This window comes from Actinoplanes sandaracinus (genome assembly GCF_030009775.1).
In the GTDB taxonomy this organism is placed as follows: Bacteria; Actinomycetota; Actinomycetes; order Mycobacteriales; family Micromonosporaceae; genus Actinoplanes; species Actinoplanes sandaracinus.
This window is the reverse complement of sequence record NZ_JASCTH010000012.1, coordinates 115,344-170,923: the sequence shown is the minus strand read 5'-3', so window position 1 is coordinate 170,923 and position 55,580 is coordinate 115,344. Positions and strand designations below refer to the sequence as shown.

Annotated in this window: 47 protein-coding genes (1 of these 47 only partly in view); 29 read left to right on the top strand and 18 right to left on the bottom strand. The window is 72.4% G+C overall.

Going from position 1 to position 55,580, the window contains the following annotated elements:
- Positions 1 to 72: 72 nt before the first annotated feature.
- Entirely contained in the window at positions 73 to 954 is an 882-nt protein-coding gene (locus tag QLQ12_RS19770) for an LLM class F420-dependent oxidoreductase (RefSeq protein ID WP_282761685.1), read from the bottom strand.
- 286 nt (positions 955 to 1,240) lie between these two features.
- On the opposite strand from QLQ12_RS19770, the gene sph reads away from it, so the two are divergent.
- Positions 1,241 to 2,212 carry a sphingomyelin phosphodiesterase gene (sph, locus tag QLQ12_RS19765; RefSeq protein WP_282761684.1) on the top strand — a complete coding sequence of 324 codons (972 nt, stop codon included), beginning with the start codon at positions 1,241 to 1,243 and terminating at the stop codon, positions 2,210 to 2,212.
- Positions 2,213 to 2,304: 92 nt separating this feature from the next.
- Here the strand turns inward: sph and QLQ12_RS19760 are convergent, their stop codons facing one another.
- From QLQ12_RS19760 to QLQ12_RS19750, 3 genes are all read right to left on the bottom strand, one after another.
- Positions 2,305 to 2,607: a hypothetical protein gene (locus QLQ12_RS19760; protein WP_282761683.1), complete on the bottom strand. Its 303-nt coding sequence runs from the start codon at positions 2,605 to 2,607 to the stop codon at positions 2,305 to 2,307.
- 11 nt (positions 2,608 to 2,618) lie between these two features.
- Entirely contained in the window at positions 2,619 to 3,374 is a 756-nt protein-coding gene (locus QLQ12_RS19755) for a nucleotidyltransferase domain-containing protein (RefSeq protein WP_282761682.1), read from the bottom strand.
- Positions 3,375 to 3,495: 121 nt separating this feature from the next.
- The gene (locus QLQ12_RS19750; protein ID WP_282761681.1) at positions 3,496 to 3,684 is read right to left on the bottom strand and encodes a hypothetical protein; all 189 of its coding nucleotides are present in this window, start codon (positions 3,682 to 3,684) and stop codon (positions 3,496 to 3,498) included.
- A gap of 388 nt (positions 3,685 to 4,072) precedes the next feature.
- On the opposite strand from QLQ12_RS19750, the gene QLQ12_RS19745 reads away from it, so the two are divergent.
- The 3 genes from QLQ12_RS19745 (at position 4,073) to QLQ12_RS19735 (ending at position 6,297) form a co-directional block, all read left to right on the top strand.
- The gene (locus QLQ12_RS19745) at positions 4,073 to 4,558 is read left to right on the top strand and encodes an Hsp20/alpha crystallin family protein (protein ID WP_282761680.1); all 486 of its coding nucleotides are present in this window, start codon (positions 4,073 to 4,075) and stop codon (positions 4,556 to 4,558) included.
- A 737-nt stretch (positions 4,559 to 5,295) separates the two neighbouring features.
- Complete coding sequence (locus tag QLQ12_RS19740) at positions 5,296 to 5,499, top strand: hypothetical protein (protein WP_282761679.1); 204 nt, start codon at positions 5,296 to 5,298, stop codon at positions 5,497 to 5,499.
- A 432-nt stretch (positions 5,500 to 5,931) separates the two neighbouring features.
- Positions 5,932 to 6,297 (top strand): hypothetical protein, encoded by a 366-nt coding sequence (locus QLQ12_RS19735; RefSeq protein WP_282761678.1) that lies wholly within the window; start codon positions 5,932 to 5,934, stop codon positions 6,295 to 6,297.
- Positions 6,298 to 6,446: 149 nt separating this feature from the next.
- Here QLQ12_RS19735 and QLQ12_RS19730 read toward each other — a convergent pair whose 3' ends face one another.
- Positions 6,447 to 8,495: a catalase gene (locus tag QLQ12_RS19730; protein WP_282761677.1), complete on the bottom strand. Its 2,049-nt coding sequence runs from the start codon at positions 8,493 to 8,495 to the stop codon at positions 6,447 to 6,449.
- 95 nt (positions 8,496 to 8,590) lie between these two features.
- On the opposite strand from QLQ12_RS19730, the gene QLQ12_RS19725 reads away from it, so the two are divergent.
- Entirely contained in the window at positions 8,591 to 9,424 is an 834-nt protein-coding gene (locus QLQ12_RS19725) for a P1 family peptidase (protein WP_282761676.1), read from the top strand.
- Here QLQ12_RS19725 and QLQ12_RS19720 read toward each other — a convergent pair.
- Positions 9,411 to 10,226, bottom strand: a complete 816-nt coding sequence (locus QLQ12_RS19720) for a MerR family transcriptional regulator (protein WP_282761675.1) — start codon at positions 10,224 to 10,226, stop codon at positions 9,411 to 9,413. The two genes, QLQ12_RS19725 and QLQ12_RS19720, sit on opposite strands and share 14 nt — an antisense overlap.
- 60 nt (positions 10,227 to 10,286) lie before the next feature.
- Here QLQ12_RS19720 and QLQ12_RS19715 point away from each other — a divergent pair, with 60 nt between their 5' ends.
- A complete protein-coding gene (locus tag QLQ12_RS19715; protein ID WP_282761674.1) occupies positions 10,287 to 11,306 on the top strand; it encodes a TIGR03617 family F420-dependent LLM class oxidoreductase in 1,020 nt (339 codons plus the stop codon).
- Here QLQ12_RS19715 and QLQ12_RS19710 read toward each other — a convergent pair.
- Complete coding sequence (locus tag QLQ12_RS19710; RefSeq protein ID WP_282761673.1) at positions 11,255 to 11,629, bottom strand: DUF427 domain-containing protein; 375 nt, start codon at positions 11,627 to 11,629, stop codon at positions 11,255 to 11,257. The genes QLQ12_RS19715 and QLQ12_RS19710 overlap by 52 nt on opposite strands.
- A gap of 98 nt (positions 11,630 to 11,727) precedes the next feature.
- Complete coding sequence (locus QLQ12_RS19705; RefSeq protein ID WP_282761672.1) at positions 11,728 to 12,582, bottom strand: SDR family oxidoreductase; 855 nt, start codon at positions 12,580 to 12,582, stop codon at positions 11,728 to 11,730.
- A 95-nt stretch (positions 12,583 to 12,677) separates the two neighbouring features.
- Between QLQ12_RS19705 and QLQ12_RS19700 the strand changes: the two genes are divergently transcribed.
- From QLQ12_RS19700 to QLQ12_RS19685, 4 genes are all read left to right on the top strand, one after another.
- Positions 12,678 to 13,046 (top strand): winged helix-turn-helix transcriptional regulator, encoded by a 369-nt coding sequence (locus QLQ12_RS19700; RefSeq protein ID WP_282761671.1) that lies wholly within the window; start codon positions 12,678 to 12,680, stop codon positions 13,044 to 13,046.
- 12 nt (positions 13,047 to 13,058) lie between these two features.
- Entirely contained in the window at positions 13,059 to 13,409 is a 351-nt protein-coding gene (locus QLQ12_RS19695) for a UBP-type zinc finger domain-containing protein (RefSeq protein WP_282761670.1), read from the top strand.
- Positions 13,410 to 13,497: 88 nt separating this feature from the next.
- Positions 13,498 to 15,057, top strand: coding sequence for a methyl-accepting chemotaxis protein (locus tag QLQ12_RS19690; protein WP_282761669.1), 1,560 nt, complete (start codon positions 13,498 to 13,500; stop codon positions 15,055 to 15,057).
- Positions 15,058 to 15,454: 397 nt separating this feature from the next.
- Positions 15,455 to 16,522 carry a GGDEF domain-containing protein gene (locus tag QLQ12_RS19685; protein ID WP_282761668.1) on the top strand — a complete coding sequence of 356 codons (1,068 nt, stop codon included), beginning with the start codon at positions 15,455 to 15,457 and terminating at the stop codon, positions 16,520 to 16,522.
- A 90-nt stretch (positions 16,523 to 16,612) separates the two neighbouring features.
- Here the strand turns inward: QLQ12_RS19685 and QLQ12_RS19680 are convergent, their stop codons facing one another.
- Positions 16,613 to 17,686 carry a CaiB/BaiF CoA transferase family protein gene (locus QLQ12_RS19680; RefSeq protein ID WP_282761667.1) on the bottom strand — a complete coding sequence of 358 codons (1,074 nt, stop codon included), beginning with the start codon at positions 17,684 to 17,686 and terminating at the stop codon, positions 16,613 to 16,615.
- Positions 17,676 to 18,839: an acyl-CoA dehydrogenase family protein gene (locus tag QLQ12_RS19675; RefSeq protein WP_282761666.1), complete on the bottom strand. Its 1,164-nt coding sequence runs from the start codon at positions 18,837 to 18,839 to the stop codon at positions 17,676 to 17,678. The genes QLQ12_RS19680 and QLQ12_RS19675 overlap by 11 nt, the downstream gene beginning before the upstream one ends.
- Positions 18,840 to 18,979: 140 nt before the next feature.
- Between QLQ12_RS19675 and QLQ12_RS19670 the strand changes: the two genes are divergently transcribed.
- Positions 18,980 to 19,582 (top strand): TetR/AcrR family transcriptional regulator, encoded by a 603-nt coding sequence (locus tag QLQ12_RS19670; protein WP_282761665.1) that lies wholly within the window; start codon positions 18,980 to 18,982, stop codon positions 19,580 to 19,582.
- 79 nt (positions 19,583 to 19,661) lie between these two features.
- Positions 19,662 to 21,533, top strand: a complete 1,872-nt coding sequence (locus QLQ12_RS19665; RefSeq protein WP_282761664.1) for a propionyl-CoA synthetase — start codon at positions 19,662 to 19,664, stop codon at positions 21,531 to 21,533.
- 157 nt (positions 21,534 to 21,690) lie between these two features.
- Here QLQ12_RS19665 and QLQ12_RS19660 read toward each other — a convergent pair whose 3' ends face one another.
- Positions 21,691 to 23,562, bottom strand: coding sequence for a sulfatase-like hydrolase/transferase (locus QLQ12_RS19660; RefSeq protein ID WP_328518291.1), 1,872 nt, complete (start codon positions 23,560 to 23,562; stop codon positions 21,691 to 21,693).
- Between the two features lie 352 nt (positions 23,563 to 23,914).
- Here QLQ12_RS19660 and QLQ12_RS19655 point away from each other — a divergent pair, with 352 nt between their 5' ends.
- The 3 genes from QLQ12_RS19655 (at position 23,915) to QLQ12_RS19645 (ending at position 27,308) form a co-directional block, all read left to right on the top strand.
- On the top strand, positions 23,915 to 24,931 hold the full coding sequence (locus tag QLQ12_RS19655; protein WP_282761663.1) for an L-histidine N(alpha)-methyltransferase: 1,017 nt from the start codon (positions 23,915 to 23,917) through the stop codon (positions 24,929 to 24,931).
- Positions 24,932 to 24,984: 53 nt separating this feature from the next.
- Positions 24,985 to 26,229 carry an MFS transporter gene (locus tag QLQ12_RS19650; RefSeq protein WP_282761662.1) on the top strand — a complete coding sequence of 415 codons (1,245 nt, stop codon included), beginning with the start codon at positions 24,985 to 24,987 and terminating at the stop codon, positions 26,227 to 26,229.
- Positions 26,230 to 26,291: 62 nt separating this feature from the next.
- The gene (locus QLQ12_RS19645; RefSeq protein WP_282761661.1) at positions 26,292 to 27,308 is read left to right on the top strand and encodes a LysR family transcriptional regulator; all 1,017 of its coding nucleotides are present in this window, start codon (positions 26,292 to 26,294) and stop codon (positions 27,306 to 27,308) included.
- A 149-nt stretch (positions 27,309 to 27,457) separates the two neighbouring features.
- Here QLQ12_RS19645 and QLQ12_RS19640 read toward each other — a convergent pair whose 3' ends face one another.
- Positions 27,458 to 29,419: a sensor histidine kinase gene (locus QLQ12_RS19640; RefSeq protein ID WP_282761660.1), complete on the bottom strand. Its 1,962-nt coding sequence runs from the start codon at positions 29,417 to 29,419 to the stop codon at positions 27,458 to 27,460.
- 50 nt (positions 29,420 to 29,469) lie between these two features.
- On the opposite strand from QLQ12_RS19640, the gene QLQ12_RS19635 reads away from it, so the two are divergent.
- Entirely contained in the window at positions 29,470 to 32,763 is a 3,294-nt protein-coding gene (locus tag QLQ12_RS19635) for a hypothetical protein (protein ID WP_282761659.1), read from the top strand.
- 6 nt (positions 32,764 to 32,769) lie between these two features.
- On the opposite strand, the gene QLQ12_RS19630 is transcribed toward QLQ12_RS19635, so the two are convergent.
- Complete coding sequence (locus QLQ12_RS19630; RefSeq protein ID WP_282761658.1) at positions 32,770 to 33,762, bottom strand: hypothetical protein; 993 nt, start codon at positions 33,760 to 33,762, stop codon at positions 32,770 to 32,772.
- A 228-nt stretch (positions 33,763 to 33,990) separates the two neighbouring features.
- On the opposite strand from QLQ12_RS19630, the gene QLQ12_RS19625 reads away from it, so the two are divergent.
- The 3 genes from QLQ12_RS19625 to QLQ12_RS19615 all read left to right on the top strand — a co-directional run bounded on the left by QLQ12_RS19625 (position 33,991) and on the right by QLQ12_RS19615 (position 36,291).
- Complete coding sequence (locus QLQ12_RS19625) at positions 33,991 to 34,797, top strand: SAM-dependent methyltransferase (RefSeq protein WP_282761657.1); 807 nt, start codon at positions 33,991 to 33,993, stop codon at positions 34,795 to 34,797.
- A gap of 178 nt (positions 34,798 to 34,975) precedes the next feature.
- Positions 34,976 to 35,419 (top strand): hypothetical protein, encoded by a 444-nt coding sequence (locus tag QLQ12_RS19620; protein ID WP_282761656.1) that lies wholly within the window; start codon positions 34,976 to 34,978, stop codon positions 35,417 to 35,419.
- A 41-nt stretch (positions 35,420 to 35,460) separates the two neighbouring features.
- A complete protein-coding gene (locus QLQ12_RS19615) occupies positions 35,461 to 36,291 on the top strand; it encodes a hypothetical protein (protein ID WP_282761655.1) in 831 nt (276 codons plus the stop codon).
- Between the two features lie 257 nt (positions 36,292 to 36,548).
- On the opposite strand, the gene QLQ12_RS19610 is transcribed toward QLQ12_RS19615, so the two are convergent.
- Entirely contained in the window at positions 36,549 to 38,222 is a 1,674-nt protein-coding gene (locus QLQ12_RS19610) for a glycoside hydrolase family 13 protein (protein WP_282761654.1), read from the bottom strand.
- An 82-nt stretch (positions 38,223 to 38,304) separates the two neighbouring features.
- Complete coding sequence (locus tag QLQ12_RS19605; protein ID WP_282761653.1) at positions 38,305 to 39,348, bottom strand: LacI family DNA-binding transcriptional regulator; 1,044 nt, start codon at positions 39,346 to 39,348, stop codon at positions 38,305 to 38,307.
- 137 nt (positions 39,349 to 39,485) lie between these two features.
- Here QLQ12_RS19605 and QLQ12_RS19600 point away from each other — a divergent pair, with 137 nt between their 5' ends.
- Together QLQ12_RS19600 and QLQ12_RS19595 are read left to right on the top strand one after the other, a co-directional pair.
- A complete protein-coding gene (locus tag QLQ12_RS19600) occupies positions 39,486 to 40,313 on the top strand; it encodes an MEDS domain-containing protein (protein WP_282761652.1) in 828 nt (275 codons plus the stop codon).
- Positions 40,310 to 41,257 (top strand): anti-sigma factor RsbA family regulatory protein, encoded by a 948-nt coding sequence (locus QLQ12_RS19595; protein ID WP_282761651.1) that lies wholly within the window; start codon positions 40,310 to 40,312, stop codon positions 41,255 to 41,257. Before QLQ12_RS19600 ends, QLQ12_RS19595 begins: the two co-directional genes overlap by 4 nt.
- A gap of 32 nt (positions 41,258 to 41,289) precedes the next feature.
- Here QLQ12_RS19595 and QLQ12_RS19590 read toward each other — a convergent pair whose 3' ends face one another.
- Together QLQ12_RS19590 and QLQ12_RS19585 are read right to left on the bottom strand one after the other, a co-directional pair.
- A complete protein-coding gene (locus QLQ12_RS19590) occupies positions 41,290 to 42,630 on the bottom strand; it encodes a sulfite oxidase (protein ID WP_282761650.1) in 1,341 nt (446 codons plus the stop codon).
- A 49-nt stretch (positions 42,631 to 42,679) separates the two neighbouring features.
- Positions 42,680 to 43,792, bottom strand: a complete 1,113-nt coding sequence (locus QLQ12_RS19585; protein ID WP_282761649.1) for an SAM-dependent methyltransferase — start codon at positions 43,790 to 43,792, stop codon at positions 42,680 to 42,682.
- Positions 43,793 to 44,017: 225 nt separating this feature from the next.
- Here QLQ12_RS19585 and QLQ12_RS19580 point away from each other — a divergent pair, with 225 nt between their 5' ends.
- From QLQ12_RS19580 to QLQ12_RS19545, 8 genes are all read left to right on the top strand, one after another.
- Positions 44,018 to 46,258 carry a sensor histidine kinase gene (locus QLQ12_RS19580; protein ID WP_282761648.1) on the top strand — a complete coding sequence of 747 codons (2,241 nt, stop codon included), beginning with the start codon at positions 44,018 to 44,020 and terminating at the stop codon, positions 46,256 to 46,258.
- Positions 46,255 to 46,671, top strand: a complete 417-nt coding sequence (locus QLQ12_RS19575; RefSeq protein WP_282761647.1) for a roadblock/LC7 domain-containing protein — start codon at positions 46,255 to 46,257, stop codon at positions 46,669 to 46,671. Before QLQ12_RS19580 ends, QLQ12_RS19575 begins: the two co-directional genes overlap by 4 nt.
- On the top strand, positions 46,668 to 47,246 hold the full coding sequence (locus tag QLQ12_RS19570; RefSeq protein WP_282761646.1) for a GTP-binding protein: 579 nt from the start codon (positions 46,668 to 46,670) through the stop codon (positions 47,244 to 47,246). Before QLQ12_RS19575 ends, QLQ12_RS19570 begins: the two co-directional genes overlap by 4 nt.
- A gap of 7 nt (positions 47,247 to 47,253) precedes the next feature.
- Entirely contained in the window at positions 47,254 to 48,438 is a 1,185-nt protein-coding gene (locus QLQ12_RS19565; RefSeq protein ID WP_282761645.1) for an ABC transporter substrate-binding protein, read from the top strand.
- A 17-nt stretch (positions 48,439 to 48,455) separates the two neighbouring features.
- Entirely contained in the window at positions 48,456 to 49,229 is a 774-nt protein-coding gene (locus QLQ12_RS19560; protein WP_282761644.1) for a class I SAM-dependent methyltransferase, read from the top strand.
- A 6-nt stretch (positions 49,230 to 49,235) separates the two neighbouring features.
- On the top strand, positions 49,236 to 50,120 hold the full coding sequence (locus QLQ12_RS19555; RefSeq protein ID WP_282761643.1) for a branched-chain amino acid ABC transporter permease: 885 nt from the start codon (positions 49,236 to 49,238) through the stop codon (positions 50,118 to 50,120).
- Between the two features lie 515 nt (positions 50,121 to 50,635).
- Positions 50,636 to 51,547, top strand: a complete 912-nt coding sequence (locus tag QLQ12_RS19550; RefSeq protein ID WP_282761642.1) for a branched-chain amino acid ABC transporter permease — start codon at positions 50,636 to 50,638, stop codon at positions 51,545 to 51,547.
- Positions 51,548 to 51,983: 436 nt separating this feature from the next.
- Complete coding sequence (locus tag QLQ12_RS19545) at positions 51,984 to 53,636, top strand: ATP-binding cassette domain-containing protein (protein ID WP_282761641.1); 1,653 nt, start codon at positions 51,984 to 51,986, stop codon at positions 53,634 to 53,636.
- 484 nt (positions 53,637 to 54,120) lie between these two features.
- On the opposite strand, the gene QLQ12_RS19540 is transcribed toward QLQ12_RS19545, so the two are convergent.
- Positions 54,121 to 55,580, bottom strand: partial view of an MMPL family transporter gene (locus QLQ12_RS19540; protein WP_282761640.1) — the 3' portion only. Its footprint extends 607 nt past the window's final position; only the last 1,460 of its 2,067 coding nucleotides appear in the window; the start codon falls outside the window, past its right edge; the stop codon is at positions 54,121 to 54,123.

Genomic DNA, 55,580 nt, shown 5'->3' with positions numbered 1-55,580 from the left:
GCCCGCGCACGGTATTTCCGGGCCGCCCCCCTCCGGCCCCGCCGGCGGGGCGGGCGCCCGCCCACGGAACCGTCAGGAGAACTGCGGGATGATCTCCTCCGCGAAGCGGAGCAGGGGTTCGTGGTCATAGGCGACCCGCGGAACGTAGACGATCACGTAGTCGGCGCCGGCCTCGACGATGCGCTCCAGCCTGGCGATGTTCTCGGCCTTCGACCGTGCCGGGTCGAGCTGGAAGCTGGTGGACTTCCGGATGCGGTCGTAGTCGCGGTCGAGCCTGTCGCAGTGCGCGCGCAGGACGGCCGCCTTCTGCTTGATGATCTCCGGGTCGCCGTTGCCGAAGTTGCAGCCGTCGGCGTACTTCGCGACCAGCTTGAGGGTCACCTTCTCGCCGCCGCCGCCCAGCCAGAACGACGGGTGCGGCTTGCGGACGCCCTTCGGCTCGTTGATCGGCCGGTCGATCCGGTAGTGCTTGCCCTCGAAGACCGGCCGCTCCTCGGTCCACATCTTGTGCACCACCTCGACCGCCTCACGGAAGGCGGCCATCCGCTCCGGGACCTCGGCCCACTCGTACCCGTAGGCCTTCCACTCGTGTTCGTACCACCCGGCGCCGAGACCCGCGTAGAGACGGCCGTGGCTCGCCACGTCCACAGTCGACGCGATCTTGGCGTAGAGGGCCGGGTGCCGGTAGCCGTTGCAGCCGACCATCTGGCCGATGTTGACCCGACTGGTGTCACGGGCCAGCGTGGACGTGACCGTCCAGGCCTCGAAGGTGGTGTTGACGGTCGGCTCGGGCACGGTGTGGAAGTGGTCGTAGACCCAGATCGAGTCCCATGGGCCGGCGTCGGCCACCTTCGCCACCGCCGTCATCGCCTCGTACTGCTCGACCGGGTCGGCGATCTCGACCAGGTCCATCCGCCAGCCCTGCGGCACGAAAACCCCGAAGCCAATGCTCATGGCCATAACCTACCGATCGAATGGGTTGGGTGCACGGCTCCGGGCATCTGCGGACGCCGATCGTGCGCGACGGCGCACGGCAGACTCGGCGGCACGGGATGACCCCGCAAACGCGGGGTCATCCGACACGAGCGTCGGCAGCGAAGCGCGACTGGGGCGGCGTACCGGGGCGGCTCGCTACCGGCTGGTGCTCCGCGTCGTATCGAGGGCCGCGGCTCAACCCTGTTCGAAAAATGTTAGCCGCCCGACCGGTGACGGCCGCCCACCTATCATCGATGCTCTTGATATGAAGACGATTCGCATCGGTGTCGTACTCACCGCCGCCCTCCTTCTCGTCGCCGCCACACCGGCCGCCGCGCCGGCAACCGCGGCCGCCGTGTCCGCTGTCCCCGCCGTCGATGTGCTGTCGTACAACGTGATGTTGCTGCCGCGGAGCCTGTATCCGAACTGGGGCCAGATGAAGCGGGCCGACCTGATCGCGGCCGCTCCCATCCTCTCCGGCCACGACGTCGTGGTCCTGCAGGAGATGTTCGACAACGGCGCGTCCGACCGGCTCAAAGCCGGCCTCGCCGGCCGATACCCCCACCAGACGCCGGTTCTGGGCCGGTCCCGGACCGGCTGGGACACCACCGCCGGAGCGTACGCCGACGTCACACCCGAGGACGGTGGCGTCGTCGTCGCCAGCCGCTGGCCGATCCTCGAGCGGATCCAGTACGTGTTCGCCGACGGCTGCGGCGCCGACCGCTTCTCCAACAAGGGCTTCGTGTACGTGCGGCTGACCGTCTCGGGCGCCACGGTGCACGTGGTGGGCACGCACGCTCAGGCCGACGACACCGCGTGTCCCGGTGGGAGCGGTGCGGCCACCCGGGCCCGGCAGTTCGCCGAGCTCGACGCGTTCCTCGACGCCCGCGCCATCCCGGCACACGAACAGGTCATCATCGCCGGTGACCTCAATGTCGACCGGCACGGCCCGGAGTGGGCCGCCGCACGCGCGAGCCTGGGTGTGGCCGAGCCGCGGTACGCCGGGCACCCGTACTCGTGGGATGCTCAGCTCAACGGGCTCGCCGACTACAACGACGACGCGGACACCCGGCAGCAGCTCGACCATGTGGTGCACCGCGACGGGCACGCCCGGCCCGCCGGCTGGACCAGCGAGACCCATCCGGTGACGTCGCCGCGGTGGTCGGTCACCAGCTGGTTCACCACGTACACGTATGACGACTACGCCGACCACTACCCGGTCGTCGGTCGCGCCTGAACGGAGTCCGCGCCCTTGTCGGCCAGCGCCGACATGCTGCCGCCCGGATGAGACCGCGTCGATTCGGGCCCTCGGGAGGACGGTCCCTCCGGTCACCGTCGGTCGTAGGTAGGGTCCCCGTCGCCGTAGTGCACGACCTCGGTGTCGATGACGGCGTCAGGCCCCAGGCCGCCGCCGAGACCCTCGTAGGGCTGCTCGAACGAGGCCGTGGCCGGCGCCCGCGTCAGCGCCAGGGTGGCGTGGACCTGGGCGAGCGCGACGATGTTGGTGAACCGTTCGAGTTCGGCCCGGCGCGGGCCGGATTCGCCGACGTCTCCGGCTTCGATGCCTGCGAAGAGCCTTTCGGCGTCGGCGACGAGCTTCTCGGCACGGGCGGCGTGCTGGTAGGGAGTCATGCTCGTCACTTTTAGCAGGTGCGTCCCGGTGTGCGCGAGGGCTTGCCGCCAAGTGGCCGTGCGGCGATGGGGCCGGCCTCGTCGAAGTACGCGGCGCGGACGCGCAGCAGCCAGTCCTCGACCACGGCCCGGTCGGGCTCCTCCGGCAGGACGGACGGCCCCTCGTCGAAGGCCGCCTCGTACCGGGCCATCGTGTCGCGTGCGTGGCCGACGTCGCCGGCCGCGACACGGTCGCCGAAGTCCCGGTAGCGCTGGGGGTTCTCGAGCCGGATCACGAGATCGCCGGTGGTGTACAGCTCGAGGCCCTGGGAACACAGCCTGAGCAGGTGGCGGGCGTGCTTCGCGGTGCGTTTGCGGGTGTCCGCGCTGAACGAGCCGTCGCCCCGGGCCTCCAGCCGGCGAAACTGCTGGGTGGCGTAGCCGAGGTAGGCGTCGCGGGTGCGTTTCGCGGACAGGAACGCGGCGCGGATGGCGATCAGTTCGTCGCCGAGAGGGTGGCGCACCTCGTACAGCTCGCCGGGCAGCCACATGAGCTCGGAGACGGTCGGGTTGCCGCCGAGCGCCAGGGCGCAGTATTTGCGGGCCTCGTGGAAGGTGGCGTCCGGCTTCGACGACACCACCGACTCGGTGGGCATGTCGAGGCCGTGCAGCGTGACGGTGGGGGTCGCGAACAGACCGAGCCGGTCGACGTCGGAGCCGGGGCCGGCCAGGCCGTAGGCGGTGGATCCGACGATCCCGGCGAGCAGCACGTTGTCGGGTTGGCGCATGGCGGACGTCCTTCGGGCTACACGATTCGGTGGCCCACAGCCCACCGCAACTGACCGCCGCTGTCGAGCGGTATACGACGGCCGGCGGCGGCGACAGCGAGAACGGGAACCGCGTCCGCGATCAATCCGTCCGTACGGTGATGTAGGTGATGCTGCGGACCGGCACGTGGGTCTCGCCGTACTCGTCGGTGAACGTGAGGACCGCGTTCGGGTCCCCGAGCCGAGCGACGATGTGGTCGGCGGCGGTGGGAGTGACGTGGAAGTCGCGGTGTTTGTCGGCACCGACGAACCTGACGCGGATGGCGGTCATCCGTGCAGTGTGGCCTCGTCGCGCCCCGCTCGCACCACGAGCGCCGGCCGGTGGCGCCGGTCCCCACGCCATCCGGCCCTGGGTGCCACTGATCCGCCATCCGGCCCTGGGTGCCACTGATCCCCAACGCTGATTCCCGCCGCCGGGTCCACCGGAGCGCGTCGGGCGGCCGCCGCCGTCGCGTTGGTGAGCGGCTCGCCGCCGCTGGCCCCCGCCCGGACTCCGGAGCAGAAAATCTTGGAAAGGGGTTGGCACTCGCCCGGAGGTAGTGCTAAAAAATTACTTGTCGGTGCTGGTCAGAGAGATCTGACACCGACCTCGGCGAGCATTGTCAGCCGAGCGCCACGAGCCGCCGGACCGTCCGGCTGCTTACTAGAGGAGGTTGATCGTGGTGCTGACTTTCGATCCTTTCCGCGAGTTCGACCGCCTGGCCGACAGGATGCTGAACGCCCCCGGCGTATCCGCCGCCGCCGCCGTGGCGATGCCGATGGACCTGTACCGGTCCGGTGAGCACTTCGTGCTCCACTGCGATCTGGCGGGCATCGATCCGGGCTCCATCAACGTCGACGTGGACGGCCGCGTCCTCACCATTCGTGCCGAGCGGTCCGCCCGCACCGATGCCGACGTCCAGTGGGTGCGCCGCGAACGCGTGACCGGCACCTTCGAGCGGCGTCTCACCCTCGGCGAGGGCCTCGACCTAGCCAAGATCGACGCCACCTGGAACGACGGCGTGCTCACCGTGACCATCCCGGTGGCCGAGACCGCCAAGCCGCGCCGCATCGAGATCGCCACCGGCCGCGCCCCGGCCCTCGCGCCGACGGAGCAGCAGACCATCGAGGGCGAATCGAAGCCGTCGCACCAGACCACGAGCTGACGCTCAGCTTCCAGGCGGTTCCTTCCCGAAGCCGGGCCGGCGGTTCGCCGGCTCGGCAACCCAGGGGCCGGCGGTGCGCCGGCCCCCCTTCAGCGGTCCGGCGCCGCGCCGGACCACACTTTCAAATGGGTCGGCGGTGCGTCGGCCTTTACTCCTTGAGCGGGCCGACGTCGGCTTTGGTCGTGCCTTGGGTGGGCTGGCGGTGCGCTGGCTCGCGCTTTGATTCGGGTCGGTGGTGCGTCGGCCTTTACTCCTTGAGCGGGCCGACGTCGGCTTTGGTCGTGCCTTGGGTGGGCTGGCGGTGCGCTGGCTCGCGCTTTGATTCGGGTCGGTGGTGCGTCGGCCTTCACTCCTTGAGCGAGCCGACGTCGGGTCTTGCTCATGCCTTGCGCGTGTTGTTCATGCCTTGCGGGGGCTGGTGATGCGCTGGCTCGCGCCTTGAACTGGGCTGACGGTGCGTCGGCCTTCACTCCTCGAGTGGGCCGACGTCGCGCCTTGCGCGGGCTGACGGTGCGCTGGCTCGCGCCATGAACGGGCCGGCGGTGCGTCGGCTGGGAACTCCCGCCGACCCGCGGCGCGGTGACCCGTTGCTGCGCCGCCCGGCGGAATCCTTCGGACACCCCGTCTGATTCGACCGGTCGTACGGCCGAGTTTCCGGCCTTGGCGGTGGTTGCCCGCGCCGTCGGTGATGGGGGAGGGTTGCGACCTTCTAACCGCTGGCCCTCCCGGAGATCACCTTGTTCGATCGCACGCCCGCCAACCGCTCGTTCCTGCGGGTGGCAACCGTCGCCGCGCTCGTCTTCATCGGCGCCGCCACGGTAGTCCTGAGTAGTTCTCCTGCCGGGTTCCTCGGCTCGCTCACGTCCGGCCTGCTGGCGGTCGCCTGGCTCACCGCCTGCTGCAGTCTCGCCGGCCTGGCGCTCGCCTCGATCCGCTACTGAGCTGGCAGGAAGCCCGCAGCCCGCGACCCGCACCCGCAGCCCGCGACCCGCACCCGCAGCCCGCGACCCGCGACCCGCACCCGCAGCCCGCAGCCCGCGACCCGCGGACGGCGGACAGCGGACAGCGGACAGCGGACAGCGCGAATCATGACGAGAAACGCAGACTGCGTCTGATACCGCGAACCGGGTTTGACGATGCATGCCGCATTGACGGCCCAGACATGTTGATGGAGCGGGTCCTGTTGACGGGCCGGACATGGTGATGGGCCCGGACATGTTGACGTGACGGGACATGTTGACGACTTGATTTGGGTTGATCCGAGCTGTGCACACGACGGAATCAATATTGAATCAACATTGACTGGGTCCATCCTGTCCGGACTCCGCCGGCACCGGGTGATCTGACGCCCTCAGGGGCGTCATAATGCCGCGATGGAATTCCAGCTCGCCGTGTCTTCGCCCGCGGACAGCCAGCCTTTCGAGCTCTGGGTGGAACCCGAGGGCATGTACTACGAGTTTCCGGCGGTGGGGCCGATCGTCCTGGCGTTCCGCGGCCCGGACGCGATGCGGGCCGAGTTGTCGTACCACCCGGACAAAGTGATCATTTGGAGACCTGCCGACACCGAGGTCTGGGCGACCCGCGAGAACGGTGACCGCGAGCAGATCGCCGGGTGGAAGGACATTCCGGCGCCGGGGCTCGACACGGCCGGCGCGCCGCTCGAGGCTCCGGTGCGCGGCCTGATCGAGAACCTCTTCCACGGCAACGGCGACGGCCGCGACAACGGCGACTCGCCCTGATACCGGCAGCCCACCGCTCTGACCACGACGCCGGCGGAAGCGGCGACGGCCCCGACCACGGCAACGGCCCCGGCTCGGGCCGGGGCCGTTGGGCGGTGAAGCGTCCTCCGCCGCGGGTCAGGAGCCCGGGGTTGAGACGGCGGGCCGGATCAGGAGCCCGGGGAAGAGGCGGCCGACTTCAGCAGCGGCACCCGCTCCCACACCCGGTGCCTGCCCAGCGCGGCAGCGATCTTCTCTGCGTCGGCGTCGAGCAGGATGCCCGGCGCCTTCACGTCGAGGCCCGCGTTGATCAGGGTCTGCTCGCCCTTGCCCCAGACCCCGATTGGTTTGGCGTGCCGGAACGCCTCCTGCAGCAGCACCATCATCTGCAGGTCGGTGGTGGCGGACGCGACGATGATCGCGTCGAACTCCACGGACCGCGCGGTCTGGAAGGTGCGTTCCACGCCGGGGCCGCCGACCGGCGCGATCACCCGCACCACGACGCCCTGCGCCTTGAGGGCCTTCTGCAGCGCGGCGGTCTCCTTGTCCGGGGCGCCGATGACGCCGACGACGCGGCCGGCGATCGGCCACACCCGGTCGGTGATCTGCGCCAGCGCGGGCGACGGCGTCACCTCGACCGGCGGCTTGCCTTCGGGCGCCGGAAGACCCAGGCCGGCCGCGACCTTCGCGGTCAGTTCGGCGTTCACGTTCGACAGGACCGACAGCATGCGTACGCGGATCGCCTGCTCGTAGCATTTGCTCAGCTCGAAGGTGAACGCCTCGACCATGTGGTCCTGCTCGATCGGGGTGAGGCTGGCGTAGAAGAGCGCCGCCTGCGTGTAGTGGTCGGCGAACGAGACCGGGTTGGCCCGCACCTTGTCACCGGCGACCGGCTTCGGCAGGTGCACGTATCCGCCGTTCTCCGGCCCGGCCGGCACCACCCCTTCCGGACCGCTGAGGCTGTTCGGCAGGTAGGGCGCGATGCCCCGGTGCACGACGCTCTGGTGCATGCCGTCGCGCAGGTTGTCGTTGACCGGCGCGTGCGGCCGGTTGATCGGCAGCTGGTTGAAGTTGGGCCCGCCGAGGCGGCTGAGCTGGGTGTCCAGGTAGGAGAACAGCCGGCCCTGCAGCAGCGGGTCGTTGGTGACCTCGATGCCGGGCACCAGGTTGCCGAGGTGGAACGCGATCTGCTCGGTCTCGGCGTGGAAGTTGTCCGTGTTCCGGTTGAGCACCAGCTTGCCGATCGGCTGCACCGGCGCCAGTTCCTCGGGCACGATCTTCGTCGGGTCGAGCAGGTCGATGCCCTGGAACGTCTCGTCGGCGGTGTCCGGCATCACCTGGATGCCGAGCTCGTACTCGTAGAACAGGCCGGCGTCGATCGAGTCGGTCAGGTCGCGCCGGTGGAAGTCGGGGTCGACGCCGGCGGTGAGCTGGGCCTCCTCCCACGCCAGGGAGTGCACCCCGGCCACCGGCTTCCAGTGGAACTTCACCAGCGACGTCTCGCCGTCCGCGTTGACCAGGCGGAACGTGTGCACCCCGAAGCCTTCCATGGTCCGGTACGAGCGCGGGACGGCCCGGTCGGACATGGCCCAGAACACGTGGTGCGTGGCCTCGGTGTGCAGCGACACGAAGTCCCAGAACGTGTCGTGCGCGGTCTGTGCCTGCGGGATCTCTCGGTCCGGGTGCCACTTCGCGGCATGGATGACGTCCGGGAACTTGATGGCGTCCTGGATGAAGAAGACCGGCATGTTGTTGCCGACCAGGTCGAAGTTGCCCTCGGCGGTGTAGAACTTCACGGCGAAGCCACGGGTGTCGCGCACCGTGTCGGCGGAGCCACGCGAGCCGAGCACCGTGGAGAACCGGGTGAACACCTCGGTCTCGCGGCCCTTCTCCGCCAGGAAACCGGCCTTGGTCACCGACGCCGCGTTCCCGTACGCCGTGAAGGTGCCGTAGGCGCCGGACCCTCGGGCGTGGACGACCCGTTCCGGGATCCGCTCGTGGTCGAAGTGGGTGATCTTCTCGCGCAGGTGGAAGTCTTCCAGCAGCACCGGCCCGCGCGGCCCGACCTTGAGGGAGTGGTCGGTGTCCGGAAGCCGGGCCCCCTGTCCGGTCGTCAGATAGTCGCCGGTCTGCAGTCCCCGTCCCGGTGCGAGGGACTCCTTGACCGGGCTGTTCTCCGCGGGTTCCTTCGTGGTAGGGCTGGGAACGGTCGGCTCCATGTCGGGTTTCCGTTTCTGTGCGTCGTTCGGTGAACGATTCGTCTGCATACCCCGACATTCGTCGTCAGAACGTGGGCAGCCGATACGGTTCCGGCATGGCCCTGCCGCAACTGCTCACCGCCCACGCCGGCCACTGGACCGGCGACGGCACCGGAGTCACCGTGATCCTGCCGCCGCCCGGCACGGTGGCCTCCGGTGAGGTGCGCGGCGGCGCCCCGGCCACCCGCGAGTTCGCCCTGCTCGAGCCGGGCCGGTTGGTCGAGCGGGTGGACGCGGTGGTGCTCTCCGGTGGTTCCGCCTTCGGCCTCGCGGCCGGCGACGGGGTGATGCGGCTGCTGCGCGAGCGCGGCCAGGGCTTCCCCACCGAGTTCGGGCCGGTCCCGATCGTCGTCGGCATGTCGGTCTTCGACGGCTCGGTCGCGACCACGCCGCCGGGTCCCGCTCAAGGCCGCGAGGCGGCTCTCGCGGCCTTGAGCGGGCAACCCTTCAGCACCGGTACGGTCGGGGCGGGCACCGGGGCCACCACGGGAAAATGGCGTGGTGGCGCGTCACCCGGCGGGCTGGGTCACGCCACCGGCCGGGTGGGCGACGCCACCATCGAGGTGGTGGTCGTGGTCAACGCCTGGGGCGACGTGCTCGGCGGCGACACCACCCCGGCGGAGCCGGTGAGCACGCCGTTCCCGATGCAGAACACCACGATCGCGGTGGTCCTCACCGACGCCCGGCTCAGCAAACTCGACTGCCACCTGCTCGCCCAGAGCGGCCACACCGGATTCGCCCGCGCCCTGCACCCGGCCCACTCCCGTTACGACGGCGACGCCGTGGTGGCTCTGTCCACCGGCGACGCCGACGCCGACCTCGACCTGCTGCGCGCGGCCACCACCGAGGTGATGGCCGCGGCGATCCACGGCGCGGTCAGGCCTTCGTGACCGCCACCTGCAGCTCGGTGACCCAGTCGTCCCGGTTCTCCGGGCACTCCAGGGTGACCTCCCGCGCGTAACCGGCCGCGCGGTACCCGTTCGCGTCGATCCACCGAGTCAGGGCCTGCTCGGTCGGCAGGATGGCGTCCATCGACCCGTGGTGCACGATCGTCGCGGCCTCCTCGATCGCGGGCAGGTCCCGTACCACGACATCGCCCGAACCCGGACCGGCGGAGACCGCGATCGCGGCATGGACGGTGATCCCGCCGTCCGCCGCGTCCTCGTAGTAGGCGACGCCCGGCCCGGTGGGCTTCACCCCGGCCGCCCCGAGCCGCTGGAACAGCTCGTCGTAGAGCGGGTTGATGACCGGGCCGATGTCCTGCGGCTGGTAGCTCGCCGCGACCGCGGTCAGCTCGGCGACCCGGACCGGCGGGATGCGCTTGAGGACTACGTCGTTGCTGGGCATGTGCCCCTCGCTCTCGATCGCTCGGAGCCGCGCCTCGACCTGCGCCAGCCGGGCGGTCGACGCGGTCACGGCCGCCGCCAGCTCGGCCCGGCGCAACCGCAGCATCCCCCGCAGTTCCTCGGTGCCCAGCGCGCCGCCGACGATGTCGTGCACCTGCTGGAGCGTGAATCCGAGGTCCTTCAGAGCGATGATCCGGTTGAGCCGGGCCAGCTGGACGGCGGTGTAGTGCCGGTAGCCGGTGGCCGGGTCGACGTGGGCCGGCCGCAGCAGCCCGATGGCGTCGTAGTGACGCAACATCCGGACCGACACGCGACCGTGGCGGGCGAAGTCTCCGATGCTGAACATGATGGCTCCGAGTTCACTGCCTGACACGGTGTGAGAGTCAAGATCTGGTAAGCCTGGGGGATGTTGGTTGATTTTGCCGCGCCGGTCGCGGCCACACCGGCCGAGGCGGAGACCGCGGCGGTGTCGGCGGAGCAGGTCGGTTATGACGGTTTCAACGCGGCCGAGACCAGGCACGACGTCTTCACGACGCTCACTCTGGTGGCCCGGGCCACCGGCCAGATCTCGCTGCAGTCGGCGATCGCGGTGGCGTTCGCCCGTAACCCGATGAACGTGGCGGTGCTCGCCAACGACCTTCAGTTGATCAGTGAGGGCCGGTTCCGGCTGGGCCTCGGCTCGCAGGTCAAGCCGCACATCGAGCGGCGGTTCGCGATGCCGTGGAGCAGCCCGGCCGCGCGGATGGAGGAGTTCGTCGGCGCGGTGCGGGCGATCTGGCACTCGTGGGCGACGGGGGAGCGGCTGATGTTCCGCGGCGCTTTCTACAGGCACACGCTGATGACCGAGTTCTTCGACCCGGGGCCCAACCCGTTCGGCAATCCGACGATTCAGCTGGCCGCGGTGGGGGAGCGGATGGTGGCGACCGCCGGGCGCGTCGCCGACGGGCTGCTCGTGCACCCGCTGACCAGCCTGGCCTATCTCGGCGAGCGGATAATCCCCGCGGTACGGGAGGCCCGCGGCGGGACCCTGGACGGATTCCATCTCCAGATGAGTCCGATGGTCGTCCTCGGCGCCGAGCCGGCGGACCGGCGCAAGGCCGAGCGGGCGGTCCGCGGGCAGATCGCGTTCTACGCCTCGACGCCCGCTTACCGGCCGGTGCTCGACCTGCACGGCTGGGGTGAGCTGGCCGACCGCCTCACCGCGTTGTCGCGCCGGCAATCGTGGGACGAGATGGCCGACGCCGTCACCGACGACATGCTGGACGCCTTCGCGGTGGCCGGCGACCCCGCTTCGGTGGCCGCCGGCCTGCGGGAGAGATTCGGTTCCACGATCGATCGGATCTCGTTCTACACGCCGTACGAGGCGGACCGGTATCAGCTCGCCGCCGTGCGGTCGGCGATCCGGACCTCCGCCTTGTCGGGGTAGAAGGCGACGTGATCCTTGATCGGGGCGACCGCGTCGTAGGGGTCCAGATATCCCCACACGGCGTCCGGCGCGTCCGGGAGGGACCAGTAACTCGCCTCGCCCTTGTAGGGACAGTAGGTCTGGGTGGCGGTGGGCGAGATCAGCGCCGGGTCGACGTCGGCGAGCGGCACGTACTGCACCGGTGGGTAGCTCGCCTCCTGCAGGGTCAGGGCGTTCGCCGTGTCGGCGACCACCCGCCCGCCGGCGGTGACGATGACCCTTCCGCCGGTCGGTGTGATCGTGATCGGATGATCGGGGCCGGGTTGCAACCGTGGTTTGGCCATGTGAGAAAGCCTAACGTCGTCGGGCGCCGTCGAGACCGTGACAGACGCCGGAACCGGGCGCGGCGGCTCCCGGAGAGCCGCCGCGGCGGGCGGAGGTCTCAGCTCTTGAGGACCGCCGCGACGGCGTCGGACAGCGGGGTGGTCGGGCGGCCGATCAGGCGGGCCAGGGTGCCGGATGCGTCGTCCAGGTGCCCGTCACGGATCTTGACGTCGGTGTCGGCGAGCAGCGCCGCGAAGTCCGCGGGCACGCCGGCGCCGGCCAGCGCGGCCCGGTAGTCCGCTTCCGGCAGGTCGGTGTAGACGACCGGGCTGCCGGACTGCCGGGCCACCTCGGCGGCCAGTTCGGCCAGAGTGAACGGCTCGTCACCGGCCAGTTCGTAGACCCCGGGCTCGCCGCCGGCCAGCACGGCGGCGGCCGCCTCGGCGAAGTCGGCGCGGGTCGCGGCGGCGATCCGGCCCGCCCCGGCGCTGCCGTACAGAGCGCCCTGGCTCACCGCGGCGCCGAGCGCGCCCGCGTAGTTCTCGATGTACCAGCCGTTGCGCAGGAACGCGTAGGGAATCCCGCTGCTCCTGATGATCTCCTCGGTGGCCAGGTGCTCGGGCGCCAGCCCGATCGGCGAGGTGTCGGCCCGCAGGATGCTGGTGTAGGCCAGGAACCCGACGCCCGCCTGCTTCGCGGCCTCGACCACCGCGGTGTGCTGCGCGATCCGCTGCCCGACCGCGTTGCCGGAGACCAGCAGCAGACGGTCGACTCCGGCGAAGGCGGCGGCCAGAGTCTCCGGGCGGTCGTAGTCGGCCACGCGCACCTGGATTCCCTGGGGCAGCAGACCGGCGGCCTTGGCGGTGTCGCGGACCCCCGCGACGATCTCACCGGGAGCGGTGCCGCGAGCGATCAGCGCCTCGACGACGAGACGGCCCAGGTGTCCGGTGGCTCCGGTGACGGCGATGGTCATGTCAGCTCCAGTTGCTATCGGTAAGCGGTGACCAAAGGATTGCACTAACTTTTAGAAAGCGCAAACCCCGAGATAGTGCTGGTATCGTGACCGGCGTGGATGACGAGCTGGCCGCCAGTGTGTTCGCGCGCGACTGCGCCTCCCGTGGCGTCCTGACCGACGTCACCGGCCGCTGGGGCGGTCTGGCTCTGGCCGCGCTGCACGACGGGGCGTTCCGGTTCAACGCGCTGCGCCGCCGGGTCGACGGGGTGAGCGAGAAGATGCTGGCCCAGACGTTGCAGGCGCTCGAACGCGACGGACTGGTCCGCCGCGAGGTGCAGGCCACCATCCCGCCGCGGGTGGAGTACAGCCTCACCGACCTCGGCGCACGGGTCGCCGCCAAGTTCGTCGAGCTGATCGAGCTGGTCGAGGGTGAGATCGGCACGGTTCGCGAGGCGCAGGCGGCGTACGACCGGGCCCATTGATAGGTTCTCGGCGTGACCAGCGACGCCCCGATCCAGACCGACGTCCCGCCGACCGGGCCCGGCTGCTCCGACTGCCTCGGCAGCGGTGGCTGGTGGTTCCACCTGCGGCGGTGCGCCCAGTGCGGCCACGTCGGCTGTTGTGACAGCTCCCCGTCGCAGCACGCCACCGCGCACTGGAAGCAGACCGGTCACCCGGTCGTCCAGTCCTACGAGCCGGGCGAGGACTGGTTCTGGGATTACCGCACCGAGCAGGCCGGCACCGGGCCCGCGCTCGCCCCGCCCGCCAGCCACCCGGCCGACCAGCCCGCGCCCGGACCGGCCGGAGCCGTCCCGTCCGACTGGACCCGCCGTCTGAACCGCTGAAACGTCCGACCACAGCTCTCGCCGCACTGTTCTCAGGTGACGCCCGCCACGTCCGATGTGTGGATCGTCGGGATGCTATGGAGGGCAGATGCGCGCATTGCAGAACATCGGCACGGCCAAACGGCTGGGTGTCATCGTCGCGACCGGCGCCGTGGCGCTCGGTGGCATGGCCATCATCACCCTGACCGGCCAGTCGAGTCTCGCCACACAGGCTGAGGAGATGCGCAAGCTCGAAGCCTGCCTCGCCGCGATCAATCACCTGAACAACAGGCAGAGCGAGCTGAAGGTGGACGCGTACCGGTCGGCGCTCGGCCACGACGTCAGCGAGGACGTGGTCGACGACGTGCAGTCGGCGGTCGACGCGGCTGACGCGATCGTCGCCAGCGGTCTGCCGCCCGCGCTGCTCCAGGAGTTCCAGAGTTACCGCCCGGACTTCGAGGACTTCAACGTCTTCATCACCGAGTTCGTCACCGCCGGTGTCGCCGACCCGAAGTCGGTGATCGGCCGGACCGACGAGATCGCCGAGCGCAACAACAAGACCGACGACGCGCTCGACGCCCTCAACGAGAAGGTGGCGGCCGCCGTCGCCGAGCAGACGGCCGAGATGGCCGACACGGTCAGCTCGACGCGTACGGTCGCCATCGTGGTCGCCGGTATCGGCCTGGCCCTGCTCATCGGCATGGCGGTCCCGCTGGTCCGCTCGATCCTCGGCCCGATCCGCAAGCTCGGCGCGGTGATCGACGCCCTCGACTCCGGCGACCTCACCGTGCGCAGCGGCATCACCAGCCAGGACGAGCTCGGCGTGATGGCCGCCGGCCTGGACCGCTCGCTGGACAAGCTGCGCGGCTCGATGCGCACCATCGCCGAGGACGCCGACAAGCTCGCCAGCGCCTCCAACCAGCTCGCCGGCGTCTCCGGGCAGATCGCCGAAGCCGTCGACAACACCGACCGGCAGAGCAGCTCGGCGTCCGCCGAGGCCGACGAGATCTCCCGCAACGTGCAGACCGTCGCCGCCGGCTCGGAGGAGATGGGCCTGTCGATCCGGGAGATCTCCCGCAACACCAGCGAGGCCGCCCACATCGCCTCGATCGCCGTCGCCGAGGCCGCCCGCGCCACCGACACGATCCGCCAGCTCGGCGAGTCGTCCGCCGAGATCGGCAACGTCATCAAGCTGATCACGTCCATCGCCGAGCAGACCAACCTGCTCGCCCTCAACGCCACCATCGAGGCGGCTCGCGCCGGCGACGCCGGCAAGGGCTTCGCCGTCGTCGCCAGCGAGGTCAAGGACCTCGCGCAGGAGACCGCCCGTGCCACCGAGGACATCGGCAGCCGGGTCAACGCCATCCAGCAGGACACCGGCGGCGCGGTCGAGGTCATCAACCGGATCTCCGAGGTCATCGCCCAGATCAACGACTTCCAGACCACCATCGCCTCGGCGGTCGAGGAACAGACCGCCACCACCGGCGAGATGAGCCGCAGCATCGCCGAGGTGGCCGCCGGTTCCAGCCGGATCGCCGCCAACATCAACGACGTGTCCACCGCCAGCGCTGCCACGGTCGGCGGCGTCACGCAGACCCGCGAGGCCAGCCAGGCGGTCTCCCGGACCGCCGACGAGCTGCGCAACCTGGTCGGCGCGTTCAAGTTCTGAGTGGTTCACCGGACGGGGCCGGTCGCCGCAAGGCGGCCGGCCCCGTCTCCCGTCGTCGACTCGAGGCCCGAAGGGACCGCCGATGGAACACCCCTGCCCCGGCTGACCCGCCGCTCACCAGGGCCCGTCGACGACGACGCGCCGCTCGAACGGCGCCGTGCCGCCACCTCGCTGGGCTTCGCGTCGCTGGTCCCGGATCCGGGACGTGATCCGGCAGCCGATCGATCTCGGCGACGGCCGTCACGTTACGGTCGGGGTCAGTGCCGGGGTGGCCATCCGGCCGGTCCGGACGCGCTGACCGCCGAGGCCGACGCCGGCACGTACCGCGACAAGCGCGGCCGATCGGCCGCGTGAGGTTTTCCGGAAGGTGCGACGGTCTGCTGCCGATGGGAGGCGCATGCGCAAGGTGACCGGCAGCCGGGCCGTGCCGTCGATCGACGACTCGTTGCGCTCCCGGCGGCGGGCCGTCGAAGCCGCCGGGCTCGTCTCCCGCACTTTCGGGCTGCTCTGCACGGTCGTCTACATGAGCGGCCTCACCGACTTCGCGCCGAAGACCCTCAGCGCCGACATGACGATGGCCTGCTGGCTCGGCCTCGGGCTGATGGCCGGCGCGAACCTGCTGGCCGTGTGCGCGTGGCGACGCCCGGACTCACGGTGGTACCCACCGTTCAGCGCGCTCCAGGTCCTGTTCGACACCGTGACGATCGTGGCGTTCGTGATCGTCTCCGAGCGGGACTTCTCGCAGACCACCTGGCCGCTTCTCGGCCTGAGCATCTCCATCGCCGCGATCCGGCACCAGCTGCTGGGCGCGCTGCTGGCCATGGTGGCGACATCGGCGGCCTTCATCCTGCTGCTGCCCCGCTCGCCGGACATCGCGTTCGTGCTCGGCGTCAACGCGATGACCGCGATCATCGCCGGTGCGCAGTCGACGGCCTTCGCCCGCCAGCTCACCACCCTCCAGGAGACCCGGCGGGCGTTGCAGCACCAGGCCACCCACGATCCGCTGACCGGGTTGCCGAACCGGGCGCAGCTGGCGGCGTACGCCGATGAGTGCGCGGGCCGGCCGCTGGCGGTGTTGTTGCTCGATCTGAACGGGTTCAAGCAGGTCAACGACACGTACGGGCACGCGGCGGGTGATCTGTTGCTGCACGAGATGGGTGTCCGCCTGACGGCGGCGCTGGATGCGGAGGGGCTGGTTTCGGAAGGGCTGGCCGGGCGGCTCGGCGGTGACGAGTTCCTGGTGCTGCTGCCCGGCGCCGGGGCGGCCGCGGTCACCGCCGCCTGCGACCGCATCCGCGAGGCGGTCCGCCGCCCGGCGGGGCTCGGCGACGGCATCGAGGTCACCGTCGGGGTCAGCATCGGGGTGGCGCTGCGCCCGGCCGGTGACGCGGCCGGGCTCGATGCCCTGACCGCCGAGGCCGACGCCGCGATGTACCGGGAGAAGCACGGCCGCATGGCCGCCTGACGGTCCGGGCCGGCGGCCGCCACCTCGCGCGGCGGGCCCGGGACGCCGATCGGTGCGTTCGGGGGCCGGCTGGCCGTACCAGATGATGATCTAGCCCCAGCGGGAGAGGATGTCCTGGACCGTCGCGGGTCTGACCGGTTCGGGGGTGGCCGCCGGGGTGCGGCCGAAGCGCGGCGCCGGCGCCGGCTGAGTGACGCCGTCCACCTCGACGAAGGCGTTGCGCGCCTGGTGGTGCGGGTGCAGCGGCGCCTCCGCCGGTGACAGGACCGGGCTGACGCAGGCGTCGAGACCGTCGAAGATCGACGCCCACTCGTCGCGGGTGCGCAGGCGGAACCGTTCGGCGAAGCGCCGGCGCAGCTCGGGCCAGGCGGCGACGTCGAACTGGGCCGGAAGGTCGTCCAGGCCGAGGCCCTTGACCAGGGCGGCGTAGAACTGCGGTTCCAGGGCGCCGACCGCGAGATAGCCGCCGTCGGAGGCCTGATAGGTGTCGTAGAACGGGGCGCCGCCGTCGAGCAGGTTCTGCCCGCGGCCGCCCGGCCATCTGCCGGCGGCGATGAACCCGTGCAGGAAGGTCATCAGCAGGGACGAGCCGTCGACCATCGCCGCGTCGACGACCTGGCCGCGGCCGGAGCGTGCCCGTTCCAGCAGGGCCGCGAGCACCCCGACGGCCAGCAGCATGCCGCCGCCGGCGAAGTCGCCGAGCAGGTTGATCGGGGCGTGCGGGCGCTCACCGGGGCGGCCGATCGGCTCCAGGGCGCCGGCGATCGCGATGTAGTCGATGTCGTGACCGGCGGCCTTCGCCAGCGGGCCGTCCTGGCCCCAGCCGGTCATCCGGGCGTACACCAGCCCCGGGTTGATCTTCTCGCACTCGGCGGGGCCGAAGCCGAGGCGCTCGGCGACGCCGGGACGGTAGCCCTCGACCAGGACGTCGGCCTTGCCGATCAGGGCCAGCAGGCCGGCGATGCCGCTCTCGCTCTTGAGATCGAGGGTGACCTGGCGGCGGCCCCGCTGGAGCGGGCCGGCCGGCCCGGTGCCGCCGGGGCGGTCGACCAGGACCACGTCGGCGCCGAGGTCCGCCAGGATCATGCAGCCGAACGGGGCCGGCGCCAGGCCGGCCAGCTCGACGACCTTGACGCCGTCGAGCGGGCCGCGATCAGAGGACACGCGAAATCAGCTCCTTCATGATCTCGTTCGTGCCGCCGTAGATCTTCTGGACCCGGGCATCCGCGTACATCTTCGAGATCGGGTACTCGGTCGTGTAGCCGTAGCCGCCGAAGATCTGCAGGCAGCGGTCGACGACCTCGCACTGGCCCTCGGTCAGGTAGAGCTTGGCCATCGCGGCGGTCGCCACGTCCAGCTCACCACGGGCGTGCCGCTGGATGCAGTCGTCCAGGAAGATCCGGGACACCCTGGTCCGCGTCGCGACCTCGGCCAGGACCATCCGGGTGTTCTGGTGGCCGATCAGCGGCTTGCCGAACGCGGTGCGCTCCTTGGCGTAGGCGGTCGCCATCGCGACGGCCCGCTGCATGGCGGCGACCGCGCCGACGCCGATGACCAGGCGCTCCTGGGGCAGCTGCTGCATCATCTGGATGAAACCGGACCCCTCGGCGCCGAGCAGGTTGGCGGCCGGCACCCGGAGCCCGTCGAAGAACAGCTCGGCCGTGTCGTTGGAGTGCAGGCCGATCTTCTCGATCTTGCGGCCGCGGCGGAAGCCCTCGGGATCGCCGGTCAGCTCGCAGACCAGCAGCGAGATGCCGTGCGCGCGTGCGGACGTGTCGGTCTTCACGGCGAGGATCAGCAGGTCCGCGAGGATGCCGTTGGTGATGAACGTCTTCGAGCCGCTGACCAGGTAGTCGTCGCCGTCGCGGACGGCTTTCGCGCGGATCGCCTGCACGTCGGAGCCGCCGTCCGGCTCGGTCATCGCGATCGCGCCGACCAGCTCGCCCGCCACCAGGCCGGGCAGCCAGCGCTGCTTCTGCTCCTCGGTGCCGTACTCGTTGAGGTAGCCGGTGACGATCCCGCTGTGCACGGCGATGCCGAGGCTGCCCTCGCCGGCCAGCATCTGTTCGTGCAACAGCGTGGCCTCGTGGGTGAAGTCGCCACCCCCGCCGCCGTACTGCTCCGGGATCGAGAGCCCGAGCAGGCCGAGCTCGCCGGCCCGGCGGTAGTGCTCGCGATCCGGATGGCCCTGGCGCTCCAGGCGCTCGGCGTGCGGCGCCACCTCCTTGGTGAAGAAGGTGCGGGCGAGCTCGGCCAGGTCGTCGTGTTCCGGCTTGCGCCACGGTTCGACGTAACCGTCCAGTCCAGGCGTCGGCATCGACCCACCATCGAGCACTATTGGCGATGTGTCAACAACGCGGGTATGAATCGCCGCGATTCATCGTTCCGCGATATGACGACATCGATGAAAGGGGCATATCGCATCGCGATGAATCGACGTGCCGTAGGGTCGGCCCCGTGAGTGTCGAGGCGATGCGCCGGCGCCGGCTCGAACCGGACGCGCGGCGCGAGCAGATCCTGTCGGTCGCGATCCGCCTGTTCGGGTCGAAACCGTATGCGCAGGTCTCCACCACGGACGTGGCCCGGGACGCCGGGGTGGCCCGCGGTCTGGTGAACCACTACTTCGGCACGAAGAAGGACCTCTACCTGGAGGTCGTGCGAGTGATGCTCACCGTGCCCGAGGTGGCATTGGAGCAGCTTCCCCAGGGTGATCTCGCCGAGCGGGCCGACTCCATCGTCGGCTGGTTCCTCGACGTGGTGTCCCGGCACAGCACCTCGTGGCTCGCGGCGATCGGCGCCGGCGGGATGGCCGGGGACGCCGACGTCGACGAGGTGATCGCGGAGGCGATCGACATCGCGGCGGACGGCATCCTGCGCGCGGTGGGCATGGAACGGCGGCCGCCTCCCGCGCTGCGGGGCATGGCGCGGGCCTATGTGGGGCTGGCGGTCTATACGGCGCAGGAGTGGTTGAAGCGCGGAGTGCTGACCCGTGACCAGGTGCACGCGCTGCTCGCGGTCAGCCTGGTCACGATGGTGGAACGAGTGTTCCCGCAAGCCTGACGAGAAGGACCGGCCGGTCCGTTTGAACTAGCCTCCTAGGATGCTGGACAGAACGTGAGGGCGGGCGCAGCGTCGGGGGATGGGTGCATATCGAGAGGCGTACGAGCGGAGCATCACCAACCCCACCGGCTTCTGGCGGGACGCGGCCACGGCCATCGACTGGATCGAACCGCCCGACCGGATCCTCGACGACTCCGAGGCGCCGATCTTCCGATGGTTCCCCGGCGCCACCCTGAACACCTGCCACAACGCCCTCGACCGGCACGTCCAGAATGGACGCGGCGACCAGACCGCCCTGATCCACGACAGCCCGGCCACCGGAGTGGTGCGCACCTTCACCTACCGGGAGCTGCGCGACGAGGTGGCGCTGTTCGCCGGGGCGCTGCGCCGGCTCGGAGTCGACCGCGGCGACCGCGTGGTGATCTACATGGCGATGGTGCCGGAGGCCGTCGTCGCGATGCTGGCCTGCGCCCGGCTCGGCGCCGTCCACTCCGTCGTCTTCGGCGGGTTCGGCGCCCGGGAACTGGCGGCCCGCATCGACGACGCGCAGCCGCGGGTGATCGTCGCCAGCTCCTGCGGGCTGGAGGCCGGCCGGGTCGTGCCGTACCAGCCGATGCTCGACGCGGCGCTGGCCGAGGCGGCGCACACGCCCACGCACTGCGTGATTCTGCAACGGCCGCAGGCGCCCGCCACGCTGCTCCCCGGCCGCGATCTGACCTGGACGGACGCGGTCGCCGGCGCGGAACCGGCGGGCTGCGTGCCGGTGTCGGCGACCGACCCGCTCTACATCCTCTACACCTCCGGCACGACCGGAAGACCCAAGGGCGTGGTCCGTGACAACGGCGGTCACGCGGTCGCCGTCGCCTGGTCCATGGAGAACATCTTCGGGGTACGGGCGGGCGAGGTCTTCTGGGCCGCCTCCGACGTCGGATGGGTCGTCGGGCACTCGTACATCGTGTACGGTCCGCTGCTGCTCGGCGCGACCACGGTCCTCTACGAGGGCAAGCCGGTCGGCACCCCCGACGCGGGCGCGTTCTGGCGGGTCGTCGAACAGCACCGGGTGGCCGCCATGTTCACCGCGCCGACCGCGATCCGGGCCGTCCGCAAGGAGGACCCGGAGGGCAAACTGCTGTCCGGGCGTGACATGAGCAGTCTGCGGCTGCTGTTCCTGGCGGGGGAGCGGCTCGACACCCGGACCTACGAGTGGGCCGGTGAGCTGCTCGGCATCCCGGTGATCGACAACTGGTGGCAGACCGAGACGGGCTGGCCGATCGCGGCGAGCCCGCGCGGCCTGGAGGCGCTGCCGACCCGGCCGGGCTCCCCGTCGGTGCCGATGCCCGGTTACCGGGTGCGGGTCGTCGCCCCGGACGGCTCCGACGTCGAACCCGGCCGGGAGGGCGCGATCGTGCTCGACCTGCCGCTGCCACCGGGCTGCCTGCCGACGCTGTGGCGCGACGACGAACGGTACGTGCGGTCGTACCTGTCGGCGTTCCAGGGCGCCTACCTGACCGGCGACGGCGGGATGTTCGACGCCGACGGCTATCTGTACGTGCTGGGCCGCACCGACGACGTGATCAATGTGGCCGGTCACCGGCTGTCGACCGGGTCGATGGAGGAGGTGCTGGCCGCGCACCCGGCGGTCGCCGAATGCGCGGTGATCGCTGTCGCCGACGAGCTGAAGGGTCAGGTGCCGCGCGGACTCGTGGTGCTGCGCGACGGCGACGCGGCGTCCCCGGCGGAGCTGGTCGCGTGGGTGCGGGAACGGCTGGGGCCGGTGGCGGCGCTGCGGCGCATCGATGTGGTCGCCGCGCTGCCGAAGACCCGGTCGGGCAAGATCCTGCGGGGCACGATGCGGGGCATCGCGGACGGCCGCGACGAGCCGGTCCCGGCGACCATCGAGAATCCGGCCGTCCTGGACGCCCTGCGCCCCGTGCTGCGGCCCCGGCGCTGAGGACGTGAGTCGGACGCACTGGTGAACGAGGCGCGCAACCCGGTCTCGTCATCGGGTGGCCGGCCAGCGCCTCTCGGTGAGGGGCTCGCCGGCGCCGGGCGGTGTGCGACGCCCGTGGTGCTCGGGACCGGCGTCGCACACCGCGGTCAGGGCGCGGTCAGCGGGTGTCGCCGGCGGGGCCGTAGGCGGTGAGGAAACGGTCGCGGAAGGCGTTCATCGGCCAGACCGGGGCGTCGGTGGCGGGTTTGAGGCCTTCGGTCCATTGCCAGTCCGCGATGCGGTCGAGGACCGCCGGGTCCTTGGCGACGATGGTGATCGGCACGTCGCGGCTGGCGTTGTCGCCGGTGACCACGCTGGACGGCTGGTGGTCGCCGAGGAAGACGAGGACCAGGTTGTCGTCGCCGTACTTCTCGATCCAGGAAATCAGGGTGGTGAGGGTGTAGCGGATCGACCTGCCGTACTCGCGGCGGACCCGTTCGGGGGTGGTCCAGATGTCGGCCTTCTGGCCGCCGTCGGTGGGGAGGGTGTGGTAGGCGGAGCCGTCGCCGACCTGGTCCCAGTCGATGAACGCGGGGATCGGCGCCCACGGGGTGTGGCTGGAGACCAGCGGCATCTCGACCATCAGCGGGGCGCGGCCGGGTTTGGCGTACTCGAGGTCGTTGAACTTCTTGAGGGTGTACTGGTCGGGCATCGGCGCCCAGCTGAACTTGGGGCCCTGGTAGTCGAGGTTGCGGGAGTCCCAGACCCGGTTGTAGCCGTAGAAGTCGCCTTCGGGCCAGGCGCGGGTGGCGCCCGGCATGACGCTGACGGTGTCCCAGCTGGCCTTGCGGAAGGCGCTGGTCAGGGTGAGACGGTCGCTGGCGGTGAGGTTGCGGTAACGGGACTGGTTGTTGATCCACAGGCCGGACAGCAGGGTCGAGTGGGCCAGCCAGCTGTTGCCGCCGAAGGTCGGTGAGGTGAGCCAGCCGCTGCGGGCGGCGAACCCGGCGGCTTTGAGCTGGGCGTCGCCGTCGCTGAGGACGGCGGCGGTGCCGGCGGCGAGGCTGGGGTCCTCGACGGCGTTGCGGCCGTAGCTCTCCACGAAGGTGAAGATGACGTCCTTGCCCTTGAGCGCGGTGAGCAGCCGGTCGGGCGGGGTGTCGCGGAACGCGTCGACGGTCACCTCGCCGGCGAAGGCCGCCTCGTTGGCGATGCCGGTGCGGGCCTGCAGGGCGCGGTCCCAGGCGTAGGTGGCCGAGCTGCGGGCGGCGACCGGGATGTCGGGCAGCAGTTGGACGCCGAGGGTGAAGGTGAGCATCCAGGTGGCGGCGATGCCGGAGGCGGCGAGGGCCGAGGCTCGGCGGTTGCGGTTCAGCATGGCGGCGACCCGCAGGACCGCCCAGATCATCAGCGCGGGTACGGCGACGGCGAGCAGGAGGCCGCCGCCGGCTGCCGCGTAGGCGCCGGCCTGGCCGTACGCCTCGCGGATGAAGCCGTAGGTGTCGTCGAGGAGTTCCCAGTCGAGGACGACGTCGAAGGGCCGGGCCAGGATCTGGAACCAGCCCATGTCCAGGCTCTTCTGGATGATCAGCCAGCCGAGGATCGCGCCGGAGACGCCGGCGAGGGCGATGCGCGGGCGGCGGGGCAGCACGATCAGCAGGAGGATGCCGACGGCGGCTTCGACCGGGATGCGGGCGAAGTTGCCGAGGGTGAGGCGGCGCAGCACGTTGGGGTAGAGCAGCGCGACGAAGACCATCCCGCACGCCAGGACGTTCAGGGTGTGGGAGAGCCCGGTGGAGCGCAGGAAGCGGCGTACCCGGCCGGGCTCCTCGGGGGTGGCTTCGCCGGCCGCCGGTGTGGCGGTGAAGGGCTGGCCGGGAAGCGTCTCGCCGGCCGGCTCTTCGGACGGCGCCTCGTCCGCGGGCTCCTCCGAGGTCGCCTCGGCGGCCTTCTCCTCAGCCGGGGCCTCGGGCGGCGTGGTGTCCGAGGGCGTACCGGGGGTCTCGGGCTCGTCGGGCGTGGCGGGGTCGGCGAGGTCTGTCGGCTGCACGTCATGGTGAACGCAGGCCGTGCCGGGATGGTTCACCCGTGGATCCGGGAAGTTGGGGTGTCCGGAGTCATAGCGTCGTGCCGGTCAACTCATCGAATCGGCGAGGAATCGGGACGGTGGCGTTGCTGATCGGGTTCGCGCGCGCCTGACCTCGGCCGGGCTCGACGACTTCGGGGACCGGGCGGTCCCGCCGCCGCCGGACCGGGCCTGTTCGGGACCGGGTGTTCCGGCGCCACCCCGCGCGAGGGCCTGGAGTGAGAAGGGGGATGGTCGACGCGCTGTTCATCGCGCGAACCGCTCGCCAGGGAGTGGCCCGCCGTCAACGGCATCGGCGATCGCCTATGCTCGGCGAGTGCCGGACACCGATGACCGCGTCGTCTCACCGCGAGAGCAGTTCTACCGTGTCTTCTCGCCGGCGCAGGCCGACACTCTCGCCGAGGTCCTCACCGGGCGCCGGGAGTTCCCGCAGGAGTTCACCTATCTCGGGGACGGCGCCGCGCTCTGGCGGGCCTCGACCGAGGGCATCCCCCACCAGCGGGCCGCCCCCACCCAGGAATACCACCTGCTGCTGCGGAACAGTGCCGCCGGTCTGCTCGCCCACGGTCCGGCGGACACGCCGGTCGAGGTGATCGACCTGGGGCCCGGCACCGGCAGGCCGGCGCGGGCACTGCTGCACGCGCTGGTCGCCGCCGGCCGGTTCGCCGGCTACCGCGGCATCGACATCAGCACCGGCCTGCTCGACCTGGCGGCCCGGAACCTGCGCGCCTGGTTCCCCGGCGAGGCCGCGCGTCTGGAGTTCCGGCACGGCGACTTCACCGGGCCCGACCTGGCCGGTGTGCTCCCGGCCCGGCCCGGCGGCGGGCCGGGCCGGTTCGTCCTGCTGACCGGTGGCACCGTGTTCAACATGGCCGAGCCGGAACAGTTCCTGCGCCGCGTCGGCGCCGCGCTGTCGCCCGCGGACCTGCTGGTGCTGACGGTGCGCTTCGATGTCGGGTTCAACCGGCCGGCGTTCCTGGACCACGTGGAGGCCGGCGCCCCGCTGCTGCCGATCCATCAGGCCGCCGTCGACCTGCTCAACCTCGACCCCCGGTGGTACGAGACGGAGCGCGGTTTCGACCCGGGCCGCAGCGAGGTCTGGACCGGGCTCAGGTTCCGGCGTCCGGTCACCATCCGCATCGACGGCGCGTCCGGCCCGCACGCCGTCGCGTTCGAGGCGGGCGAGCGGATGCTGGTCTACCGGTACCGTCTCCTCGACCGGGCCGGGGTGATCGAACTGCTCACCCGCAGCGGCCTGACGACGATCCTGTTCGACGTGGGCACCAGCGGCGAGGTCGCCCTCGTCGCCGCGGTGACCGGCGCGAACAGCTGACCCCGGATTCGCGGCGGTCCATTTGTCCGTTCGACTATGGCAAACTCCCATTCATGGGTAGCCGGCCGCCATCGCTCAGCCGTCCGATGCGCAACCTGCTGGCCGGTTTCTACACCTCGCTCATCGGCTCCCAGATGGCCCCGATCGCGCTGGCGTTCGCCGTTCTGGGCAGCGGCCACGGCGTGGCGGGCATCGGCCTGGTCCTCGGGGCGAGCCGCCTGCCGACCGTGGGGTTCATCCTGGTCGGCGGCGTGCTGGCGGACCGGGTTCCACGCCGGACCCTGATGCTGATCACCGACCTGGTGCGGGCGGTGAGCCAGGGGCTGCTGGCGGTCTGGATGTTCACCGGCCACGTGCCACTCGCCGCCCTGATGCTGTTCGCCGCGGTCGACGGGCTGGGCAGCGCGTTCTTCCGCCCGGCCCTGAGCGGGCTCGTCCCGTCGCTCGCCGGAGCGGCGAGCCTGCAGCGGGCCAATGCGCTGCTCGGCTTCGGCCGTTCCGTCAGCAGCCTCGCCGGGCCGGCGCTGGGCGGGGTGCTGGTGGCCGCCTTCGACCCGGGCATCGTGTTCGCCGTCGACGCCGGGTCCTACCTGGTCAGTGCGCTGTTCCTGATGGCGATCCCGCGCGACGCCGTCGCGCCGCGGCCGGCTGCGTCGAGTCTGTTCGCGGATCTGCGTGACGGCTGGGCCGAGTTCCGGTCCCGGCGCTGGCTGTGGTCGATCGTGGCGCAGTTCAGCCTCATCCACCTGACCGCGATGCCGGCCTATCTGGTGCTCGGCCCGCAGATCGCGGCCGACGGGCTCGGCGGCGCCCGCGGGTGGGGGTTCATCCTCGGCGGTTTCGGTGCGGGAGCGGTCGCCGGTGGACTGTTGATGGTGCGGTTCACGGCACGGCGGCCGCTGCTGACGGCCATGGCCGGGCTGATGGCGTTCGTGCCGGCGCTGCTGACCCTGGCGCTGTCCGCTCCGCTGCCCGTGGTGGTGGCGGCCGGGTTCGTCGCCGGGACGGGCATGGGCGTCTTCGGGGCGCTGTGGGACACCACCCTCCAGGCGAACGTGCCGCGGCAGGTGCTGTCCCGGGTCAGCGCCTACGACTGGTTCGGCTCGCTGGTGACGTTGCCACTGGGCTATGTCCTCGTCGGGTTCCTCGCCCACGTCGTGGGGCCGGGGATCCTGCTGGTCACCGGCGCCGCGGTGATCGTGGCGACCTGTCTGGCCGTCGTCACGGTGCCGGATGTGCGGCACCTGACCAGCGCCGCCGACGCCACGGCGCCGTCGGCGAAGAAGACCGTGCCCTGAGTGGCCGGTGTGGGTCAACCGCACAAAATCAGCAGATGAGCTGATTTCAGGGTGAAACCCGGGTGGCCGGTGGGGTGGGTGAGCACCATCGGGAGGTGGAGATCCGGCAGCTCAGCTACGTCGAGGCGGTGGCCCGGTACGGCGGGTTCACCCGGGCGGCCGAGCGGCTGCACGTGGCCCAGTCCGCGGTGTCGGCGCAGGTGCGGGCCCTCGAAGTGGAGCTCGGCGTGACCCTGTTCGCCCGGACCACCCGCCGGGTGGCGCTGACCCCGGCGGGCGAGATGTTCGTGGCGCGGGCCCGACGGATCCTGGCCGAGCTGGACGGCGCCCGCAGCGAGATGACCGAGATCACCGCCGTGGTCAGCGGCCGGGTGACGATCGGGGCGACCGCCGCCCTCGGGCCCTACGACCTGGCGGGGGCGCTGACCCGGTTCCGGGACCGGTACCCGGGGATCGCGGTGCGGCTGCGGTCGGGCCGGGTGACCGGGCTGCTCGGCGCTTGCGACACCGGCGAACTCGACCTGGTGATCGGTCCGCTGCACGCCGACCTGCCACCCCGCTTCGACGCGGTGCCGCTCGCCGACGAGCAGCTGGTGCTCGCCCTGCCGCCGGGGCACACGATGGCCGGCGGCGGCCGGCTCACCCTCGGTGAGGTGCGTGACGAGCCGTTCGTGAGCATGCCGCCGGGCAGCGGCCTGCGCTGGATCCTGGAGGACGCCGCCCGGGCGGCGGGGTTCCTGCCCCGGGTGCACTTCGAGACGCACAGCCTGCCCGCGGTCCGGGAGCTGGTGGCGGCGGGTCTCGGGGTGGGACTGCTGTCGCGGACGGTGGCGGAGCAGCCGGGCGGCCCGGTGATCGCGGTCCGGCATCTGCACCCGCCGCCGGTGCACCCGCCGATCGGGGTGATGCGCCACCGGGAGCGGCCGCTGAGCGCCGCCGCCCGGTCGCTGCGGCATCATCTGGTCGAGATCGCCGGCCGTGACCTGCGCCCCGAGCCGCCCGCGACGTCGGCCTCGGCACCGGCCTCCGGGCTGGAGGAGTTCGATGTCGAGGAGCCGTCCGCGGTGGCCATGAGCTAGCGGGGCGGGTCACTCCACAGGGGCCACTCGAAAGCCTCGTAGGACCGGCAGCCGGGTCCTGGTCTGTTCACACAGCGACGCCGGAACGGCGACCCGGTGCGGACCGCCGCCCTGAGGACGAGGAGACGTCAGGAAGCGGTCGTGCCGGGCTACCGGCGTCGCCGCGGCACCCAGAACTCGACCTCGGCGCCTTCGCCGGGACGACTGTGGATCGTCGTGCGGCCGCCGAGGTCGCTGATCCGCCCGCGCATCGACTGCGCCACTCCGAGCCGGCCGGCACGAGCGGCCTCGCCCAGCCGCCGCGGGTCGAAGCCGACACCGTCGTCGCGCACGGTCACCCGTACGCCGTCGCTCTCGTCCTCCAGGAGGATCCAGGTCCGCGCGCCGGCGCCGGCGTGCTGGCGGACGTTGTCCACGGCGGCCTGCACCGCCGCGGTGATCTCGGCGACCGTGCCGGCCGGCAGCACGACCGGCGTCGCCGGCGCGGAGACCTCCACCGACGGACTCGACAGCGCGGTGAGCGCGGCCTGGAGGTTCGTCTCGGAGGCCGAGCCGGTGGGTGCGCCGCCGCTGTTGAGCAGGTTGCGCAGTGCCGCCTCCTGCTCGGCCGCCAGCGCCGCCAACTGCGCGCCCCGCCCGCCGAGGCCGGCGCCCTCCCGCTGGACCAGGGCGAGCACCTGCAACACGCCGTCGTGAATCGGGCGGGCCAGCCGGTCCCGCTCCGCGGCCGCCGCCTCCCGCCGGATCAGTTCGGCCTGCTTGCGTTCCGCCCACCGCTCGGTCATGTGGTGGGCGACGCCCAGCGCTGCGATGGCCGCGGCCGCCGCCAGCAGGAGGTAGCCGGCGACGACCGTGTGCGGCACCGGGTGGAGGGTGAACTCGACCGGTGTGCGGCCGCGCACGAAACTCACCTGCGTCGTGTACGTCCCGGCGAGGGTCAGCACGGCGGCGAACGGGCCGAGCACCGCCGGCACCGCGCCGCGCGGTGCGAGAACCGGCGCGGTCGCCGCGACCACCGCGGTCGCCGCCGCGCACACGAGCACCAGAAGGACCAGGGCCGGTACCACGCGGTGCTGCTGCACCATCTTCTCCGGGCGGCCGCCGGCGGCCTCGTACATGATGAACAACGCCGTCGCCGCGCTCACCGTGAGCGCGGCGGCCATCGCGACCCGCCACCGGCTCGCGGCGGCCGCCGCGCCGATCGCCACACCGGCGAGCGCGCCGAGCCAGCGCGCCGACGGCTCGGGGCGGAGGGCGGCGAACGCGAGCATCAGCGGCGTCGAGGCCCCGATCTGTACGACCACGACGGTGGCCGCGCCGGCCAGGGGCCACTTCCCGGCGAGAGCGGCGAGCCCGGTTCCGAGCACCAGCACCACCGCGCCGATGATGGCGATCCTCGCCAGGGGATACCGGGCGAACGTGCTCGACTCGACGCCCAGCCAGTACCCGAGCCGGCCGATGGGCCGTACCGACAGCGGCGATATCAGGAGCACCGCGGCCCCGGCCCCGATCACGAGCCGCAGGCGCTGCCACACCCCGGCGCCCGGCGCGTCGGCGGCGGCGTCGCCGCGCCGCCACGACCTGAGCGCGGCAGCGATGCCCGCCAGCCCGGCCACCAGCATCGCCACACGCCAGACGAACGTGGCCGGTGATGCCGTCGACGGCGGCTCGCCGGCGAGTGCGCCGCCGAACAGCACGGCGCCCGCGGCCAGCCCGGCCACGGCCGCGCCCAGGCCGGGCGCGTCGCGGCTCAGTCCCTGCACGGCGCCGAGGACACCGACGACCAGCAGCGGAAACGCCGCGGTGAGCGAGACGTGCAGCGCGACGGTCCAGGGCCCGGCGGCCGTCGGGTGACCGGCCAAGGGCACGGCGAGCAGGCTGCCCGCCGCCAGCAGGCACGGCCACCATCGCAGCAGGCACAGGGCGAGGACGGTGGCGGCGGTCGGCACGAGACTGATGAGCGACGACTCGTCGCCGAGGTGGCGGTCATAGCCGTACACGTCGTGGCGCGGTGAGTAGGAGACCTCGCCGGCGGACTTGACCAGCAGGATCTGAAGGCAGCCGCCCAGGCCGGCGACAGCCGTCCACCACCGTGACAAGCCCCTCAGCATGCCGCTGATCATCACAGCCGGCCCGGCCGCGCATCCTCCGGGGTGCGGCAGTGAGCCGGGTGGAAAAGAAGGGCGGGGGTGGCGCCCGCCCCGGCAGAATGCTCGGCGTGATCGCCTCGACTCGCCGACTGCTCGCCGTGCTGGACCCGCTGCCCTACCCGCGGCGGCTCGACCACGTCGCCGCCTGGGCGCGGACCGCCCCCGACCGGGCCGCGGTCTGCGCCGACCTGTGGCGGGAGGGCGCCTACGAGCGGCACCTGGCGCTGATCGCGGCCGCGGTCATCGGCGACGTCGAGGCGGTCACGGCGGCCACCCGCGACCCGGTGCCGGGTCTGCGGTCGGTGGCGCTCGAGGCCGCGGTGCGCGCCGGGCTTCCCGTCGGCGACGTCGGCGACCTGGCGGCCGTGGACCGCCGCCGGATCTACCGGGTGCTGCGCCGCCTGCGGCGGCCGGCGGTCGCCGACGCGCTGATCATCGAGGTTCTCGCGGCGCACGGTCCGGCGGAGGCGGCGGCGCTGCTGCCGGGCTGCTCGGCCGAGACGGTACGGACGATGCTGCCGGACCTGGAACACGTGGTGAACCTGAGCGCCGTGGCCCGTACCCATCAGGACGTGGTGCACGACCGCGTCCGGGAACGGCTCGCCGCCGCCAAGCCCGAACACCGGTCGCTGGTGTGGAGTCCGGCGACCGCCGCGGCCGTGCTGAACGGCGACCCCGCGGTCCTCGACCTGCTGGACCGGTTCGCGCCGGAGGACCAGTTGCCCGGCCCGCTCAGCGCGTACCGGCGGCTCGCCGCGCACCACCCGGACCGGGTCGCCGCCCTGCTGACCGCGCCCGGCCGTGCCGCCTGGCTGCGGCGCCAGACGCTGCCGCGCACCCTGCTGCGCCGGCTCGCCGCGCTGCCGGACGACCGTCTCGTCCCGCTCGCCCGGGCGGTGCGCGACCACGCTCAGGCGTTGGCCGGCCTGCTCGCCGCCCTGCCGCCGGCTCGCCGCGGTGGCCTCTACGACGCCGCCCTGGCCGATGTGGACACCGCGACGCGGATCCCGCCGTCGCGGGTGATGGACGTGCTGCCGGCCGCCGTCCGGTTCCGTGAGGCCGCGCGCGTCCTCGCGCTGCCGGCCGTCCGCGAGCACGAGTCGCAGGTGCGGGAGTGGAGCGCCTATCTGCCGTGGCCGGAGGCGTCCGCCGCCCTGGAGCCGGCGATCCGCTCCGGCGACGCGACCGTGCGGGCCGCCGGCTGGTCGCTGCTGGTCGCCGCCGCGCTGCGGACCCGTGCCACCGGGCCGGTCGCCGAGGTGACCGGGCGCCTGGTGGGGCTGCGCAACGAGCAGGACCCGGTCCGGTCGGCGGCGCTGGAGGCGCTCGCCGGGGCCGGCCGGCTGCTCACCGCCGCCGCCACGCCCGACCTGACGCGGATCGCCACCGACGCCGCCGAGGCCCGCGACGCCTCGTACGCCACGACGTACGCGCTCGGCCGGCTCGCCGGAGAGGTGCTGCGCCACCACGCCGGCGTGCCGGAACTCGCCGAGTGGGCGCTGTCCACCTTCCACCGGCTCAACGACCGTTTCCTGCCGCCGGCCCTGGCGCTGCGCCGGGGCCAGGAGGTGGAGGTCTTCGACCGGTTGCGCCCCGGGGTGGAGGCGGCGGCGCGGCGGGGCGCGCACGGCCTGCTGTTCACCCTGGCCCGGGCGTTCGGCAGGCGTGCCCACCACATCCCGGCGCTGCAGGAGATGCTGCGCCGGTCGTTCGCGCCGAACGTGCTGGAGTCCACCGCCCGGACCGCGATCGGCCTGTGGCTCGACGACCCGCGCACCCGATCGGAACGGGTCGCCGAAGTGCTGGCCGCCGATCCGACCGCCGTCGCCGTCCCGGTGGTGTGGCGAACCGTCTGCACGAACCGCACCGACCTGCTCGACGTGGTGTTCGCCCGCCGGCCCCGCGGCCGGTTCGTGGAGGAGGGTCTGCGCTGGGTGCCGTCCGGCGTCGAACGCGCCGAACGGTGGCTGCCCCGCCAGCAGCGTCGCCTCGTCGACCTGATGGAACGGGTCGTCGAGGACGCCGAGGTGCCGCAACACCACCGGGCGTCCGCGTTGCGGGTGGCCGCCCGGGTGCCCGGCGCCGGCCGGGAGTTGGCGCTGCGGTTCGCCGGCGCGCCCGAGGTGATGCTGGCGGAGGCGGCGCTCGGCGCGCTGGTCTGGACCGACCGGCCCGACGAGGCGCTGCCGGTGCTGCTCGCCCACGCGGGCGGCGGCCGGGCCCGGGTCGCCCTCTACGCCGCGGACCGGGCGGTCCGGTTCGTCCCGCCGGCACGGCTGCCCGGCCTGATCGGCCCGGTCCTCGCCGGGCCCAGCAAGATCACCAGCCGGAAGGAGGCGGTCCGGCTGCTGGCCCACTACGGGCCGGCGTCGGCCATGGCGACGCTGCTGGCGGCCTACCGCACCGACGGCCAGCACCGCGACGTGCGCGCGGCGATCGTCTCCGCCGCCCGCCAGCACCTGGAGAACGAGGTGAGCTGGCTGATCCTCGACCAGGCCGGAGGCGGCAGCCGGGAGGAGCACCAGGCCGTCCTCGACGCCCGGCCCGACCTGGTCCCGGTCGCGCACCGGGCCCGCTACGCGGGTCTGATCCTCGCCGCCTGCCGGGGACAGGACCGGGAGATCCGGCGCACCGCCTTCCTCCGGCTCGCCTCCTGGGCGCCGTGGGCGGGCGACGTCACCGGACTCGTCGTGGACCGGCTCACCGACCTCGACGTAGACCTCGACGTCCACGCTGCCGGCCAGTTGATCCCGGCGGCCGGACCCGGCTGGTTCGACGACGCGTACGGCCGGCTCGCGGCCCGCGACGCCGCCGAGACCCGGCCCGCCGGGCCCGGAAGCGACCGGCCGGCCGTCCGGCGTGTGGACACTTTGGCCCGGGCCGTGCCGACGATCGCGTCGACGGTGGCCCGTGCCCGGTCCATCCCGGAGATCCGGCGGCTCGCCGGCCGGCCCGGCCATCTCGCCGTCGCGGTGCCGGTTCTGGTGGCGCTCGGCCGGCTGGACAACCTGGACGAGGTGGCCGACCTGTGCGCGGGCCGGCCGGTGCTCGCGGTCCGCGCCGCCGACCAGGCCGGCGACCGGCTGCGGCAGCTTCCGCAACTGGTCGACGCGGACACCCTGCGACCGGTGATCACCCGGCTGGCCGGCCGCGGGGACCTGGCGGGCGGGCTGCTCGCGGTCGCGCTGACCGCGTCGGGCGACGCCTTCGGCTGGGCGTCGCCGTGGCGGGAACTCCTGCTCGCGCTGCGGGAACACCCCGTCCCCGACGTGCGGGACGAGGCGTTCGCCGTCGACATGACCTGACGGAGGTCAGGCCTTCTTCAGGGTGACCTTCTTGCCGGAGGCCTTCACGGTGTACGCGACCGACTTCTTCGTCCACGGGTTGGTGGCGTACACCCGTACCCCGCCGGTGATGTCCTTGGCCTTGACGATGGGGACCGGGCTCTTCTGGTTGGCGGCCGTCACGTCGCGGCGGACGAGTTTGCGCAGCGTGGCGACCTTGACCGTGCGGCCCTTGGCGGCCTTGCGGGTCGCCGCGGCGCCCTGGGTGGCGGCTGACTTCACCATGGCGGGCATGTCGAGGTACGCCACGCCCGTCATCAGGGTGGCCTCGTCGATCGTGGCCGAGGCCGCCGGCAGGCTGATGTCCTGCGCGCCGTACGTGTAGTCGACCGTGCCCTCGGTCGTCGCCTCGTCGGCGGTCGCCGTGACGTCCACCTCGGTCAGGACGGCAGCCGCCGAGGTGTGCATGGTGACGGTCTCGTCGTCGCTGACGACCCGGAACTCGGCCGAGCCGTCCTCGTGCACCGTCTTCGTGCCGGCCAGCGAGTAGGCGTCGAGCAACGACGCCGGGCTGGGAGCCATCTCGTCCAGGCGCACCCTCGTGTCGGCCGTGAAGACGAACGTGACCGACGGCCGGCCCATCATCGTGAGGGCGGCATCGGCGGTCGGGTCGTCGAGCGACTGGTAGACGCCCTTGCCCTCGGCCGCGTAGGTGACGGTGTCGCGCCCGGCGAACTCCAGCACGTCGAAGTACAGCCCTCGCGCCGGGTCGACGCGGGTCTCCTTCGCGATGTGCAGGGACGACGAGTCCATCGACACGGTCATGTCCATGTCGGCGCGCCAGCCGCCCGCACCGGCCGACAACGACGCGTCCGCCACGGCCTTCAACGCGATCTTCATCTCGGCGGCGCTCAGGGGCGTGCCGGCGTCGGCGGCCCAGGCGGCGCCCGGCGCGGCGATCAGGCCCACCGCCATCGAGGCGGTGGCGAGCAGAACGGCGGGCCTGGTGAGTACGGACATGCGGCGACCTCGGGGGGGAGCGACGGGATGTGGCGCCTGTGTATCGGTCGTCATCCGGCCGCCATGAGGATCCCGGGGCGTTGATCTCGCTGATCAGTCTCCGTCGTGCGCCGGGCGGCGGCAGGGCACCCGCACGGGTGGCGTCCGATGTGGACGCCGGCGCCGGCCGGGGCGGCCGGCGGCGTATGCTCGCGCCATTCGTGAGGCCCGTCGACGGGAGCCACCGCCATGACCGACAGTGACGTCAACGCCAAGCTGGACACCAGCGTGCCGCACTCGGCGCGGGTGTGGAACCACTGGCTGGGCGGCAAGGACAACTTTCCGGTGGACCGGCAGGTCGGCGACGACTTCGCGAACCTGTACCCGGACATCACCGTGGTGGCGCGGCACTCGCGGGCGTTCCTCAAGCGGGCCGTCACCTTTCTGGTGAAAGAGCGGGGCATCCGGCAGTTCCTCGACATCGGCACGGGCATGCCGACGGCGGAGAACACCCACCAGGTGGCGCAGGCCGCGGCGGCCGACGCGCGGATCGTCTATGTCGACAACGACCCGCTGGTGCTGGCCCACGCGCGAGCGCTGCTGACCAGCACGCCGGAGGGCCGGACCGAGTATGTCGACGCCGACCTGCACGACCCGGCGGCGATCATCGACGCGGCGCGGGGCACGCTGGACCTGAACCAGCCGGTGGGCCTGATCCTGATGAACATTCTCGGTCACGTGCCCGACCTGGATCAGGCGGTCGCCATCGTCCGGGCACTGCTGGCGGCGCTGCCGTCCGGCAGTTACCTCCTCACCGCCGACGGCACCAACGTGATCGACGGCCCGGCCTTCGAGGAGGCGATCGGGGTGTGGAACGCGAACGCCCCGCTCAGCTACCACCTTCGTCACCCCGATGAGATCGCCCGCTTCCTCGACGGCCTCGACGTGCTGGAGCCGGGCCTGGTCGCGTGCTCGGCGTGGCGCCCGTCCCCGGACGCGGCCGGCGAGGATCTGCGCGAGGTCGACGAGTACGGTGCGGTGGCCCGCAAACCCTGACCCCACCCGCCGTCCGCCCCGCTGACATACCCGAAAGATCTCACTCTCCGGAGTGTTTATGACACGAGCAGTGTCACTTTGGGGTCAAATGCGCGTTTTCATGGGTGAATCGGGGCGCTGCTGCGCAGCATGACCCCGCCGAGGCCGGTCATCCGGCCCGCTTGTGGAGGTGCCAGCGTTGGTTGCCGACATTGATCTGATTCTGAACGCGTTAGCCGCCGGCGCCGGCGGCGTCGCCACGGCGATGGCCGGGGACGCCGGCCGGGCGGCCTATGAGAAGTTGAAGGGTCTGCTCCTGATCCGCCTCGACGGGCGGGAGACGGCGATCCGGGAGCTGGAGACCGAGGAGCCTCAGCGCGCGGTGCTGGAGGCGCATCTGGTGGCGGCCGGGGCGGACAACGACCGGGAACTCGTCGAGACGGCCCGGGACCTCCTCCGGCGACTCGGCCACGACCCCGGCCCGGCGGGGTCCAACACCGGGGCCGGCAGCGCCGCCCGGGACGCCTACGCCACGTTCGTCAACGGCAGTGTCTTCGTCCGCGGTGACTGGCACCTCGGCGGGGAGAAGGCGAAAGACCGGGCGGAGGAGGCGAACCCCCCTCAGCGGCCGGCGGCGGTTTGACAGGGCATTCGCCTGCCGGTGACAACAAGCCACATCCACCCGTGCGGCGTCTGCCGCTTCTCGGTGGCGTCGTCACGCTGGGGATAGTCGTCGTCCTCGGGTTCCTGATCTTTCTGACCTGGAGATGGGGACAGAGCAGCGGCCCGCCGCAGCAGGCTCTGCCGGCCGGGCCCGTCCCGGAGAGCACCGGGGGCACGCCCGGCTCGGGGGCGCACCGGCCGCCGGCCGGCGGCACCGCGACGACCACGCCCGGTACGGCGGGCGCCGACGCCGGGGCACACCGTGGTTCGGCCGGGCCGCGGACCGGAGGGCAGACCGGTTCGGGGACGGGAGGGACCGGGGCCAGCGGCGAGCCGAACGGATCGGGGAGCGGGCCGGGTGGTGCCGGGAGCGAGGAGCCGGATCCGGGAGGGGTGTCCCCGCCGATGACGCCGCCACCGACCACACCGCCCACCGCCGACCCGCCCACGCAGCAGCCCACCCAGGGCGGCGGTGCGCCCGCACCGCAGGTCGAGGAGGCCCGGACGGTGGAGTTGCGGTCCGCCGACGACGAGCGCAAGTCGGTCGACATCGACTACTGGCAGGCCCGGCACCAGGGTGACGGGGATCTGAACGCGACGGCCGACGGCCTGGCGGGGGCGGGCGGCGCCAAGATCGCGCTCGTGCGGCAGGGCCGGGGCGACTGGGAGACCTGCAGCGCCGACCGTGACGACTGGACGAGCGAGGTCCCCTACTCGGCGCTCACTCAGGGCACCTATCTGTGCGCCCGCAGCTCGGAGGGGCGGGTCGCGTACCTGCGGATCGAAGCCGTGCCGACGGAGGCCTATCCGGCGATCACGTTCTACGGGTCCACCTGGGATCACCCGAACTGAAGCGCCGGCGTGGCCACGGGCGCGGGGGCTCGTACGGGAATGAGAGGGGCGTGACGCGTTCCCCGTTCGCGTCACGCCCCGTGTGCCCGGCCATCCTCCACCGTCCTGGGGATGGCCGGACGTGCCGCACCGCGGGGATGGGACGGCGATATAAAACCCGCCCCCCGCCGGTGCCCGCCCCGCCCGGTGGCCCGGCCAACCCACCCCCGTCGGGGGGTGGGCCGCACGTCCCTCTCCGCGGAGAGGGACCGGCTATCTCAGACCGACCACCAGAGGGTGGTGTCGGGCGGCAGGATGACGTTGTCGGCGGTGCCATCGATGGGGCCGCTGGCCAGCAGCAGCTCGCCGGGGCGGCCGACGGCGACCGGCTCGTCGCTCATGTTGACCGTGCAGCGGAACACCGCCGCGCCCTCGGTCTCGCGCTCGAAGGCGAGCACCCCGGCGGGTGCGGGGATCCAGCGGAGGTTGTCGGTCGGGGCGAGCGCCGGGTTGTTGCGGCGGATCGACAGGGCCGAGCGGTACAGCTCCAGGGTGGAGCCGGCGACACCGGTCTGCGCGGCCACGCTGAGCTGAGCCCACGAGGCGGGCTGCGGAAGCCAGCTGCCGCCGCCGTCGGGGCCGAAGCCGTAGGGGGCCTGGTCGCCGCTCCACGGGATCGGGACGCGGCAGCCGTCGCGGTAGCCGTCCTGGCCGGCGGCGCGGTGGAAGGCCGGGTCCTGGCGGGCCTCCGGCGGCAGGTCGATGACCTCGGGCAGCCCGAGCTCCTCGCCCTGGTAGACGTAGGCGGAACCGGGCAGCGCCAGCATCAGCGTGCTGGCCGCGCGGGCACGGCGCAGGCCGGCCTCGTCGTCGACCGCGGTGGGTTTGCGGCCGGCGGCCTCGCCGTCGATCTTCTGCATCAGGCGGGTGGTGTGCCGGACCACGTCGTGGTTCGACAGAGTCCAGGTGGTCGGGGCGCCGACCGCGCGCATCGCGGCGAGCGATTCCTCGATCATCTGGCGCTGCTCGTGCACGTTCCAGGCGGTGCCGAGGTAGCTGAAGTTGAACGCCTGGTGCAACTCGTCGTCGCGGACGTAGTTGGCGACCCGGGCCAGCGTCGGCGCCCAGGCCTCGGCGACGGCGATGCGCTCGCCGGGGTACTCGTCCAGGATCTTGCGCCATTCGCGGTAGATCTCGTGCACGCCGTCGCGGTCGAAGAACGGGCTCTCACCGGCGCCGAGCAGATGCCACTCGCCGGTGTCGCCGATGTCCGGCAGGCCGTCCTCCTTGACCATGCCGTGCGCGACGTCGACGCGGAAGCCGTCGACGCCCGCGTCCAGCCAGAACCGCAGGATGGTCTTGAACTCGTCGCGGACGGCCGGGTGATCCCAGTTGAAGTCGGGCTGCTCGGGAGCGAACAGGTGCAGGTACCACTCGCCGTCGGACACCCGGGTCCAGGCCGGGCCGCCGAAGATGGACGGCCAGTCGTTCGGTGGCAGCTCACCGTTCTCGCCCTGGCCGGGGCGGAAGTGGAAGCGCTCGCGGAACGGGGAGTCGGGGCCCTCGGCGATCGCGCGCTTGAACCATTCGTGCTGGTCCGAACAGTGGTTGGGAACCAGGTCGACGATGACCCGCAGGCCCAGGGCGTGCGCGCCGGCGATCAGCCGCTCGGCGTCGGCGACGGTGCCGAAGATCGGGTCGACGGTCCGGTAGTCGGAGACGTCGTAACCCGCGTCCGCCTGGGGCGAGGCGTAGAAGGGGGAGAGCCACACCGCGTCGACTCCCAGATCCCGCAGGTACGGCAGCCGGCTCTGGATGCCGGGCAGGTCGCCGATGCCGTCGCCGTTGGAGTCGGCGAAGCTGCGCGGGTAGATCTGGTAGATGACCGCGTTGCGCCACCAGGAAGCCGGTGGCGCCTCAACGGTGCGCGGTGCGATCAGTTGGTCCGTCATGGCGAGGAACGCTAGCAGGTGACTAACACGTGTTACAGACCCAAGCGGCTGCTTTCTTTCAGCAAGTTCTTGCAGCGACGGTTTATGCCGGTTTTGCGGTGGATTCCCGGACTATCAAGGACGTGCCAAGTGTCTGGTGCGGGTGCTGCGCCTCGCCCCTGATAGCCGAGATCAGGAAGCTTGCGGCCATCCGCCCCTTGGTCACGATCGGCTGCCGGACAGTGGTCAGCCGGGGTCGGAACCAAGCGGACTCCGCGAGGTCGTCGAAGCCGGTTACGGACACCTCTGACGGCACTTTTATTGCAAGTTCTTGCAAGGCATCCACGGCCCCGTAGGCGAGGACGTCGGACAGCGCCAGAACGGCCGTCGGCGGGTCGGCGGCGGCCATCAGCCCCCGGGTCGCGTGGTAGCCCTCGGAACGGGTCACCGGCACCTCGGCCAGCCGCACATCGGCCATCGACAGGCCCTCCTCGGCGAGCGCGTCGGCGATACCGGCCAGGCGGCGGGCGAGCGGTCCCCGGTACCCGCGCACCGACACCTCGGCGCCCGGATCCATCGACAGCACGGCGAGCCGCCGGTGGCCGAGGTCGAGCAGGTAGCGGGCCACCTCGCGGGCCCCGCCCCGGTCGTCCACCTCGACGCTCGGGGCGCCCTCCAGCCGGTCGCTGTCGATCAGCACGAACGGGATGCCGCGCCGGTCGAGTTCGGCCACCTCACCGCGGTCGGCCTCCAGCCCGCACACGATGAAACCGTCCACCGCGGCGTACGGAATCGCCTTGAGCACCGAATCCTGCAGCGGCGGGGTCAGCAGCAGGGTGTAGCCCTCCTGGTCGCACACCTGTCCGGCGCCCATCAGGAAACGTGAGTAGTACGGGTTCTCCAGGATCCGGGCCAGTCGCTGCGGCAGCAGCACCCCGATCGAGTTGGTGGTGCCGGCCTGCAGCATCCGGCCCAGGGTGCTCGGCGCGTAACCCATCGCCTCGGCGGCGGCGAGGATCCGGTCCCGGGTCGCCACGGAGATCCGCTGCGGGTTGTTGAACGCGAACGAGACGGCTGAACGCGAGACGCCCGCGGCCGCCGCGACATCGTTCGACGTGGGCTTGCCGCTGGTCTTCCTCGACGGCATGCGCGCTCCCTGGGTTCGGCGCTCACCATAACGCAGCCGTGCCGTGCCGCACGGTGACGTGGTCGGGCCGTACGGCCTCCCCCGGCCGGGGGACGCGTGGCACGACCGCGGCGCCCGCCGCCCCTAACCTGGGGTGGATGACGTTCAGGGCAGCCCGGGTGAGCCGGGTCGCCGCACCCGAGCACACCTGCTGGGCCTTCGACGACGATCGGAGCTTCTGCCGGTACGCCCGCGAGTTCCTGCACGCCGGTCTGGGTCACGGCGAGCAGGTCTGGTACGTGCCCGGTCCCCGCTCCGGGGGTGTCGCCGAGTGGCTGCGGGACGCCGCGCGAGGGCGGGAGGAGTCCGTGCGGATCCTGGCGCCCGAGGTGGCCTACCCCGCCGACGGCTTCATCGACCCGGCCGAACAGATCACCGCCTACGTGGCGGCCACCGAGGCGGCGCTGGCCGCCGGCTTCACCGGACTGCGGGTCGTCGCCGACGCGACGACCCTGATCCGCACCGCCGCGCACCTGGACGCCTTCGCCCGGTACGAGTTCGCCATCGGCCGGTACATGCGCATCGCCCCGCTGCGGGCGCTCTGCGTCTTCGACCGCACCACCCTGGGCGACGACACGGTCGCGGAGCTCGCCTGCCTGCACCCGAGCACCAATGCCCCGGGAGTGCCGTTCCGGCTGCAGGCCGGCGCGACCGCTCGCGTCGCGGTCCTGCACGGCGAGCTGGACGTCGCGTCGGTGGACCTGTTCGCCGCCGCGATCAGGCGGGCCGACCTGCGGCCGGCCCGCGGCACGGTGGTGGTGCACGCGGAGGGGCTGCGCTTCATCGGCCACCACTGCCTGGCGGTGCTGCAGCGGTACGCCGAGCAGCGAGCGGTCACGGTGGTGATCCGCACCCGGCTCCGCACCGTCCCGACCATGGTGGACCTGCTCGGGCTGTCCCGTATCCGGGTGGAGATGATCGCATGACGGCCGGACGGACAGGCTCCTTCCACGAGGCGATCTGCTACGACTCCGACGACCATCTGCTCGCCGTCACCATGCCGTTCCTGCTCGGTGGCATGGCGGCCGGTGAGCCGGCAGTGGTCTCCCTGAGCAGGCACAACGCCGAGCTGGTGCGGGCGGCGTTGCCGGCGGCCGGCGGGGTGACCTTCCTGCCCGGGGGAGCGGTCTACGCGCGGCCGGCCGCGGCGATCAAGCAGTACCGGGAGATGCTCGCCGGGTACGTCGCCGAGGGCGCGGACCAGATCCGGATCGTCGGCGAGCTGCCAGCGCGGGCGCTCGGCGCGACCTGGGACTGGTGGGCGCGTTACGAGGCGGCGGCGAATCACGCGTACGAAGGGTTCCCGGTGTGGAGCATGTGCGCGTACGACACCAGGGTCACCCCGGGGGCGGTGCTCGCGGACGTGATGCGCACCCACCGCCGGACCGCGCGCCCGGACGTCGGGTTCGCGCCCAGCGACAGCTACGTCCTCCCGGCCGACTTCCTGATGGAGCCGCGGGCGCCGTCGACAGACCCGCTCCAGCGGACGCCGCCGCACGCCGACCTGACCGACCCGTCCGGCCGGATCGCCCGGGAGGCGACCCGGGCCGCCGCCCGCGCCGTCCTCACGGCACAGGCCACGGAGGAGATGATCATGGCGGTCAGCGAGGCGGTCGTGAACGCCTACCGGCACGGCCGGGGCACCGTCCGGCTGCGTGTCTGGACCGGCGCCGAGCGGGTGGTGGCCGCCGTGACCGACGACGGGCCGGGCCCGCGTGACCCCTTCGCCGGGCTGCTGCCGCCCCGGGACGCGACCCGGGGCGGCCTCGGTCTCTGGCTGATTCACCTGTTCTGCGACCACGTGGTGCTGGACCGGCGCCCGGGCGGATTCACCATCCGCCTCACCGCCGGGAATCCACACTGGAGCTGAGCGTCGGGAGATCGGTTTGTCGGAGCTGAGCGTCAGGCCGCGGTCACGTCGACGCGGACGACCGCGTCGAACAGGTAGCCGAGCGTGTTGTGCCGGGCCACGTCCGGCTGGGTGTTGCCGCGCACGTCGGTGGCCCGTGCGAGCAACCGGTGCGAGCCGGCCGTCGGCGTCCAGTCGATCTCCCAGCGCTGCCACGCCCCGCCGGGCGTGCCGCCGTAGGGACGGGCGCGGCGCCAGGTCGTACCCCCGTCGGTGCTGACCCGCACGTTCCTGATCGGGCCGTCCGCCGACCACGACCGGCCGGTGAGGCGAGTGCGCACGCCGGCCGGGAACGTGGTTCCCGGGTCGAGCTCGAAGGCGCTCTTGACGACCTGCCGGTCGAACGGCTGCCCCTCGGCCGGGAAGTCCGGGCCGAACAGCCGGTAGAACGTCGTGTTCCAGGGGGAGAACAGCGGCTCGGCGGCGACCTCGATGCGCCCGACCCACTTGATCGAGGCGATGCCGACCCAGTGCGGCACGACGACCCGGACCGGGAAGCCGTGGTCCGGCGGCAGTGGCTCGCCGTTGAGTTCGTAGGCGAGCAGCACGTCGTCGAACGCCTTGCGCACCGGGAACGGGCGGCGCACCGGGCCGAGGTCGACGCCGCCGCTGACGAAGTTCGGGTCCAGGCCGACCGGCTGCACGTCCACGGCGTCGCGGGTGACGCCCGCCCGGCGCAGCACGGTGGAGAGCCGGACCCCCCGCCACCTGCCGACGCCGATCGCGCCGAGCCGCCATGCCGTACCGGAGACGGTCTGGCCCTGCTGGGTGGTGTAGTAGCCGCGGCCGTTGCCGGCGCACTCGATCGCGACCGGCGCGGTCACGCTCGGCAGCCGTAACAGGTCCTTGAGGCTGAAATTCACCGGGCCGCCGCGCAGGCCGGACCCGAAGACCTCCAGGTTCCAGGTGGCCGCGTCGACGGCCGGTGTGACGGTGTGGTTGCGGACGAAGAACCGGTCGACCGGCACGTAGTAGCCCTGATCCTTGAGCGCCGACCACCGGGTTTCCGCGTTGGTGCCGAGGGCCCGGAACAGTTCGGCGGGCAGGGGCTTGACGATCGGCGAGGCGGCGGCGGCCGGGCTTGTGGGGGCGGCGGCTCCGGCACCCACGGCGGCGGCCGGGCTTGTGGGGGCGGCGGCTCCGGCACCCACGGCGGCGGCCGGGCTTGTGGGGGCGGCGGCTCCGGCACCCACGGCGGCGGCCGGGCTTGTGGGGGCGGCGGCTCCGGCGCCCATCGCGACGGTCAGCGCCAACAACTCCCGCCGGGAGAAACCGCGCGTCCGCCCGGCGAGGAAATCGCGCAGTCTGCGCTCGTCGTACACACCCTCATTCATGTCTGCGGATCCTATCGGTGTCGTAGGAATTAGAGAAGGTGTGGCGCGGTCACGGCAGCCGGGCGACCGCGCCGTAGTTCGCCACCTCGCCCGCGCCGGGCCCGGGCCGTTCCGGGCGCCACTGGCTGACCGGGACCAGGCCGGGCTCAAGGGTCCGCAGGCCGTCGAGGAACTCGGCGACCCGGGCCCTGGGCCGCGGCCGCATGTCGGCCTGCCCGCACCGGACGAGTTCCTCGAACGCGGCGGCGGCCCGCTCGCCGGCGAAGTCGAGCGTGCCGTGGCTGAGCACCAGGAAGCTGCCGCTGGGCAGAGCGCTGACCAGCTCCTTGACGACCGTGGTGGCGACCTCGTCGTCGTGCACGAAATGCAGGACCGCCACCAGCAGCAACCCGACCGGCCGGCTCAGGTCCAGGCCGGACCGGGCGATGATCGCCTGCGGGTCGTGCAGGTCGGCCTCCAGGCACACGATCCGGCCCTCGGGGTCACCGGCCAGCAGGGCGCGCGCATGGGCCATCACGACCGGATCGTTGTCGACGTAGACGACCCGGCAGTCCGGGGCCACGGCCTGCGCGACCTCGTGGGTGTTCTCCGCGGCCGGCAGCCCGGCGCCGACGTCCAGGAACTGCCGGATCCCGCTCTCGGCCAGGTGCCGCACGCCGCGGCGCAGGAAGGCCCGGTTCTCCCGGGCGGCGGTGACCACGGTGGGGAACACCCTCGCAATCGCGTCGCCGGACTCGCGGTCGGCGGCGAAGTGGTCCTTCCCGCCGAGCCAGTAGTTGTAGCGGCGGGCCGGATTCGCGGCCGCGATGTCGACCCGCCGTGGCTCCCGGACCGGCGGCGCCGGGCCGTCGGCGAGCAGCCGCGGGCTGTACAGGCCGATGCCGGCGTCCGTTCGTGCTCCGGTGACCTGCCGTAACGCGGCCCGCCGTTCCTGGCACGGCCAGCGGTGCTCGCCGCGTTCCAGCTTGCCGACCCAGCGCGAGTCGACCGCGAGAGAGTTCAGGTTGCGGTCCGGATAGAGCGCCCGCAGGGCCTGGTTGACCAGCTCGGCGAACTCCGTGCGGGACGGCGGCTGCCCGGCCCGGTGCGGTGACGGCAGACGCCGCCGCGCCTCTCGCAACGCGTGGTTGGGCGTGCGGATCGCGTCAGGACGGCGCGGCATGGGATCCCCGGGTCATGGGCATCGGTCGATTCTTTGCCATGGGGCATCCGGGGCGCAAGGGTCGAATTGGTGTTAACTTCTCGAAAAGTACCCGGAATGCCAGGTCGGACCGGAAGTCGGTACCTCCCGAAGCCGCATCCATCCGTGATCGTATATGTGCGCTGAGTCGCTGGTGGGGCATGCGGCGGGCACCGCCGCTAGCCGGACCCGGGGGAAACGCACACCATGAAGTTCGCAAGGCCGGCTTTGCCGCGCCTGACCGACCGTCCGATCCGCACCAAACTGGCCCTGCTGATCACCCCGACCGTCCTGGTGATCCTGGTGTTGTCCGGCGTGATCGGCTACGGCGCCGCGGCCGCCGCCTCCCGCGCCGACGAGGCCCGCCGCCTGGTCGGGCTCAGCCTCACCGCCGGGGAACTGGCCGCGGCCCTCCAACGCGAACGCGCCGCCGCCGGCCTCGTCTTCGCCCGGCGATCCGGGCCCGAGACGATCACCGCCTACCGGGAGGCCACCCTGCGCACCGACGCGGTGCTGGCGAGGTACCCCGGCGGCCCGGCCGGCGCCCTGCCCTCGCTGCGCGAACAGGTGCGCGGCGGGCGGGAGGTCCCCGCCAGCCTCGTCCTGTTCCGCTACCGCACCATGATCGCCGACCTGACCGGATACCGCGCCGGCATGGGACAGCTCAACGTGGACACCGGCACCAGCACCCGGCTGCGCGCCGTCGCCGGCCTCTCCGACAGCATCGAGGCCCTCGGCCGGCTCCAGGTCACCGTCCTGCCGGCACTCGCCGCCGGCCGGCTCACCGCCATCGAACAACAGCAGGTGGTGGCGTCCGCCGCCGCCCACGCCGACAACCTCGAAGGCTTCCGCCGGCTCTCCCCGCCCGCCTGGGAGGCACGGCTCGACGCACAGCCGGGCTCCCCGGCCGTGACCGACGCCGAACGTCTCCAGGCGCTGGCCGCCAACAGCCCGCCCGGCGCCGATCTGACTTGGGCCGTCCCGCCGGAGCAGTGGACCGGCGCGCTCGGCGCCCGGATGGACCAGCTCCACGCCGTCGAACGGTCGCTGGACGCCGAACTCGTGCGCGCCGTGACCGCGGAACGCGACGACCAGCACCGGGAGATCCTGCTGCTCGCCGCCGCGGTCCTGTTCTGCCTCGTGGTGCCGATGGCGGCCGGGTGGTGGATCACCCGGTCGATGACCCGGTCACTGCGGGCGCTCACCCACGGCGCGGCCGCCACCGCCACCACACTGCCCACGGTGGTCGCCCGGCTCACCGCCGGCCGGCCCGACCCGGCCGCCGCGGCCGAACTCGTCGAACAGGCGGGGCAGGCGATCGCCGTCACCGGCCGGGACGAGATCGGCGAGGTCGCCCGGGCCTTCAACCACGTCTCTCGTACGGCCGTGAGCCTCGCCGCCGACCAGGCGCAACTCCAGGCCGTCATCGCCACGGTCATGGAAGCCATCGCCCGGCAGCTGCAACGCCAGGGCCAGCGGGTGATGGCCGCCATCGACGCCCTCGAACAGGACGAGGAGGACCCGGACCGGCTCCGGCGGCTGTTCGAACTCGACCAGCGGGCCACCGGCATCCAGCGGCTCATCGCGAACCTGTTCGTCTTCGCCGGCGGCCGGGCGGGACAGCCGGCCCGGCGGCCCATCCCGCTCGCCGACGTGGTCAAAGCGGCGATCAGCCGGGTGCACAACGCGTACGACCAGGTCGACGACGCCCGCGTGGAGACGTCGGTGCTGATCGTGCCCGAGCACGCCGAGGAGATCGTGCACGTGCTCACCGAACTCGTCGACAACGCGGTCCGGTTCTCCGCCCCGGGCAGCCCGGTGCGCGTCGAGGCCCACCACGTGGGGGACCGGGTCCACATCCAGGTCAGCGACGACGGGATGGGGATCCCGGAGAGCCGGTTGCCGTACCTCATGGATCGCCTGGCCACCTTCCGCCTGGACGCCGAGACCGCCCGGCACATGGGACTGCCGGTGGTGGGCCGCATCGCGGCACGTCTCGGTCTCGACGTGGCGCTGCGCTCGGCCGGCGCCGGCACCCGCGCCGACGTGATCGTTCCCGGCGTCCTGTTCACCGTCGGCCCGGCCCATGCCCCCGCGGCGCCGCCGCCCTGGCCGCCGCCGGCGCCCGGCACCCCGCTCAGGATCTTCGAGGAGGTCGCACACCCGTACTTCCACCACGATGCCGCCCGGCCCGCGCTCCCCGCGGCGTGGGCGAGCGCGTCGGCCGCCGCGTCGACCCTGGCCGACGCCCCGCCACCACGGCGGCGCACCGCACACGGCCTGCCGGTCCGCGTCCCCGGCGAATACGCCCTGCCGGCTGTCGAACCACCCGCGCCGGCGTCCGCGGCCCCGCCCCGCGACCGTTCGGCCGCAGCCCGGGGAATGGCCGCCTTCGCCGCCAGCGCCCGGCTCTCCCGCAGCACCCCCACACAGATTGGCCCCCGATGACCTTCCCCGACACCCCGGCCCCCGGGGTCAGCCGAGCCCTCGGTTTCCTGCTCGACCGCTTCTGCTCGGAGAACCCCGACGTCAGTCACGCCCTCGCGGTCTCCGGCGACGGCATCCCCCTGGCCGCGAGCGGTGGCGTCGACCCGGCCATCCGCGACCAGCTCGGCGCCAGCACCTCCGGCCTGATCGGCCTGGCCGTCGGCATGGCCTCGTTCATGCGGGCCGGCGAGGTGCACGACATCGTCGTCAACTTCGACTCCGGCTGGGTGATCGTGCAGCGGCCGTCCCGGCGGCTGGTGCTGACCGCCCTCGCCGGGTTCGACGCCGAGATGGGCCGGGTGCACCACGAACTGGTCCGGCTCGGCGAGGCCGCCGGCCGTGTGCTCGAACCCGGCCCCCGCGTGACCGCATGACCAGCACCCGAGCCGACAGCATCCGGGCTGCCAAGATCGTTGTCGCGGGCGGTTTCGGGGCCGGCAAGACCACCTTCATCGGGTCGGTCTCCGACGTGGTGCCGCTGCGCTCCGAAGCCCTGTCGACCGAAGCGGCCGCGGACGCCGACGACCTCAGCCTCACCCGCGGCAAGGAGACCACCACGGTCGCCATGGACTTCGGCCGCATCACCATCGACGACCTGCTGGTGCTCTACCTGTTCGGCACACCCGGGCAGCGGCGGTACTGGTTCATGTGGGACGAGGTCACCAGCGGCGGCATCGGCGCGGTAGTCCTCGCCGACGTGCGCCGCCTCGCCGACGCGTTCCCGGCCGTCGACTACTTCGACGCCCGCTCGATCCCGTACGTCGTCGCCGTCAACGCCTTCCCCGGCGCCGCCCGCATCGCGGACGCCGAACTGCGCGAGGCGCTCGGCGTCGCCCCGGCCGTTCCCGTCCTCACCTGCGACGCCCGTGACCGGCACCAGGTCCGCGACACCCTGATCCGGCTCGTCCAGCACGTGGCCGCCTGCTACCGCGCCGTCCACCACATTTAGGAGAACCGTGAGACACCCACAGAGCCTGCTCGCGGCGGCGGCCGCCGTGCTGCTCGCCGCCACCGGCTGCTCCGGGTCCAGCCTCGACACCGGCCGCCCGGCCGCCGGCGACGGCACCCTCACCGTGGGGCTGATCTGGCCCGCCTCCGGCCCGTACGCGGCGCTCGGCAAGGACCAGGCCGCCGGCTGGCAGCTCTACCTGGACACGCACGGCGGCAAACTCGGAGGCCGGACGATCAAGACCGTCACCGCCGACGAGGGCACCAATCAGGCCTCCGCCCTCACCGCGGCGAAGAAACTCCTCGACAGCGACCGCGCCGCGGTGCTTGTCGGCACCGCCAACGCCGACGCGGCCTCCGCCGTGGCCGCCCCCGCCACCGCGAAGAAGGTGCCGTTCATCGGCACCGGCGGCCGCCCGTCCACCCTCACCGACGTCAGCTACACCTGGCACACGTCGTGGCTGTCCCGCGAGATGGGCGAAGCCGTCGCCGGTTACATGAAGACCGCCGTCGACGGCCCGGTCTACGTCATCGGCCCCGACTACCAGGGCGGGTACGACCAGCTCGGCGGCTTCACCGACGCCTTCACCAAGGCCGGCGGCCGGCTCGCCAACCCCGACGGCAAGACCACCTGGACGCCGTGGCCAGCCACCACCAACTTCCTGCCCTTCCTGAACCAGGTCAAGGAATCCGGCGCCAAGGCCGTCTACACGTTCTACGCCGGCACCGCGGCCGTCGACTTCGTCAAGCAGTACCAGCAGGCCGACCTCAAGATCCCGCTGTACGGGGCGGGCTTCCTCACCGAAGGCGCGGTCCTCGGCGCCCAGCAGGCGGCCGCCGACGGCGTCTACACCGTCATGAACTACGCCCCCAACCTCGACAACCCGGCCAACCGCGCGTTCGCCCCCGCCTACCAGGACAAGTTCGGGGCCGCGCCGAACATCTACGCCGTCACCGGCTGGGACGCCGCCCTGCTGCTGGACAAGGCGATCGCGGCCGCCGGAAACGACCTCACCGGCGAGGCCGTCAACAAGGCCATCGCGGCGCTCGGCGCCGTCGACAGCCCGCGCGGAGAGTGGCGGTTCGGGACCCAGCACGCCCCCAACCAGGCCTATTACCTGCGGCAGGTACGCGACGACGGGCGCACCCGGGCCAACGTCGTCACCCAGACCCTGACCACCCTCACCAACTGAGAGGACGGTACGCGGCGATGGCCGGCACCTACCTGTTCGACAACGCCACCACCGAGGCCGCCCGCCAGGTCAAACTGCTCGCGGCGATCCTCGACGAACACAGCTTCGGCGTGCTCCGCGCGCTCGGCCCGGAACCCGGCTGGCGGTGCCTCGACCTGGGCACCGGAGCCGGCAGCGTGGCCCGGTTCCTCGCCGGGGCCGGCTGCCGGGTCGACGCCCTCGACACCGACCCCCGCCACCTCGACGAACACGAGCTGATCACCGTACGGCAGGAGGACGTCACCACCGCCTCACTCGGCTCCGGCGTCTACGACCTGATCCACGCCCGGCTGCTCCTCATGCACCTGCCGCAACGGGAGGAACTGCTGGCCACCATGGTCGCCGCCCTCAAACCCGACGGCCACCTGGTGATCTCCGACTGGGACTGCACGCGCCCGTCGGACATGCTGCTCACCGCCCCCTTCGAGGTCGCCGAGGCGTTCCTGGCATTCCAGAACACCATGATCGCGGCCGGCGCCGCCCGCGGCATGGACGTCGCCTGGGCACGCCGGCTGCCGGCCGCCATGCGCGCGGCCGGTCTGCGAGTGCACGGCGTCATCCACAACCGCTTCTGGACCGGCGGCGAACCCGGCATGCAACTGCACGCCTGCAACAGCCGCCAGCTCGAACAGGGCCTGCTCGCCGGTGGCATGACCCGCACCCAGCTGGAGGTGCTGCGGTCCGGCATGGAGAACCCCGAGGTCAGCGGCTACACCTACCCGATGCACACCGCCGTCGGCACCCGGGTGTAACCCGGCGTGGCCACCTGGGCGGCGACCATGGTGGACGGGGTGGCCTACGGGCTGCTCCTGTTCACCGTCAGCGCCGGACTGGCACTGATCTTCGGGGTGATGGACGTGCTCAACCTCGCCCACGGCACGTTCTACCTGGCCGGCGCGTACCTCGCCTGGGCCCTCGGCGACGGCGTCGCCGCCTTCAGCGCCGTCGCCGGCCTGGTCGCGCTCGGCGTCGCCGCCCTGGCCGTCGGCGCCGCGGGTGGCGGTCTCCTCGCCCTGGCCCTGCGGCCGCTGCGGGCCGGCGCCGACCACCTCGACCAGGCGCTGGCAACGCTGGGGCTGGCCTTCATCGCGTCGTGGGCGTTCACCGAGGCGTTCGGGGCAGCCCCCTTGCCGGCCTCGCCGCCGGCCGCGCTCGCCGGGAACGTCGTCATCGCCGGGCACGGCTATCCGGTCTACCGGCTGCTGTTCATCGTCGTCGCCGCGTTCCTGGCCGCCTGCCTGCACCTGGTGGTCCGGAGCACGCACGCCGGAACCCTGTTGCGGGCCACCGTCAGCGACCCGGCGATGGCGGCCGCGAGCGGCATCCGGGTCAACCGGGTACGGGTCACGGCCCTGGCCGTCGGTGGCGCGATCACCACTCTGGCCGGTGTCCTCGGCGCGCCGCTGCTCGGTCCGGCTCCGGGCGTGGACGTCCAGGTTCTGGTGCTGTCGCTGGTCGTCGTCGTGGTCGGCGGAGCCGGATCGGTCGTGCACACTCTCGCGGCGGCGCTGCTGGTCGGCCAGGTGCAGACCGTCGGCGTCATCGCCGCGCCGACTCTCGCCGCGTTCCTGCTCTTCGGCATGGTCTTGGCGGTCCTGGTGATCCGGGGCCGCACCGGCGCGGCGGCGGTGCTCCGCGCATGAATCCGCCTCCGGCCGACCGTGCCCCCTCCACCCCGATCCCACGGATCAACGGTGAGCCCGTCCATGTCGAGCCGGTCGACGTCGAGCTGCTCAATGTTGAGCCGGTCGACGTTGAGCCGGTGAACGTTCAGTCGGTCGGTGTTGGGCCGGTCGACGTTGGGCCGGTCGACGTTGAGCCGATCGGTGTTGGGCCGGTCAATGTCGATCCGGTCGACGTCGAGGTAGTCAACATTGAGCGCATCAATGTTGAGCGAATCAATGTTGATTCTGCTCATGTTGACGGCCTCAATGTTGACGGCGTCCATATTGAGGCCGTCCATGTTGAGTCGGCACGTCCTGACCTTGATCCGGTGGCAGGCGCTTCAGTCGACGTTGCTGGGTCAGCGTCCGTCTTGCGGCGCCGTCGGTTCGTGCTGCGGGGCGTTGCCGGGCCGGAGTCCGTCTTGCGGCGCCTTCGGTTCGTGCTGCGGAGCGTTGCCAGGCCGGCGTCCCTCCTGCGAGGCCGTTGGTTCGCGGTGCCGGGCGTTGCCGGGACGGCGCTGCTCCTCGCCGCTGCCGTTATCCCCGCGGTGGCCGGCCCCTACCCGGTCGCCGTCGCCGCTCACGCCCTGGTCCTCGTCCTGCTCGCGATGAGCACCCAGCTTCTGGTGGCGGTCGCCGGGTTGCCCGCGTTCGGCCAGACCGCCTATTTCGGTGTGGGCGCCTACACCGCGGCGCTGCTGTGCCGGGGAGGACACAACGACGCGCCGCTGTTGCTGGCCGCCGCCGCCCTCACCGCCGGCGTCGCCGCCGCTGTCACCGCGCCGATGCTGATGCGGACCCGTGGCACCGCGTTCCTGATGGCGACCTTCGCCGTGCAGTCGCTGACCGCGACCGCCGCGGCCCGCTGGACCACCGTCACCGCCGGTGACGAGGGCTTGCACACGCCTCCGGTCCTGCCCTGGCCCGGCGGTGCGCCGCTCACCGCACCCGCATACCTCTACTGGTACGCCCTAGCGGTGGTCGCCCTCGCCGGTGCAGGTCTCGCGTTCTTCCTGCGTTCCCGGCTGGCTCTCACCTTGCGCGGTATCGCCGGCCACGAGCCCCGGATGACCGCCCTCGGCCATCGGGTGACCAGGGACCTCACCGCCGGCTACACCATCGCCGGTGTGGTGGCCGGGCTGGCCGGTGGCCTGCTGATCGTCGTCAACCAGTACGTCTCCCCGGCTGACATCGGCTTCGAAGCGGCCTCGCTGACCCTGCTGGCCGCCGCGATCGGCGCGGGCACGCTGGCCGGCGCGGCCATCGGTGCGGCCCTGGTCGTGGCCGTCCGCGACGGGGCCGGGGTCGGCACCGACGGTCTGAGCCCGTTGCTGCTCGGCCTGCTGTTTCTCACCGTCGCCTACCTGCGCCCCCTCACCGCCCGACTGAATCGCCGACGCGGATGAAGCCCGCCAGGCCCGATGTCGCGGTGCGAACCACCGCCGGCGTGCGGTGGAGGAGGCGGTGAGCGCGGCTGGGTTGGAGGGCTGTGAGTGGGCTCCGCGGTCGGTGTGCGGTGGGGGCGATTGCCGCTGGTTGGAGTGCTGAGGGTGGGGCCCGTGGCCGGTGTGCGGTGGGGTCGCGTCGATTGCCGCTGGTTGGAGGGGATGTGGGTGGGCCCGGATCGGCGTGCGGTGGGGGTCGGGGTGAGTGCGCCCGATTGAAGTGCTGTGGGTGGGCCCGCGCCCGATATGCGGTGAGCCCGGCCGGTTGGAGTGCTGAGTGGGTGGGCCGCGCCGCCGGGTCGGTGTGCTGCGGCCGGTGTGCGGCGGAGGCCCGGGTGGCCGCCGCCGATCCGAATACTGCGGGGGCGGTCATCGGCCGCGCGAACGGGAGGCTGGGATGAGCACTGCCGGATCCGGATCCGGTGCCGCGGGTACGGGCCACCGCCCGCCCGAGCCGAAGGCTGAAGTGGACGTTTCCACCGCCGGACCGGTGCTGCGGGTACACGATCTCGTCGGCCGGTACGGGGCGGTCACCGCGGTCGACGGCGTCAGCCTCACCGTGGCGGCCGGCAGCAGGCACGCCGTCATCGGGCCGAACGGGGCGGGCAAGAGCACCCTGCTCAGCCTGATCGCCGGCAGCCTGGCCCCGCACGGTGGCCGGGTCCTGTACCGGGACACCGACATCACCCGGCTCGGCCAGGCGGCGCGGGCACGGCGCGGGATCGGGCGGACCTTCCAGCATCCGGGGATCGTCGAGCGGCTGACCGTCGCCGACAATGTCGCCCTGGGCGTGCCGATGCGGCGGTCGCTGCGCGTGCGGGCGGCCGTGACCGACGCTCTCGATCAGGTGGGCCTCGCGGGCAGTGCGGGGGAGACCGCAGGGCGGTTGCCGTACGGCCAGCGGCGCCTCGTGGAGATCGCCATGTTGCTGGCCGGTTCGGCGCGGCTGTTGCTGCTCGACGAGCCGTGCGCCGGGCTCGGGCCCGCTGATGTCGAACGCCTGACCGAGGTGTTGCGCGCGCTCCCGGCCGACATGACCGTCGTGGTGGTCGACCACCACCTGGACCTGATCTGGAACCTGGCCGGCACCGTCACCGTCCTGCACCAGGGCCGGCACCTGTGCACCGGCACACCAGGCGAGGTGCGCGCCGACCCGGCCGCGCGGACGGCGTACCTCAATGTCGTCCCTCCACCCCGCCGCCCGGGATCCGACGCCACGCCGGGCGGTGCGGATGCCATGCCGGGCGGTGCGGATGTCATGCCGCGCGGTGCGGATGTCATGCCGCGCGGTGCGGGCGCCGCGGTGACGGGGAGCGCCGACCGGGCCGGGGACGGCGGGCCGGCGTTGACGGTGACCGGTCTGCGGGCCGGCTACCAGGGCGCGCCGGTGATCGACGGTCTGGACCTGGACGTGGCGGAAGGTAGCGTCCACGCCCTGCTGGGCCGCAACGGCGCCGGTAAGACCACGCTGATCAACGCCCTCGGTGGCCTGCTCACGCCGGGGGCCGACACGAGGATCCGGGTGGCCGGAACGTATCTGCCGATCGGCCGCCCGCACCGGTTCGCCGGGCACGGGATCGCCCTGGTCCCGCAGGGGCGCCGCTTGTTCGCGCAGCTCACCGTCGCCGAGCACCTGAGTCTGGCGGCGCGTTCCCGGGGCCGCCGTTCCGTGGAGCGGGTGCTGGCGCTGCTGCCCGCGCTGCGGGATCTGGCCCGGCGGCGTCCCGGCCAGCTCTCCGGCGGTCAGCAGCAGATGCTCGCTCTCGCCCGCGCCCTGCTCAGCGAGCCGCGGGTGCTCCTGCTCGACGAGCCGAGCGAAGGGCTCGCGCCCGTGGTGATCGGCCAGTTCGCCGAATCCCTGACCCGGATCGCCGCCGAGGGGGTGGCGGTGCTGCTGGCGGAACAGAATGTCGGTTTCGCTCGTACGGTCGCCGACCGGATCACGGTTCTCGACCGGGGGCGGGTCGCGCTCACCGTCGCGACCGCCGATCTTCCGGGCAACGGCATGGAGCACCGCCTGAACCGGCTGCTCGGCATCGCCGCGAAGTAACCCGGCCGCCGGAACGCGCCGCCGGAACGCGGCCAATGGAACCCCCGCTGCTGGAGCGCCGCCGCCGGAAGCCCGCCGCCGGAGCGCCGCTGCCGGAACGCGCCGCCGGAACGCGGCCAATGGAACCCCCGCTGCCGGAAGCCGGCCGCCGGAACCCCGCTGGCAGGGGGCCGCCGATAGGAGCCCGCCGAGAGCGTGCCGCCGCAAGTCCGCTGGCGTGGACATCGATGCGAGCCCCGATGGGAACCCGCCGATGGGAGGCGGCAGGTGGGGAGTGCCACCGCAACTCGTACCCGCGAACGCAACGCAACGGTGGGAGGCGGCAGCGGGGGAGCGCCACCGCACCGCGTACCCGCGAATCCGGCTCGAACGCCGTGCTGCGGCGGACAGTGACCGACCGCGGCGACGCCGAAGCCGGATGGCCCAGAGGGGCCACCCGGCATCTCTCCAGCGAGGGAGCGCGAGGGAGAGCGAGAGAGAGGGCCTACCGCTTGTTGTCCGCGGCCGACTCGGCGACCCCGGCGCGGTCGACCGACTCCCAGTCGGTGCGCGGCAGGGTCCGCGCGGCCTCGCCTTCGGCGGCCCCGGCCGAGTCCTGCGGCCGGCCGGGCCACCAGAACCGGTCACCGGTGAGGGTGGCCAGGGCGGGGACCAGCACGGTACGGACCAGCAGCGTGTCCAGGAGCACCCCGATGCCGACGATGACGCCGATCTGGGTCAGGGTGACCACCGGCAGAACCCCGAGGACCGCGAACACCGCCGCGAGCAGGATGCCCGCGCTGGTGATCACCGCGCCGGTCACGGCCAGGGCGTGCACCATGCCGTCCTTGGTGCCGCGGGTCGCCGTCTCCTCCTTGGCCCGGGTGACCAGGAAGATGTTGTAGTCGACCCCGAGCGCGACCAGGAACAGGAACGAGAACAGCGGCACCGAGTTGTCCAGGGCCGGGTAGTCGAACACGTTCCGGAACAGCCAGGAGCCCGCGCCGAGTGACGCCACGAAACTGAGGACGACGGTGATCATCAGCAGGATCGGGGCGACCAGCGCCCGGAGCAGGGCGACCAGGACCAGGAACACCACGGCCAGGATCACCGGGACGATGACGGCCAGATCACGGCGTGCGGCGTCGCGGGTGTCGAGGGCGGTCGCGACCGTGCCCCCGACGAGGGCCTCGCCGTCCAGGCCGGTGCGCAGCGCGCGGATGGTGTCGAAGGCCTCGGCGGTGTCCGGGGCCGCTTCCAGGACGGCGTTGATGCTGACCCGCGAGGCGGTCTGCTCGGCGATCCGCGCCTGGGCGACGCCCTCGGTGCCGGTCACGGTGGCGAGGACCTGCTCGGCCTTCGCGGGCTCCGCGAGGACCACGGCGGGCCCGGCGGCGCCGGCCGGGAAGTATCTGCTGAGCGTCTCCAGTCCCTGCACCGACTCGGCCTCGACCCGGAACTGCTCGGTCTGCGACAGACCGACCTTGGTGCCGAGACCACCGAGCGCGAGGAGGCCGAGAACGGCCATCGACGCGGCGGTGACGGTGACCGGGCGGCGTACGACGGTGCGGCCGACCCTCGCCCAGAAGCCTCTGCCATCCTCCGCCCCGGCCCGGCCGACGCGCGGGATGAACGGCCAGAACAGCGTGCGGCCGCAGATCACGAGCGCGGCCGGGAGCACGACCAGGGCGAAGACCGCGGCGATGGCGACGCCGGCGGCCGCGCTGATGCCCAGCGCCGTGTTGCTCTTGAGGCTGGCCAGCATCAGGGTGAGCAGGGCCAGGATGACGGTGCCCGCGCTGGCCGCGATGGCCGGCCCGGCCCCGCGAAGCGCCTTGGCCATGGCCTCGAACCGGTTCTCGTAGCGGTGTAGCTCCTCCCGGTAGCGGGAGATCAGCAGCAGCGCGTAGTCGGTGCCGGCGCCGAACACCAGCACCGTGACGATGCCGGCGGTGGAGCCGTTGA

Coding starts and splice junctions, on each gene's coding strand:
- QLQ12_RS19770 (WP_282761685.1), bottom strand. CDS start 954: ATGAGCATTGGCTTCGGGGTTTTCGTGCCGCAGGGCTGGCGGATGGAC.
- sph (WP_282761684.1), top strand. CDS start 1,241: ATGAAGACGATTCGCATCGGTGTCGTACTCACCGCCGCCCTCCTTCTC.
- QLQ12_RS19760 (WP_282761683.1), bottom strand. CDS start 2,607: ATGACTCCCTACCAGCACGCCGCCCGTGCCGAGAAGCTCGTCGCCGAC.
- QLQ12_RS19755 (WP_282761682.1), bottom strand. CDS start 3,374: ATGCGCCAACCCGACAACGTGCTGCTCGCCGGGATCGTCGGATCCACC.
- QLQ12_RS19750 (WP_282761681.1), bottom strand. CDS start 3,684: ATGACCGCCATCCGCGTCAGGTTCGTCGGTGCCGACAAACACCGCGAC.
- QLQ12_RS19735 (WP_282761678.1), top strand. CDS start 5,932: ATGGAATTCCAGCTCGCCGTGTCTTCGCCCGCGGACAGCCAGCCTTTC.
- QLQ12_RS19730 (WP_282761677.1), bottom strand. CDS start 8,495: ATGGAGCCGACCGTTCCCAGCCCTACCACGAAGGAACCCGCGGAGAAC.
- QLQ12_RS19725 (WP_282761676.1), top strand. CDS start 8,591: ATGGCCCTGCCGCAACTGCTCACCGCCCACGCCGGCCACTGGACCGGC.
- QLQ12_RS19720 (WP_282761675.1), bottom strand. CDS start 10,226: ATGTTCAGCATCGGAGACTTCGCCCGCCACGGTCGCGTGTCGGTCCGG.
- QLQ12_RS19715 (WP_282761674.1), top strand. CDS start 10,287: ATGTTGGTTGATTTTGCCGCGCCGGTCGCGGCCACACCGGCCGAGGCG.
- QLQ12_RS19710 (WP_282761673.1), bottom strand. CDS start 11,629: ATGGCCAAACCACGGTTGCAACCCGGCCCCGATCATCCGATCACGATC.
- QLQ12_RS19705 (WP_282761672.1), bottom strand. CDS start 12,582: ATGACCATCGCCGTCACCGGAGCCACCGGACACCTGGGCCGTCTCGTC.
- QLQ12_RS19690 (WP_282761669.1), top strand. CDS start 13,498: ATGCGCGCATTGCAGAACATCGGCACGGCCAAACGGCTGGGTGTCATC.
- QLQ12_RS19685 (WP_282761668.1), top strand. CDS start 15,455: ATGCGCAAGGTGACCGGCAGCCGGGCCGTGCCGTCGATCGACGACTCG.
- QLQ12_RS19675 (WP_282761666.1), bottom strand. CDS start 18,839: ATGCCGACGCCTGGACTGGACGGTTACGTCGAACCGTGGCGCAAGCCG.
- QLQ12_RS19665 (WP_282761664.1), top strand. CDS start 19,662: ATGGGTGCATATCGAGAGGCGTACGAGCGGAGCATCACCAACCCCACC.
- QLQ12_RS19650 (WP_282761662.1), top strand. CDS start 24,985: ATGGGTAGCCGGCCGCCATCGCTCAGCCGTCCGATGCGCAACCTGCTG.
- QLQ12_RS19640 (WP_282761660.1), bottom strand. CDS start 29,419: ATGCTGAGGGGCTTGTCACGGTGGTGGACGGCTGTCGCCGGCCTGGGC.
- QLQ12_RS19630 (WP_282761658.1), bottom strand. CDS start 33,762: ATGTCCGTACTCACCAGGCCCGCCGTTCTGCTCGCCACCGCCTCGATG.
- QLQ12_RS19625 (WP_282761657.1), top strand. CDS start 33,991: ATGACCGACAGTGACGTCAACGCCAAGCTGGACACCAGCGTGCCGCAC.
- QLQ12_RS19610 (WP_282761654.1), bottom strand. CDS start 38,222: ATGACGGACCAACTGATCGCACCGCGCACCGTTGAGGCGCCACCGGCT.
- QLQ12_RS19605 (WP_282761653.1), bottom strand. CDS start 39,348: ATGCCGTCGAGGAAGACCAGCGGCAAGCCCACGTCGAACGATGTCGCG.
- QLQ12_RS19600 (WP_282761652.1), top strand. CDS start 39,486: ATGACGTTCAGGGCAGCCCGGGTGAGCCGGGTCGCCGCACCCGAGCAC.
- QLQ12_RS19595 (WP_282761651.1), top strand. CDS start 40,310: ATGACGGCCGGACGGACAGGCTCCTTCCACGAGGCGATCTGCTACGAC.
- QLQ12_RS19590 (WP_282761650.1), bottom strand. CDS start 42,630: ATGAATGAGGGTGTGTACGACGAGCGCAGACTGCGCGATTTCCTCGCC.
- QLQ12_RS19585 (WP_282761649.1), bottom strand. CDS start 43,792: ATGCCGCGCCGTCCTGACGCGATCCGCACGCCCAACCACGCGTTGCGA.
- QLQ12_RS19580 (WP_282761648.1), top strand. CDS start 44,018: ATGAAGTTCGCAAGGCCGGCTTTGCCGCGCCTGACCGACCGTCCGATC.
- QLQ12_RS19575 (WP_282761647.1), top strand. CDS start 46,255: ATGACCTTCCCCGACACCCCGGCCCCCGGGGTCAGCCGAGCCCTCGGT.
- QLQ12_RS19570 (WP_282761646.1), top strand. CDS start 46,668: ATGACCAGCACCCGAGCCGACAGCATCCGGGCTGCCAAGATCGTTGTC.
- QLQ12_RS19560 (WP_282761644.1), top strand. CDS start 48,456: ATGGCCGGCACCTACCTGTTCGACAACGCCACCACCGAGGCCGCCCGC.
- QLQ12_RS19545 (WP_282761641.1), top strand. CDS start 51,984: ATGAGCACTGCCGGATCCGGATCCGGTGCCGCGGGTACGGGCCACCGC.